The 41597-nt window shown below is 41.9% G+C and carries 33 protein-coding genes; 13 read left to right on the forward strand and 20 right to left on the reverse strand.

Translation table 11 applies throughout. The annotated features are described in order from the left end of the window. Positions 1-284 precede the first annotated feature (284 nt). Positions 285-476, reverse strand: coding sequence for a hypothetical protein (locus PN457_RS14580; protein WP_271734100.1), 192 nt, complete (start codon positions 474-476; stop codon positions 285-287). 375 nt (positions 477-851) lie between these two features. Here PN457_RS14580 and thrC point away from each other — a divergent pair, with 375 nt between their 5' ends. Both thrC and radC read left to right on the forward strand, forming a co-directional pair. Then, positions 852-1943 carry a threonine synthase gene (gene thrC, locus PN457_RS14585; protein ID WP_271734101.1) on the forward strand — a complete coding sequence of 364 codons (1092 nt, stop codon included), beginning with the start codon at positions 852-854 and terminating at the stop codon, positions 1941-1943. Between the two features lie 199 nt (positions 1944-2142). Beyond that, a complete protein-coding gene (gene radC, locus PN457_RS14590; RefSeq protein WP_271734102.1) occupies positions 2143-2874 on the forward strand; it encodes a RadC family protein in 732 nt (243 codons plus the stop codon). A gap of 62 nt (positions 2875-2936) precedes the next feature. Here radC and PN457_RS14595 read toward each other — a convergent pair whose 3' ends face one another. After that, a complete protein-coding gene (locus tag PN457_RS14595; protein WP_271734103.1) occupies positions 2937-4982 on the reverse strand; it encodes an elongation factor G in 2046 nt (681 codons plus the stop codon). A gap of 557 nt (positions 4983-5539) precedes the next feature. On the opposite strand from PN457_RS14595, the gene PN457_RS14600 reads away from it, so the two are divergent. Then, positions 5540-5779: a hypothetical protein gene (locus tag PN457_RS14600; protein WP_271734104.1), complete on the forward strand. Its 240-nt coding sequence runs from the start codon at positions 5540-5542 to the stop codon at positions 5777-5779. Positions 5780-6067: 288 nt separating this feature from the next. Here the strand turns inward: PN457_RS14600 and ndhD1 are convergent, their stop codons facing one another. Further along, a complete protein-coding gene (gene ndhD1 / locus PN457_RS14605; RefSeq protein ID WP_271734105.1) occupies positions 6068-7642 on the reverse strand; it encodes a photosynthetic/respiratory NAD(P)H-quinone oxidoreductase subunit D1 in 1575 nt (524 codons plus the stop codon). Positions 7643-8154: 512 nt separating this feature from the next. On the opposite strand from ndhD1, the gene PN457_RS14610 reads away from it, so the two are divergent. Further along, on the forward strand, positions 8155-8385 hold the full coding sequence (locus PN457_RS14610; RefSeq protein WP_271734106.1) for a hypothetical protein: 231 nt from the start codon (positions 8155-8157) through the stop codon (positions 8383-8385). 392 nt (positions 8386-8777) lie between these two features. On the opposite strand, the gene PN457_RS14615 is transcribed toward PN457_RS14610, so the two are convergent. Beyond that, positions 8778-10859 carry an NAD(P)H-quinone oxidoreductase subunit 5 gene (locus PN457_RS14615; RefSeq protein ID WP_271734107.1) on the reverse strand — a complete coding sequence of 694 codons (2082 nt, stop codon included), beginning with the start codon at positions 10857-10859 and terminating at the stop codon, positions 8778-8780. Between the two features lie 292 nt (positions 10860-11151). Continuing rightward, positions 11152-14049: a DNA polymerase I gene (gene polA / locus PN457_RS14620; protein WP_271734109.1), complete on the reverse strand. Its 2898-nt coding sequence runs from the start codon at positions 14047-14049 to the stop codon at positions 11152-11154. An 80-nt stretch (positions 14050-14129) separates the two neighbouring features. On the opposite strand from polA, the gene PN457_RS14625 reads away from it, so the two are divergent. Then, positions 14130-15005, forward strand: a complete 876-nt coding sequence (locus PN457_RS14625) for a Cof-type HAD-IIB family hydrolase (protein WP_271734110.1) — start codon at positions 14130-14132, stop codon at positions 15003-15005. Positions 15006-15191: 186 nt separating this feature from the next. On the opposite strand, the gene PN457_RS14630 is transcribed toward PN457_RS14625, so the two are convergent. Further along, positions 15192-16022 carry a DALR anticodon-binding domain-containing protein gene (locus PN457_RS14630; protein WP_271734111.1) on the reverse strand — a complete coding sequence of 277 codons (831 nt, stop codon included), beginning with the start codon at positions 16020-16022 and terminating at the stop codon, positions 15192-15194. A 332-nt stretch (positions 16023-16354) separates the two neighbouring features. Here PN457_RS14630 and PN457_RS14635 point away from each other — a divergent pair, with 332 nt between their 5' ends. Next, positions 16355-17074 (forward strand): Crp/Fnr family transcriptional regulator, encoded by a 720-nt coding sequence (locus PN457_RS14635; RefSeq protein WP_200989883.1) that lies wholly within the window; start codon positions 16355-16357, stop codon positions 17072-17074. Positions 17075-17407: 333 nt separating this feature from the next. On the opposite strand, the gene PN457_RS14640 is transcribed toward PN457_RS14635, so the two are convergent. From PN457_RS14640 to PN457_RS14650, 3 genes are all read right to left on the reverse strand, one after another. After that, the gene (locus PN457_RS14640) at positions 17408-18769 is read right to left on the reverse strand and encodes an ABC transporter substrate-binding protein (RefSeq protein WP_271734112.1); all 1362 of its coding nucleotides are present in this window, start codon (positions 18767-18769) and stop codon (positions 17408-17410) included. Between the two features lie 81 nt (positions 18770-18850). Next, positions 18851-20212 carry a protein kinase domain-containing protein gene (locus PN457_RS14645; RefSeq protein ID WP_271734114.1) on the reverse strand — a complete coding sequence of 454 codons (1362 nt, stop codon included), beginning with the start codon at positions 20210-20212 and terminating at the stop codon, positions 18851-18853. A 139-nt stretch (positions 20213-20351) separates the two neighbouring features. After that, the gene (locus PN457_RS14650) at positions 20352-21368 is read right to left on the reverse strand and encodes a LysR family transcriptional regulator (RefSeq protein WP_271734115.1); all 1017 of its coding nucleotides are present in this window, start codon (positions 21366-21368) and stop codon (positions 20352-20354) included. Between the two features lie 293 nt (positions 21369-21661). Between PN457_RS14650 and PN457_RS14655 the strand changes: the two genes are divergently transcribed. Continuing rightward, positions 21662-22375: an NnrU family protein gene (locus tag PN457_RS14655; RefSeq protein WP_271734116.1), complete on the forward strand. Its 714-nt coding sequence runs from the start codon at positions 21662-21664 to the stop codon at positions 22373-22375. A 369-nt stretch (positions 22376-22744) separates the two neighbouring features. Further along, complete coding sequence (locus tag PN457_RS14660; RefSeq protein WP_271734117.1) at positions 22745-23131, forward strand: thioredoxin family protein; 387 nt, start codon at positions 22745-22747, stop codon at positions 23129-23131. 12 nt (positions 23132-23143) lie between these two features. Here the strand turns inward: PN457_RS14660 and PN457_RS14665 are convergent, their stop codons facing one another. Beyond that, a complete protein-coding gene (locus tag PN457_RS14665) occupies positions 23144-23275 on the reverse strand; it encodes a hypothetical protein (RefSeq protein ID WP_271734118.1) in 132 nt (43 codons plus the stop codon). 617 nt (positions 23276-23892) lie between these two features. On the opposite strand from PN457_RS14665, the gene hflX reads away from it, so the two are divergent. Both hflX and grxC read left to right on the forward strand, forming a co-directional pair. Further along, positions 23893-25638, forward strand: coding sequence for a GTPase HflX (gene hflX, locus PN457_RS14670; protein WP_465248710.1), 1746 nt, complete (start codon positions 23893-23895; stop codon positions 25636-25638). Between the two features lie 107 nt (positions 25639-25745). Continuing rightward, positions 25746-26012, forward strand: a complete 267-nt coding sequence (gene grxC, locus PN457_RS14675; protein ID WP_271734121.1) for a glutaredoxin 3 — start codon at positions 25746-25748, stop codon at positions 26010-26012. Between the two features lie 166 nt (positions 26013-26178). Here grxC and PN457_RS14680 read toward each other — a convergent pair whose 3' ends face one another. From PN457_RS14680 to PN457_RS14715, 8 genes are all read right to left on the reverse strand, one after another. Then, positions 26179-26304, reverse strand: coding sequence for a hypothetical protein (locus tag PN457_RS14680; protein WP_271734122.1), 126 nt, complete (start codon positions 26302-26304; stop codon positions 26179-26181). A 35-nt stretch (positions 26305-26339) separates the two neighbouring features. Then, entirely contained in the window at positions 26340-27143 is an 804-nt protein-coding gene (gene pstB, locus PN457_RS14685) for a phosphate ABC transporter ATP-binding protein PstB (RefSeq protein WP_271734123.1), read from the reverse strand. Between the two features lie 53 nt (positions 27144-27196). Beyond that, the gene (gene pstB, locus PN457_RS14690) at positions 27197-28009 is read right to left on the reverse strand and encodes a phosphate ABC transporter ATP-binding protein PstB (RefSeq protein ID WP_271734124.1); all 813 of its coding nucleotides are present in this window, start codon (positions 28007-28009) and stop codon (positions 27197-27199) included. Between the two features lie 68 nt (positions 28010-28077). After that, positions 28078-29007, reverse strand: a complete 930-nt coding sequence (pstA, locus tag PN457_RS14695) for a phosphate ABC transporter permease PstA (protein ID WP_271734125.1) — start codon at positions 29005-29007, stop codon at positions 28078-28080. A 72-nt stretch (positions 29008-29079) separates the two neighbouring features. Continuing rightward, a complete protein-coding gene (gene pstC, locus PN457_RS14700; protein WP_271734126.1) occupies positions 29080-30045 on the reverse strand; it encodes a phosphate ABC transporter permease subunit PstC in 966 nt (321 codons plus the stop codon). A gap of 115 nt (positions 30046-30160) precedes the next feature. Then, positions 30161-31231 carry a phosphate ABC transporter substrate-binding protein PstS gene (pstS, locus tag PN457_RS14705; protein ID WP_271734127.1) on the reverse strand — a complete coding sequence of 357 codons (1071 nt, stop codon included), beginning with the start codon at positions 31229-31231 and terminating at the stop codon, positions 30161-30163. A gap of 646 nt (positions 31232-31877) precedes the next feature. After that, positions 31878-32711: a response regulator transcription factor gene (locus PN457_RS14710; RefSeq protein ID WP_271734128.1), complete on the reverse strand. Its 834-nt coding sequence runs from the start codon at positions 32709-32711 to the stop codon at positions 31878-31880. Positions 32712-32821: 110 nt separating this feature from the next. Further along, positions 32822-34330: a sensor histidine kinase gene (locus tag PN457_RS14715; protein WP_271734129.1), complete on the reverse strand. Its 1509-nt coding sequence runs from the start codon at positions 34328-34330 to the stop codon at positions 32822-32824. 1084 nt (positions 34331-35414) lie between these two features. Between PN457_RS14715 and PN457_RS14720 the strand changes: the two genes are divergently transcribed. The 3 genes from PN457_RS14720 (at position 35415) to PN457_RS14730 (ending at position 39311) form a co-directional block, all read left to right on the forward strand. Beyond that, a complete protein-coding gene (locus PN457_RS14720; RefSeq protein ID WP_271734130.1) occupies positions 35415-36017 on the forward strand; it encodes a biotin transporter BioY in 603 nt (200 codons plus the stop codon). Between the two features lie 217 nt (positions 36018-36234). After that, on the forward strand, positions 36235-36705 hold the full coding sequence (lspA, locus tag PN457_RS14725; protein ID WP_271734134.1) for a signal peptidase II: 471 nt from the start codon (positions 36235-36237) through the stop codon (positions 36703-36705). A 341-nt stretch (positions 36706-37046) separates the two neighbouring features. Beyond that, the gene (locus tag PN457_RS14730; protein WP_271734132.1) at positions 37047-39311 is read left to right on the forward strand and encodes a transglycosylase domain-containing protein; all 2265 of its coding nucleotides are present in this window, start codon (positions 37047-37049) and stop codon (positions 39309-39311) included. A 15-nt stretch (positions 39312-39326) separates the two neighbouring features. On the opposite strand, the gene PN457_RS14735 is transcribed toward PN457_RS14730, so the two are convergent. Together PN457_RS14735 and PN457_RS14740 are read right to left on the reverse strand one after the other, a co-directional pair. Then, entirely contained in the window at positions 39327-40436 is a 1110-nt protein-coding gene (locus PN457_RS14735; RefSeq protein ID WP_334310771.1) for a DUF4335 domain-containing protein, read from the reverse strand. Continuing rightward, positions 40433-41080 (reverse strand): DUF3038 domain-containing protein, encoded by a 648-nt coding sequence (locus tag PN457_RS14740; RefSeq protein WP_271734133.1) that lies wholly within the window; start codon positions 41078-41080, stop codon positions 40433-40435. The genes PN457_RS14735 and PN457_RS14740 overlap by 4 nt, the downstream gene beginning before the upstream one ends. Positions 41081-41597: the final 517 nt, after the last annotated feature.

Consider the following 41597-nt stretch of genomic DNA (forward strand, 5'->3'; position numbering starts at 1 on the left):
ACGATATCAAGTATTGAATTAAGACTATTGCCAACGCGAAAACCAAGCAATGATAGCGGTAGTCTTTCTTGTAAATCTTAAGAGAAATATCGCGTCTGGCTAAGGCGTGCAAGTCTACTAAGGGATAACCGCTCCCATGCCCCCGTTGAAGTAGAAAGTAAAGTCTAGCTTTGTCTAGGTTTTATATAGCAGACAGCTAAACGTCGAAAAAATATCACCACGCTCTAAGATTAAACGCGGTGAATCTGGAAACCTGTGTAAACAGGGGATTATATCTGAGACTGTCAAACTTCTGAGTTGTTCTCGGTTAAACGTTGTTGTTTAAGGTTTTGTAATTGCTCTAACAAAGAATCTACTTCTGCTTGGAGGTGTTGAAGTTTCGCGTGTTGGTCTTCTTGATAATAAGACTTGGTGACATCGCTAACCCAGAGAGTCTGGGAGGGACGTTCGGAAACACTAGATGAACAAGTAGGCATTGTTAAATAAATTTCCTAAATTGACTCACACCATCTATATAAACATCATAATAACGTTAAGTTAAGATTAGTTAAACAGTTGTATATATTTAATCATATAAACTCATACTTGGCTAGTGTATTTATAAGTGAAGGTAATGGTATCCCCTGAGTTACACACAGAATTTATGGCTGGGAAGGGAGAGTAGTGTGATCACAAAGGAGGATTTCACATAAAATAAAAATCATCAGTGAGACGTTGGCACTCAATGTGGATAATATTCTTATAGAATGAAAAATCTAGAAAATAGCACCTCAAAAGGAGAAATTAAGTTTTTCCCTTGCCAATGGAGGGCTTACCCATCCCCAATCCTTAGTTAAAAACTTTTAAAACCTGTGACTGTGAGTTTGTCTGTTGTTAAATCTACTCGCCAACCTTGGCCCGGACTGATAGAAGCCTATCGCGAATATTTACCTGTAAGCGAGAAAACGCCGGTTGTTACCTTACTAGAGGGTAATACTCCCTTGATTCCAGTACCGGCCATCGCCGAACGCATTGGCAGACAGGTAAAAGTATTTGTCAAATACGATGGTCTTAACCCCACTGGTAGCTTCAAAGATCGGGGTATGACCATGGCAATCACCAAGGCTAAGGAAGCTGGGGCTAAGGCAGTAATTTGTGCTAGTACAGGGAACACCTCAGCGGCGGCGGCAGCTTATGCTAAACGTGGCGGGATGAAGCCTTTTGTGTTGATACCCGATGGCTATGTAGCCTTGGGTAAGTTAGCACAGGCTTTGTTGTACGGTGCGGAAGTTTTAGCAATCAAAGGGAATTTTGACCGCGCCCTGGAAATTGTGCGGGAAATGTCCGAAAGCTATCCCATTACTTTAGTTAATTCTGTGAATCCCTACCGTTTGGAAGGACAAAAAACCGGAGCATTTGAAGTGGTAGATGCTTTGGGTAATGCTCCAGACTGGTTGTGTATCCCAGTGGGTAATGCGGGAAATATCACAGCATATTGGATGGGGTTTTGTCAATATCACCAAGGCGGAAAATGCGATCGCCTACCGCGGATGATGGGATTCCAAGCCGCAGGGGCTGCTCCCCTGGTAAATGGGCATCCTGTTACCCATCCCGAAACCATCGCCACAGCTATACGTATTGGTAACCCTGCTAGTTGGGATAAAGCCATGGCTGCCCAATCTGCTAGTCAAGGTAGTTTTAAAGCCGTTACCGATGAGGAAATTCTCGATGCTTATAGACTTTTAGCATCATCAGAAGGTATTTTCTGTGAACCCGCCAGCGCTGCATCTGTAGCCGGTTTATTGCAGGTTAAAGACCAAGTTCCCACAGGGGCGACAGTGGTTTGTGTCCTCACCGGGAATGGTTTAAAAGACCCAGATACAGCTATTAAACACAGTCAGAGCCAATTTAAACAAGGCATTGATGCTGAAGTAGGGGCAGTAGCCCAAGCAATGGGATTTTAATTATTTGGTATCAGCTGACTGTCAGTGGGGGCTACACCAACTTTTTCTTGGACAGGTAGCCCCTAAATTCATGTATGGCGGATTTTGGTTATGTGGTGAAGATGTTCTGTTAAAGTTTTTTACCTAGCGATCCAATATGAACCAAAAGAGGGATAAATAAGAATAGTTTTATCTAAGTGATTCTCCCCTTAGTTCTTCTATGACTTATTGCCTCAGAATTGCCGATATTCCCACTAATGAGCGTCCACGGGAGCGTTTAATGAGCCACGGTGCTAAAACTTTGGCTACAGCTGAGTTAATTGCAATTCTTTTAGGTACTGGCCAGGGTCCAGGAAAACTTTCGGCTGTAGGATTAGGACAATATATATTACAAGAACTAAGTAAACATCAACGTGACCCCCTAGCAGTTCTGCGAGAGATTAACCCAGCGGAATTAATGCAAATTCCTGGTATTGGCCCAGCCAAAGCCACCACTATCTTAGCGGCAATTGAATTGGGGAAACGTACCTTTCAATTTCGCCCATCAGACAGTACACCCATTGATAACCCCGTTGTGGCTGCGGCTGCACTTAGTCAAGATTTAATGTGGCAAACACAAGAACGTTTTGCAGTGTTGCTGTTAGATGTGAAAAATCGGTTATTGGGAACCCAAGTAATTACTATTGGTACCGCCACGGAAACCTTAGCATCCCCGCGAGAAATTTTCCGAGAAGTCATTCGTCAAGGTGCAACCCGGACAATTATTGCTCATAATCATCCTTCAGGTAATGTGGAACCTAGCCCAGAAGATATAGAATTAACCCGTCAATTATTAGCAGGGGCGCGGCTTTTAGGCATTCCATTATTAGATCACTTGATTTTAGGTAATGGTAATCACCAAAGTTTACGTGAAATTACGACACTGTGGAATGAATACCCCCAAGGTGATTAATAGAAAATGGGAGTGACTGTTATTGCCACTCCTAGAGCCACGGATCAAGAAACTTGAAGATATTACTTACTGTTCCCCTTGCTACCATTCCCATTCCGCATTAGCACACGTTCAGCAAGTTTATCTGGTACTTCCTGGAAATGGTCATGTTCCCAGTGGAAAAACCCAACACCCAGGGTGAGCGATCGCAACTCTATAATAAAGTTTTGCATCTCAGCTTGGGGCAAGTATGCAGATACATGATCCCAGTTTTGCCAATCATCTTTGCCCTCATATCCTAAAATCTGCCCTCTTCTACCACTCAATAATTGCAGTACCTTAGAGGTAAATTCGCTCGGTGTTGTCACTCGCACCCGCAGAATCGGTTCTAGCAGAGTCGGTTTAGCCTGGGGTACTCCCGTTTGCATTGCCAATCGTGCAGCCTGTTTAAAAGCTTGTTCAGAACTATCAACGCTGTGATAAGAACCATTAGTGAGAGTGACAGCCACATCTACCATGGGAAACCCCAAAGGCCCATGTGTTAAAAACTCCCGCACACCCATTTCTACACCAGGAATATACTGTTTAGGAACTACACCCCCAACTATAGTTTCATCGAAGTTAAAACCTTTTCCCCGTGCTAGGGGTTTGATATCCAGGAAAACATCACCAAATTGGCCGTGACCACCACTTTGATGCTTGTAGCGTCCATGAACCGCAGCCACAGTTTTACTGATGGTTTCTTTATATGGTACTTGCGGCTGATGAGTTGTCATCGGTAAGTGATATTTGCGCCGCAGTCTGTCTAGGGCGACTTGTAAATGAATTTCACCTTGACCCCAGAGAATGACCTCATGAGTGTCCCCGTGTTGCTCCCAAGCCAAGGAAGGATCTTCTTCTAACAACTTGCTCAGGGAACTGCTGAGTTTTACTTCATCATTGTGTCTTTCCGGTGTAATCGCCAAAGCATAGACTGGCCTTAACTGTTCTGCTTTGGGTAATTCCTTCACCGGGGTTTGTGTAGAAATTGTCTCTCCTGTGTTGATACCCTCTAAACGGCTCAAAGCGACAATTTCACCTGCACCGACTTGATTAACTAAATGCTGTTGTTGTCCCATGAGGCGGTAAATTCCCCCAGTCCGAACACCATTTAGGACAATACCATCAGTTAATTCACCTCGCCACACACGCACTAAGGAGAGTTTGCCACCTTGGGGGGTATAGTAAGTTTTTAATATCTGGGCTAAGGGGTGATTCCCTTTGATATTTCTTAAACGACGTTCTGCTGTGGTTTCTGATTCCGGCGCTTCTCGTTGTAGTGCTTCTAACAGAGGTCTGACACCATAATCTTTTTCTGCTATACCAAAGAACACCGGAACTACCAAATCCGCCCCTAATTCTAGTTTTAAGTCTTGAATAATTTCTTCTTGGGGTGGTTCAATGTCTTCTAAAAGTTTTTCGAGTAGGTGGTCGTCAAAATTCGCCAAAGCTTCGAGCATTTCCGACCGGGCGATTTGTTCTTCTGCTTTTAAATTTTCAGGAAAAGGAATCAAATCAGCAGGTGCGCCTGGGTGATATTGATATGCTTGTTCACTCACCATGTCGATAAATCCGGTGAGTTGTTCCCCTTGCATGATTGGGTATTGGTGAGCTACCAGAGGACGACTAGAAACTGCTTTGAGTGCGTGTAATGTTTCTAAAACGTGAATATTTGCCCTATCCATTTTATTCACAAACACCAGATGGGGAATTTCCCAATCATCCAGGAATTTAAATAAGGGCGCTAGGGTCAAAACCCGTTCGCTGATGGGTTCACAAACGACAATTGCCGCGTCAACTCCTATTAAAGTATTGTAGGTTTCTTGGGCAAATTCTACCGAACCCGGACAATCAATAAAGGTAAAACGAGTGTCTTTAAACTCTGTACTGGCGGCGGTGACTTCCACACTCATATGGCGATCGCGCGATTCTGGCGCACTATCCCCCACCGTGTTACCATCCTTCACATTACCCGGGCGCGAAATTGCCCCACTGACAAATAATAAGCTTTCTAGTAGTGTGGTTTTTCCACTTAAATAAGGTCCAACAATTGCAACGTTCCGCGAACCCGATTTTACTTTTTCGTTCATAAAACCCCTCTTGCGGTAAGTCAGTCTTACCTGCATGATTCTTGTTCAGGAGTATCAAATACTTTTCTGCCAGAAAAATAATTCCTTCCTTAACTTGTCATTATCCTGCCTTTAACCACAATTGCCAGAAATTGTATTTTATCGTAAGGTTGACCTTGATTTTTTTTAAGATAAAAATAACTTTAATATACAATATTAAAGATTTGTAAATATTTGATAATTACCGACCCTTTTTATAGCATTTGTTAGGCTGTTATACTACTTGTATGCACCAAGATACAAGTGATTTTCTATTATTATTCACAGTATTTACCCAGGGTAGGCAGGAGTTATACTGAGCATGTGGATAGCTTGCGTCGCCTAGCCATAGTATGCCCAAACGAGAAGATTTGTGACATTAAAATGTGACTTGATTTATTTGAAAAGTGGTGTATACATACAGCTAAAATTGGGGTGTGAACCTCTTTGAGACGTATCTTTTTGTACCCTTATAGATAGATGAATCATTCCTTGAGCATGAGTAAAAATCAAATAGTCACCTCAAGGAGAATCAATGTATGACTACAGGTAACGGTCAATCTCAACAACCCATTAGCAACCTAGAGTATGACTTCCTCACCGTGCTGCATAATAAAGCTGAAGCAGTCAAGGCTTATGACTGCTACATCAAAGATGCACAGGAAATGAACTCTCAGCCCTGTGTAGAATTATTTCAAAAGTTGCGACAGTTGGAAATAGAACAAACCCAAGAAGTTCGCCACCATTTGCAACAAGTGATGCAGCACGGCAAGATGTAATAACAGATGTAATAAAGCCTTTTTCAGGCTCATGAAGTACACACCAATTCCCTATTCCCTATTCCCTATTCCCTGTTCCCTGTTCCCTCAAACTAAAAAAAATTGTACCTCACGAGCATGGGAAATGCTATAACATTGCAAATACAAAACTCTATTGACAATCCCCGCTCTAAAGAAACGGGGATTGTTGATCTGTGAAGAATTTCCTACTACTTAGCATCTTAGCAAAAAAAAGCGGGTACTCGACCCGCCAGCAGAGAAATATAAAATTCAACTATCAATCGGTACTTAGAGGGAAATTTCTGGCGCGCGCAAAGAAATCTGTGATGCTTCTTTCTCCTGTGCTAAAGTCGGTACAGAATGACGTAATCTTGCCGTTAACTGTACTGTTGTGGCATCATACATCTGGGTCAGTAACTTAGGATAAAACCCAATACCAATAATTGGCACTAACAAACAAGCAATGATAAACACTTCCCGGGGTTCAGCATCTATTAGAGCTTGGTGGGAAACTAACTCTTCGTTTTCTTGACCATAGAAAATTTCCCGTAACATAGACAGCAAATAAATTGGAGTTAAAATTACCCCCACAGCCATCAGGAACACCACGATAACTTTAAAAGTGGAGCTATAAGCATCACTGGTGGCAAAACCCACAAACACCATTAATTCAGCCACGAAACCGCTCATTCCTGGTAATGCTAAAGAAGCCATGGAACAAGTGGTAAACATAGCAAAAATCTTTTTCATCCTCTTACCCACACCACCCATTTCATCTAACATCAGGGTGTGTGTCCGGTCATAAGTTGCGCCCACAAGGAAGAACAAACTCGCCCCAATTAACCCGTGGGAAACCATTTGTAAAACCGCCCCACTCAGTCCCAAATCGGTAAAGGAAGCAATACCAATGAGGACAAAACCCATGTGAGAAATTGAAGAGTAGGCAATTTTCCGCTTCAGGTTGCGCTGGGCGAAAGATGTTAGGGCGGCGTAGATGATATTAACCACCCCCAAAACCACCAATACAGGGGCAAAATAAGCGTGAGCATCGGGGAGCATTTGGGCATTCATGCGAATTAAGGCATAACCGCCCATTTTCAGCAGAATACCTGCTAATAACATATGTACTGGGGCTGTAGCTTCACCGTGGGCATCTGGTAGCCAAGTATGTAAGGGAATAATTGGCAACTTGACAGCGTAAGCAATGAGAAACCCAGCATAAAGTAAAAGCTGGAAATTAAGAGCGAAATCCTTCAAAGCCAGCGATCGCATATCGAAGGTGACGGTATCGCCGTAAAATCCCATTGTCAGGGCAGACAGCAAAATAAACAACGATCCACCAGCGGTGTATAAAATAAACTTAGTCGCTGCATATTGTCGCTTTTTGCCTCCCCAAATGGACAGCAGAAAGTAGATAGGTACGAGTTCCAGTTCCCACACCAAGAAAAATAACAGCATATCCTGAACAGCGAACACGGCGATTTGACCGCCATACATCGCCAGAATCAAGAAATAAAAGAGCCTGGGCTTGAGCGTCACAGGCCAAGCTGCTAAAATTGCCAATGTAGTAATAAACCCAGTCAAAATAATCAGAGGCATAGACAAGCCATCTGCCCCTACTGACCAATTCAAATCAAGTTGAGGTAACCAGGGGTAACTCTCCACCATTTGCAAATCTGGATTCGAGAAGTCGTAACCAGTATAAAAAGCGTAAACAATTAGTGCAAAATCTATTAGTCCCACAATCAGGGAATACCAGCGCACTGTTTTGCCGTCTTTATCTGGGATGATGGGAATCAGTAGCGACGCGGCTATAGGTAACAAAATAATTGTCGTCAGCCACGGAAAATTAACTGTATTCATCGCAATTAATCTGCAAACAGAATCATGTTGGGCAAAAAGTCACTAGCTATTAACTAACAGCTTTTTGGCAGTTTTCCTTTCATTGTTAGGTTGATTTAATCAAATTGACAATCCCCCACCCTCCCGGATGACCTAAACCACATCTACAAAGCTGCCCTAACCGCCAGTCTGTATATTACAGGTAAACTACCCGCCAATTGCCTCATAATGAGCAATTAAGGCATCTGTTGTCCATTAAATGACAAATTTAATGAAAATATGAAAATCAGGTATTTTCAGATGATTATTGAGGTGTTAGTCAAATATTTGTACAAACCTCTTGATAAATAGTCACAATATTTTCAGGTTTGTAAGTTTGGCAATGTTTCCCACGTACACCTTCTGTAAAATACTATGCTGGTGTAATTTCCTGATGTTCGCTATCTGACAGTTCAGAGTGAATAGTCTTAATCATGTTAATTCAGCTATATTTAATAAAGCAGACGGGTAAAGTTTAAAAGGAAAATTTTATTATGTCATCTCCAGAAATTAGCACTGTAATTAAGATGATGGAATCTTTACCTGAAGATGTACAAAACAGAGTTTTAGAACATCTTCGAGAGTACTTGGAAAATTTGCAAGATGAATTAAAATGGGATAATTCATTTAAGACAACTCAACCAAAATTGATTGCATCTGCTCAACGTGCTAAAAGAGAGATTGCAAAAGGACTTGCGAAACCAATGGACTACAAAAATTTATAAATTCAGGATTTGGCTTTGGCTTTTAGAAAATAGAGTTTATCAACACCCTGAGAGCAAATAAAGGTATTTAGGTAAAAGAATCAAGAGAGGTTTATTTAGGTCTAAGTCTGGGAAAATATATTCAGCAGACTTGAATGGTTCCCTAAATATATTAAGAAAGGTAGCTGGGGACTCTATCTTTGATGGAAACTCAGTAAAGAGGCTTGTAGTTAGCCCAGTAAGGTTTAGACCTTACCAAGCTAAAAATATTTGACTATATTTTTAGTAACTATATGACTTGTAGTCAAAAAAAATCTTGTCATCTTTTGCAATGCAACTCTGTGCGCCTACTGGGTCTGGTGGGTGAAACAAAAAATCATGTAGGGGCGGACTGCAGTCCACCCCTGTAACAACTAGGTGATACCAAAGAAAATCACTAAACCCAAAACTGCCCCAAAGATAATTAAGGCGTAGAATTGAGCGCGACCATTTTCCAGGTACTTCAGACCTTCACCACTAACGAGGGTGAAAAAGCCGGTAAGATTAACAGCACCATCAACAACGCGGAAGTCAACTTCCATCACTTGTCGAGCTAGACGACGTAGTCCCAGAACAAAGACACGATGGTAAATGTCATCAAAGTACCACTTATTCAGGGATAGCTCATAAAGAGATTTGATTTGAGAAGCGATCGCAGCCGGGTCAATTTTACCCCACAAATACATTAGCGAAGCCAAGGTAATGCCGATTAAAGAAATACCTACAGAAGCCCCCGCCATGATGTAAAACTCCGTCGGGTTAAACTCAGCGGCTTTTTCCATAACTTCGGTGATGGTTTCGCTAGGGGGAAAAATAAACTCCTCAAAGTAGTTAGCGTAGGGTGTCCCCACCAGACCTATCAGAATCGAAGGTATAGCCAACACAGCCAGAGGTAAAGTCATCGTCCACGGTGATTCATGGGGAGTACTGCTGTGATGTCCGTGGGAGTCATGGGCTGCCAATTCTCCTTGTTTCATCGCCCCTGGTCCAAAATTAGGCGCTAGTGCAGCCGAATCTAATTCCTGGACTATGGGGGTGGCAGATTTTTTCAGCTTATCCTTAATTTTCTCGTCGTTACCGCGGAATTTGCCTTCAAATGTCATGAAGTACATTCTAAACATATAGAAGGCGGTAATACCGGCAGTTAACCAGCCAATTAACCACAGAAGTGGACTAGCTTCAAAGGCGTTACCGAGAATTTCATCTTTTGACCAGAAACCAGCAAAAGGCGGAACCCCAGAAATTGCCAAGCAACCAATCAAGAAGGTAATACCGGTGACGGGCATATACTTTCGCATTCCTCCCATCAAGCGCATATCCTGGGCTAAGGCGGGGTCATGACCGACAACCCCTTCCATACCGTGAATCACCGAACCAGAACCTAGGAATAACATCGCCTTAAAGTAGGCGTGGGTCATGAGGTGGAACAAACCCGCACTGTATGAGCCTAATCCCATAGCCATCACCATGTAGCCTAATTGGGAGATGGTGGAATAAGCCAGACCCTTTTTGATGTCATTTTGAGTTATGGCAATACTGGCACCCAAAAACGCCGTAAATGCCCCGGTAAAGGCAATGACGTTCATGGCCGCTGGGACATGCTCAAATACTGGGTACATCCGGGCAATCAGGAACACACCGGCTGCTACCATGGTGGCAGCGTGGATGAGCGCTGAAATGGGGGTTGGTCCTTCCATAGCATCTGGGAGCCAGACGTGGAGGGGAAATTGGGCGGACTTTGCCACCGGACCTAAGAAGACTAAGATCGCCAACAGGATGGCGAGAAAATTGCTTACAGAACCGGTTTCTACGAGTTGGCCTAGGCGATCGCCCATGACCCCAAAATCAAAGCTTCCCGTAGCCCAGAATAGTCCGAGAATGCCCAATAGTAAGCCAAAGTCTCCCACGCGGTTAGTCACAAATGCTTTTTGACAAGCATCTGCTGCTGCTTTGCGATCGTACCAAAAGCCTACCAGCAGGTAAGAACACATCCCCACTAGTTCCCAGAAGATATAAATCTGCACCAGGTTGGGACTAACTACTAGACCCAACATCGAGGAACCGAACAGGCTGAGATAGGCGTAAAACCTGACGTATCCAGGGTCGTGAGCCATATAGCCATCGGTGTACACCATGACTAATAAAGCTACTGTGGTGACAATCACCAGCATCAGGGCTGTTAGGTGGTCGATAGTGTAGCCCATACTCAAGTGAAAATTACCGGCTGCTGCCCATTCTAGGGTACGCAGGTAAGGCGCGTGTCCTTGAATTTGGCTCCACAGCAAGGCCAAGGAGAACGCCATTGCTGCTCCCATGAGGGAGATGATGACTACAGCGTTGATTTGCCGCAGGCGGTTTGTCACTTGATTTAAAGAAATTAACCCTAAACCAACCAGCATTGCTCCTAAAAGCGGAAATACTGGAATCAGCCAGGCATATTCATAGATTACTTCCATCACTGATGCTTACTTTTAGAATTCTAATTTGGGGGAACTGTTAATAATTGTGACACACACCCTTGAGGATAAAATACCCCACCCGAAGCTAATTAGGCAGGGTAATTAAGCATGGTTTTATATTTTATAAATTGGGTAGTAAGGAACAGAAAATATTTAGTGGTATTACACATAACCAGTAACTAATCATGAAAACCTTAACAGCCTCTACTGATTCCGCTCGGAACTCTACAAAAAAAGCTAGTGAGTAGTCTGTTGAATAAACGGTTATGGTCAATCATTGTAGCTGTAATCACTTGGTCTCCATCCAATTATCACCCGTACTCACATCAACCACTAAGGGGACACTTAAATGTACAGCATCTTCCATGAGTGACTTGATTTGTGGTTGCAATTCTTCCCACTCTGGAGGAGGAACTTCAAATACTAATTCATCGTGAACTTGTAATAACAACCGCGCTTGATACTTCTGCAAAACTTTATGCAGTCGCACCATGGCAATTTTGATAATATCAGCGCTAGAACCTTGAATTGGGGCATTAGCAGCAGAACGTAATAATCCCGCATCGGTAGCAGCTAATTTTTTTAATTTACTCAAGTCAATGTTATCTGGGTTGCTACCTTTTAAGTGGCGTAAACTATTATTGGTAAACTCAAAATACCTGCGTCTACCTAGAATAGTTTCTACATAACCTTGAGCGATCGCTTGTTTTTTTAACCCTTCTAAATAAGCAAATACACATGGATAACGTTCATTAAATCGCTGGATAAACTCATTAGCAATAGTTTTATCTATCCCCGTAGAACGGGAAAATTTTAGTGATCCCATACCATATATTACACCAAAATTAATAGTTTTCGCAATCCGGCGTTCTTCTGATGTAATATGTTCCTTGTCAAATACTAAACGTGCAGTTACTGTGTGAATATCTTCATTTTGCTGATATGCTTGTAATAGTATCGGCTCCTGACTCAAATGAGCTAATATACGTAACTCGATTTGAGAGTAATCCGCAGCCACCATTAACCAATCTAATTTCGGTAAAAAAGCCTTACGAATTTGGCGACTAAAAGCTGTACGAATGGGGATATTTTGTAAGTTGGGATTCGAGGAAGATAACCGACCCGTAGAAGTTGCAGTTTGATTAAAATCAGTATGTATCCGTTGGGTATCTGGACGGACTAAAGCCGGTAAAGCATCTACATAGGTAGACTTTAATTTCGATAAAGTACGATATTCAATAATGGCATTAACAAAGCCAGTTTTATCAACTTCCTGGAGTTTTTCTAAAGTCCCTGCATCAGTAGAGTAACCGGTTTGAATTTTCCGGGAGTATTTGGTACTTAAGCCCAATTTTTCAAATAAGATTTGACTTAATTGTTTAGGAGAACCCAAATTAAATTTTTCTCCAGCTACGGTAATTGCTGCGTCCTGTAATTTAGCTAAAGTTATCTCTAATTCCTGGGAGAGTTCTTGCAAGTAAACAGAATTAATCGAAATACCCGTATATTCCATCTCCGCTAAAACTGCTTCTAGGGGTTGTTCCACTTGTAGCAATAACTTATGTAAAGCTGGAGTTTTTTCTAATTCCTCACGGAGCTTAGGCACAAGTTGCCATGTGGCGTAAACTTGTAAACAGCAATAATTAGCTACAGCAGTGATATCTAGATCCCCAATATTTTTACCTTTGGGAACTAAATCATTATAGTTAGTTAAGATTAATCCCAAATGACGCAACGCTAAATCAGTGAGGTTATGGCTAGTATCTGGATTTAAAACATAACTAGCTAACATGGGATCAAATACTACTCCCGCCAAGTTAATTCCTTGGTTGCGAAAAACTAAGCGGTCAAATTTAGTATTTTGGAACGTCTTGGGATATTCTGCACTTGATAATATCGGATTTAGTGCGGTGAGTGCAATATCTTTAGGTAAATTTTCCCCTTCTCTATGACCCAGGGGAATATAAGCTGACTCATCAGGAGCAATTCCCCAACAGCAACCAATACCCACTAGTTGAGCATCTCTTGGTTCTAATCCAGTCGTTTCAGTGTCCCAAGCAACAGGATGTTTGGGGTCAGTAAATTTTTGTAATAAGTTGACTAACTCAGTCAGTTGGGATGAGGTCTTAATTATCCGTGGTTGAATGGGTGAGTTAATTTTTGGTGACATTGCTGCTGTGTCCGCAGCACTAAAAAACCACACATCATCATCTTCATCGGGTGTGGTGGCTGAGTTATGGGTAATTTCCCCACCAAAACGTTGCTGGAGTTCGTTAAATTTACCTAAAAAGCTTTTGAATTCTAATTTCTCTAAAATGGGAGTGAGAATACTGGTATCAAATCCCGTTAATTTGCAATCTTCTAAATTAATTTCTAGAGGAACATCTAAAACAATTTTGGCTAAGTATTGGGACTTTTGCGCGTCTTCTCTACCTGTTAATAGTTTTGTCTGTGTTGCGCCTTTAATTTCATCTAGTGCTGCATAAATCTGATCTAGAGAACCGTAAGTACTAAGTAGCTGTACTGCGGTTTTTTCGCCAATTCCCTTGACACCGGGAATATTATCTGATTTATCACCACAGAGGGCTTTAAAATCGACAATTTGTGCAGGTAATACACCTAATTTGGCTTGAACTTCTGCTGTACTAAATTCAGTGATGCTGTTTGTAGAACGTTTGAGAGCATCAGGGCTAAAATTTAAAACGCTGATTTCTTTGGCTGGGTCGATGAGTTGAAATAAATCGCGATCGCCTGTTAAGATTTTCACTTTATACCCAGCAGCAGTAGCTTTTTGTGCTATGGTTCCCAAAACATCATCCGCTTCATAACCAGGTGCGGTGAAAATTGGCAGATTTAACCCTGCTAGCAATTCGTGCAGATTTTTTAAATCAGGAACAAAATCTTCTGGTGTTCCTGGACGGTCAGCTTTATAAGTATCATCAGCTTCATGGCGAAAAGTTGGTAAACCCAAATCAAAAGCCACAGCTATGGCTTCTGGTTGTTGTGTCGCCATAACTTCTAATAGACATTTGAGAAACCCAAAACATACACTAGTAGGAATTCCTGTTTTAGTCCGCAGTCCGCCATCTTTTCCTTTGGCGAAGGCGAAATAAGAACGAAAAGCTAGGGAATGTCCATCTACGAGGATGAAGGTGGGACGACGTGTGGTGTTTGCAGTTTGAGACATAGCTATATTATTTTACCTCCCCATGAAGTGCTAGAGCCTGCTAACCTCATACTGGGAGTTTTAACCTGAATGGGGAATTTATGCACAAAGCACCTACCTCTGATTTAACATCCGCTGGTAATCAGGCTCTGGCTACACAAGACATTAAGTTACTGGTTTTAGATATAGATGGTACGATTTCTGGAGAGTCTAACACCTTAAGTGTACCCGTAAAGCAAGCGATCGCAGCGGTACAAGCCAAAGGAATTCACGTAGCCATCGCCACTGGTCGGATGTATTGTTCAGCTTTACGCTTCCACCAAGAAATTAACTGTCTTCTACCATTGATGGCTTATCAAGGCGCTTGGATTCAAGACCCAGCTAGTCAGAAAATTCATCGCCATTGGTCTGTTTCCAGAGAAATCGCACACCAACTACTAGATTATTTTGAACAACCACAACTGCGATCGCATTTATCTATCCATTTCTATATTAATGACCAGCTGTACGTGCGAGACTTGAGCCAAGAAACTCAAACCTATGCAAAACGTTCTGGTATTACGCCAATTCCCGTAGGCGACCTACGCCGAGTTCTGAGCGATGAACCCACAAAAATACTAGCCTTGTGTGAGGACACACAGGTAATTAATCAGTTACTAGGTGATTTACGCCGTCAATACACACCTGCTGAACTTTACCTCACAACTTCGATTGCTACGTTCTTTGAAGCAACTAACCCCTTAGTTAATAAGGGAACTGCTGTGCGTTACCTAGCAGAAGAATTACTAGGCTTACAAAGCAAAAACGTCATGACTATTGGTGATAACTTTAATGATTTGGAAATGCTGCAATATGCTGGTATCGGTGTAGCTATGGGTAACGCTCCACCAGGTGTAAAAGCTGTCGCCCAATGGGTAGCCCCTACTGTAGAGGAAGATGGGGTAGTAAGTGCGATCGAGAAATTTTTACTCTCTTAAAACTGCTTAACATCAGAAAAGACACCGACGACTGGCCGTGTTTCGTCTCGGTGCCTTTACTGGTTCGCTCCTCACACACCTGTAAATATAACCGAGGCGACTACATCAGTCAATAGTTTCCAGAAAACTTGCGATTTTTCCCGGTAATTATAAAGATTTGGTAAAGAATTTTTTCATCGCAAATAATCATAACTCCAGAGGAGCAAAAACTCCCAGTTTATCTACAAGTAAACACCTCAACACAGACTGAGTAGCCATGATCAGTCCCACCCTGGCTTGGGCTAATTCTAGTGAAGTAATTTTCACCTCCCCCAAAATCCGACACCTGCACCAGAAAGCCTCAAAAGCTCGACTTAAATCCAAGGCAACTTTTTCCCAGTTCACTGTACCACTACACTCTAAGTTATCTACAGCCTCTACTAACTCAGTAATCAGACGACCCTCTGCTGGGTGAGTGAAGCGGAGTTTTTGCTCATCGTTGAGCCAAGGTATGTTCTCTACCGATACCAAACTAGTCAGGTTAGCCTGATGTACTTCCTTGAGTTTAATCAATCCTTCATGGTGAGCTAGCCGCACCAATGAGCAGCAACGTGCATGAGCATATTGAATCATAAACAAGCTAGAGGGATTTAACATGGTAATTTTGGCTTTTTCCCTTTCCCCATCTTCACCCACACTCTTAACTACAAGGTTTTGCAACCAAGCAGCTAAAAAAGCATGAGTTAACTCTAAATGAATCCAACCAGGGTGAACTACTTCCACCTGAAAAACACCGTCACCCATTGCTGATAAGTGAGAGACAATTCCATTGGCGATGTCCATCGTTTTGTAATGATCAGATTTTGCCAACTGGAGCGCCAAACCTGAAATATATAAAACTCGACTATCATCTGTACCCTTATAGAGAGGAAACTTTCTACTTGCTATGGGGACAAATTCACCACTAAAATTACAAAAACTGAGTACATATAATATGTAACGATATATTAACCCTTTAATTGCTATTTCTCGGCTCACTAGTAAATTTGAACTATATACACTTGTACTCACAGGGTATCCATAACATATTTGTATATTTTCGTCATCTACCTTAAGATATAAATCTGAACTTGATGCAAAAAAATGAGAGTAGCATAAAATTTGATGAATTTTCGATGAACTGTCAGTAAACTTTACTACAATCATTGTACAGTAGGAAGTATAACAAAAGAGTAGAGGGCAAACTAACTGCTTTTCTGCTCTTTGTATGGCTGACGCTGTTAGGCGTTAAGCCTACTCTGCCGACACAAAGACACTCCTTGCACCTTTTTATTACGTCTTTGTATTCAGCCAAACGCTCTTTGTTACCTATGCAATCTCCATCTTCTTTTTCTGAGGCATCACGGCCCTTTTTAACTTGGCAACGGATTCTTGACTGGGCTCAAGAACACTACCGCTGCCGCACCTTTAGCAAGGATGAACGTATTCCAGCCCGACCTGGATTATTGTACTTAGTGCAAAGGGGCGCAATTCGCATGGTGGGAACAGCACAAGTTAGTGCCACCGCCAGTCAGCTCACTTCTCGACGCATTAATAGAACTCCAGAAGAAGCCTTCTTGGGTTTTATCGGCGCGGGACAACCGTTTGAAATTGTGGCTCAGTCACCATTCACCCTCCAAGCATACGCCCATGTTGACCAAACAGCTGTGCTGTGGATGTACTGGCACGATTTAGACAACTGGCCTCACTTCCGCCGTGAAGTCATGGATGCCTTTAGGTATCAGCACCAACGTAAATTACTGTGGCTGAGTGCCTTGGGACAACGCCGCACCATTGACCGACTCTTAGGATTCCTGACACTATTGATTGAGGAATACGGAGAACCGGCTATGAGTGAGACTGACCCCGATGTGATTCGTGGCTATTGTCTGCCCTTCCCCCTCACCCATGCCCAAATTGGTAGCGCCATCGGTTCCACTCGTGTAACTGTGACTCGCTTGATGGGTAAGTTGCGTCAACGCGGCTTAATCCTCACCCAGGGAGATAATCTCATTTGCTTACCAGCAGAGTCGATTAATCGAGCCAACTGAAACGCATTTCACAGCTGATGAACAAAAGCCACAGCAAGTTAGAGTCGGCAATATCTACTTCCTGGGTTTGAGCAATCTGTTTGACAACCACAAACAGATTGTGATCAATTGCGTAATGTGAAAATCAATGTTCTTGGTAATGAGCAATCTATTGCCCTTGCTTCCCAATAGCAAGGGTCAATAGCACCAATGTATTCTATATTACCTAGGATGTTCAGTTAATTCAGACTGGGCTTGGGTGGTCGTGGCTGTACAAACCACATTAAGACCACTCAACTCGCCTGGGGAAGAATTTATGCCGTGGAAAACGTTTTCCCCATCTTCTCTGATGGTTCACCGTACCGGTTCAAAGTCATAGCCAGTCCGGGAACGGTTACCGGTAACTACTTTTACTAGTTGCACAGGCGCAGAGCGATCGCCTGAAGGTAAAAATCGAATCGCACCAGAAGCCCCAGTAGGAGAAAAATCAGAAGCGGTGAGTGCTTGTTGTATCCCCGAACGTGTAGGATTTCTTTCTAATGCGGCAATCAGGGCTACAGTGGCATCATAAGCCAAGGCAGTTCGCCAACTAACATCAGCACCCCACAAATCCCTCGACTTTTGGGGAAAATCTGACTGGCGATCGCCTAAAATATGCCAGGGAACTGCTACCACCATCCCCAAGGCTGCCTCTCCCACCACTTCTAATGTTTTAATATTATAAATAGCATCTCCCCCCAGTACATTTAACCGTTTCTGGTTCAGTTGAACCACTTGCAGTGCTTTATCTAAACTTTCAGTGTCAGTTGCTAACATCAACACTTCTGCACTTTCCCCAGTAGCCTCTTGTAGGCTTTTAGCCGCACTAAAATTTCCCAGCGACACGTCAAACTCACCTGATACTCGTCCACCCTCCAACAACACAGATGATACAAACTCCGACTTTAAAGACTGGCTGTAATTACTCCGGGAATTAAAGAAAACCGCCGCTTGTCTTTTCTGCAAGTTTTTGACCATATAATTAGCCAAGCTCCTAGCTGCGATAAAATCACTAGGTACTGTGCGGAAAATATAGGGGCTAAAGTTAGAAATTTTCACCGAAGTGCTAATAGGAGTAATGGCTACCAGTTTCCCCGCATCATAAATAGTACCTGCCGCTAAGGTAGTGTCACTGCTATAAGGACCAACTACCCCCAATACATCGGGATTTTTAACTAGGCTAGCAGCAATTTGTTGAGCAATCTCAGGATTATTATCATCATTGGCTATCCCTACCTTTAAAGGTACGCCTTTAATACCCCCGGAGGTATTCACCTCATTTTGGGCTTGAGCGATACCGCGTAGAATCTCCAGGGAAACATTAGGATTATTACCTATAGGTACTGAGGCGACAACACTATAGCTTTTAGCAGCACCAATGCGGGCATTATTTAAATATATCAGTGCCTGGGGGTCATTACGCTTCAGTTTTAAAGATGTTTCTAAACTAGCAATAGCTTGGGTATAATTTTTCTCACTTATTGCTTGTACTCCCGCTTTTTTGTCAGGAGTCACTTCGCCAGTGTTCAAAATTCTTTCTCCAAAACTAATCCGCTCTGCACCGGGTTGATTTTGGGGAAATCTGATTATGTCAAAAAACCACAAAATACCACCTAATAAGCCCAATGTGATCAGCAGGGAAAAAACAAGTAGGGTAGTTTCATTTTTCTGGGACATAATTAAGAATTGGGGTTGATTTATAAATTTATTTATGCGTCGCGGTGAGTAATGCTGAAAGAAACTGGATGTGTAGGTGTTTTAATTCTTGTTAAATATTAAAGATAATATTTGATAAATAATTCGATATATAGATGTAACTGCAATAGTTGCTAAACCACCAGCAACCGCTAGCAAGATTATTTGTGAAATGGCAATTCCCCCTTGTAAAAACGGAACAAAAATAATCACTGCTAAGGTAATTACCGGAATCAATAATAAATCAAACTTTTCAATCCACCGTCTAGTTTGGGCGAATATTATTATACCTAAGAGCAAAGCACAAATCACCCCAGTGATTACAGCACTGCCCAATAAACTATTCAGAGCGATCGCTATTAATGCACCCTCAAACCCGCTAAAAGCTGCTCCACCCAATAATTCCCACGTAGAAAAACTGGGCTGAGGTTTTGTTTTGGCTGGTTGAGATTTGGGTGTAACAATTGGGGTAATTGATGGTTGAGAAAGAGCTATAATTACTTCATTGGCCGAATGAAAGCGTTGATTAGCAGCAGGTAAGAGCATTTTATCTAAAATATCAGCCAGGCGAGGACTGACCTTAACTAAAGAGCGCCATTGCCACTGATTAGTATAGGTATCAAACAGTTGATTTGCTTCTTTACCTGTCAGCAAGTTCAGGATGGTGACCGCCAAAGCGTATAGGTCTGTAGACGGGAAGACCTGGTTACCGGCCATTTGCTCAGGTGGTGCAAATCCCATGGAATAAATACCAGTGGAAGCATTAGAGCCTTCAGTAGCATTTGTTACCTGCTTTACAGCCCCAAAATCCAGGAGAAAGAGTTTACCATCACGACGACGCATGATATTAGAAGGTTTAATATCTCTGTGAATGATACTTCTATCATGTACGAACTGTAAAACCTTGAGAATTTCTTGGAGTATTTCTAAAACTTCTGGTTCAGAAAATTTACCCTTCTGATCCAATTCTTCTTCTAAATTTTGTCCATCAATGTATTCTTGTACCAAGTAAAAAAACTGCTCTTGGTGTCCTCCTTGCCAACTATTAACTATTACCGGGAAAAAAGCAAATAAATCAGGTATTTGCTCGTGTCCACTACCTATTTGGGCTAGAACTTCTGCTTCTCTCTCAAATAACTTTTGTGCTTTTTGCAATTGAGTAGGTGATAAACTTCCTGCGGGCTGGAACTGCTTGACTACGCATTGACGCATTCCTGGTATGCGGCGATCTATTGCTAAAAATGCTGTACCAAATCCCCCTCTTCCCAGTAACTTAACTGGCACATATCGACCATCTAGGAGTAAGGGCATACCGCAGGTAGTACAATATTTTTGTTGCGTTGTTTTCAGGGTGTTAATATCGTCCAAATCCGCAAAGTAGTTTTGTGGGCGAGGGCAAGTCGGACGAGTACAGTAAACTTTCATTTTTATCATTGTCATGCCATCAATAAATAAATCGATTTACTTGCTCTCAACCATAAATTATAATTTTCCCACCAATAAATTAAGGAAAATTACATCCCCAAACTAAAAATACTGATGACAAGAGACTAATAACTAGATTTTAAACTGGTTCAGAATCAGAGTTAATATTGACTCCATCCAGTGTATTTACCCCTAACTTAGGTTGTGATATTTTCAACATATCTTTATTCCATTCTGGAGTAGCAAACTGAGGTAAAATTTCTTGACTAAAGGCTTCTGCAGCCTTAGAACGATAGCGATTAGGATTAAAAATCAACCAGAGGTTTCGCTTGACGACGACACCTTCAATGCAGGTAGATTTTAATACACCCATTTGTAATTCTTTGGCGATGGCTGAGGTGGAGACAAAGGCAGCACCCAAGCCTGATTGCACGGCATTTTTGATGGCTTCTATGGAATTTAGTTCCATTTCAAACTTAAACCGTCTGGTATCAATATCACACCTTACCAGTACCTGATCAATGACTTTGCGAATAGTTGATTGGGAGTCTAGAGCAATGAATTGTAGTTTATATAGGTCTTCTTTTTGAATTTTTTCCTGTTTAGCAAAGGGATGAAATATTGGTAAAATCAGTGCTAGTTCATCCTCAGCGTAGGGCATAATTACCAAAGATTCTGCTAACTCAGCCGGAACTTCACCACCAATAATCGCTAGATCAATTTGTCCATTAGCGACACTCCAGGCGGTGCGCCGGGTAGAGTGGACATGTAATTGCACTGATACATCTGGATATTTTTGGCGGAACATACCGATCATTTTTGGTAAAAGATAAGTTCCGGTGGTTTGAGAAGCGCCAACAATTAAAGTACCGCCTTGGAGGTTTTGTAAATCTTCCACAGCGCGGCAGGTTTCTTGACACAAACTCAGGATTTTCTCACCATAGCTCAAGAGTAGATGTCCAGCTTCGGTTAATTGTGCGCGACGACCTCCACGGTCAAATAAAGGTACATCCAGCTGTCGTTCTAAATTTTGGACTTGTAAACTCACCGCAGGTTGCGAGACGTAAAGACTATCAGCAGCACGCTTAAAGCTCCCTTCTGCGGCGATCGCTTTCAGGATACGTAACTGATCTAAAGTGAAAGGAAGGTCAGACATAAGGCTCAACCCACAATTTTAAAAGGAGCAGCTTGGTGAACAAAGCAAACTGCTACGTAGTTTTTCTGCCCACTAGGGGCGTGATCTGTAGCAGAAATAAATAATTGGTGACAATTGACTAGTGAATCAAGTTTTCCAGCTTGTCACCCTCCCTTGTTTTGTTACATCTTCAAGAAGGCTTGACTCGAAAAAGACAGTACCACAACACCCTGAGTAAAGTCTCCTGTGGAAAATTTTGTGGTATTGGTTGTACTGAGTTAACTTTTTGTTAAATTACTTCACCTATGTATACAATGCTAAATTCTTGGCTTACTCCCAGTCATTTGGTCATGTTGGGATTACAATTAGCTTTCGCGATCGCTCACAGTGGGGGAGCGGCCCTCCGTCCTTGGGCAGAAAAACACATCGGACCGAGGCTTTATCGCATTTGTTTTGCATTAATTAGTTTACCCTTAGCTGTAATCTTAATTATTTACTTTTTCAATCATCGGTATGACGGTTTGCAACTGTGGCTAGTACAGGCAGTACCGGGAGTAAGGCTAGGAGTTTGGGTATTATCAGCGATTTCCTTTTTCTTTTTGTATCCTGCTACCTTCAATTTACTAGAAATCGCCGCCATTCAAAAGCCCCAAGTTCACCTTTACGAGACAGGAATTATTCGTATTACCCGCCATCCCCAGATGGTAGGGCAAATTATCTGGTGTTTAGCTCATACCCTCTGGCTAGGAACTAGCTTTACCTTGCTTACTTCCCTGGGCTTAATCTTGCATCACTTGTTTGGTGTTTGGCATGGCGATCGCCGGCTGGCGGCACGCTATGGTGAAGCCTTTGAAGTCGTCAAACAACGGACATCAATTATTCCTTTCCGAGCAATTATTGATGGTCGTCAATCTATCAAATGGCAGGAGTTTCTCCGCCCTGCTTACTTAGGAGTAGCAATTTTTATAGCTCTGCTCTCTTGGGCTCACCCCCTGTTACTGGTAGCAACTAGTCGGATAGAATGGTAGTTAGAGACGATCCCCACTATCAAAATAAAATACCAGTCAATGGCAATTTCCGCCGATCAACCGCTGCCAAATCAATGTAGTATGAATTTTAATAGCTTTCAGCAGGGGGATCGCTTCGTCAGTTTGATATTTTCTCTAGGTCTTTGACAACTTAAATGCTTGTACTAGGGAAGTAATAACACAGCAGTCCAATTTCCTGGAAACAGGAAAGATGGGCAGTGGATAAGTGAAAACAGCGACAGTATCTCTGCCCTGGCTGGTGGTTACAGTGTATGTTTTTCCTAAATCCGCTTGAGGAAATAACTGCGTTGGCAATTCTTGCTCCTGATAGCTAGTTTAATATCAAAACCTTATAATTTTAGAGGCGTCATGGTGTTGTCGGTTAGTGAGCGGACATTTACACAAGAAGTTTTACAATCTCCCATTCCTGTTTTAGTGAATTTTGAAGCACCGTGGTGCAGCTTGTGTCGCCTGATTCACCCTCTGTTGTTGCAATTTAATGCTCAATGTGGTGAGCAAATCAAGTTAGTAGGGGTTAACGCCGATAATAATTTTAAACTGGCTAATACTTATAGACTCAGGACACTGCCAACTTTGCTGTTAGTGGAAAATGGCATAATTCGGCATCGTCTAGAAGGTTTTAGTAGTAAAGAGGATTTACGTCTGGCTTTAGAAGAAATTAAGCTCACTTATAATAACCGTTCTAGAACATACCATGCCGTGACCACAGCAGACATGGAATGTCGCTCGGCTTGACGCTCTACCCGGCTAGAAGCCGGGATATTCACCACCAGGTACTCTAGTGCCATTGTTGTTATCTTGGAACAACAGATCCAACTGAGTTTCCAAGTTCCCAGGCGCACCACGTTTGCTCTCATGAGCGTGGTGTTGTCTGCTCACAAACCCTGTTGATTCAGGGTTGGGCGTTTGAAACAGTAATAGCGCCTAGGGTTCCGAGAAGTCCAACAAAACAGAGTCGATGCAGATTAAGTATGATTGGTGTTCTTCAACCTTTAAATAGTGGAATTTGATTTCTGTAGCCTTTAACTTTGAAGAATGCTTTATTTAAAACTGTGTGGGGAGAATTTCAGTCATCTGTGGCTCAAAATCCTAAAATTAAGAAAAATGGTAATTAGCTAAATTCAACAAATTTTTAGATAAACAAGGTAGACGATAAATAGATTAGTAATCCAAAGACTCTATGATTGTCGAATAATTTGATAAACAAGGATATTCCATCGTTAATTGGGACTTTTAGGGCAAATATACCCTTTAGGTTACCTCGAATGTCAAAAATCTGTGGATTGTCTGCATTTACGTAGTTTCAGCCAGGCTAATTATCTGCTAACTGCGTAAGTGTTCCTAAAGTTGAGGAAAATAATATTACAATTTATCATGTTTTAGATGAGAAGATTTACTGTTTGTCAGCTTGATCAGAAGGAGTTGACAGACAAAACACTGTTGTAAAATAGACATAAGTAATGATTTGGGGGGCCATTTACTGGTCAGGAACGCCTATAGAAACTATTTTTGGAAATCTTCAAGGTCTTAAATCCAGTCAGATGAAGCAACTACAGCGACTGTACCACCAGCGCATCCCAGGCGATCGCATTACTACGCCTGAATTTTCCCAGCGTCTGGCTGCTATCAGCACAGAAATCAATCAGCCTGTATGTGCTTACCTCAACCGTCGGGGACAAGTGATGCGTGTAGGGGTAGGTACACCCCGTCAAACGCAAATCCCACCGTTAGAATTACCCCGTTACGGTGCAGAGCGTCTGAGCGGTATTCGTTGTATCGCCACCCATCTCAAGGCAGAACCCCCGAATGAGTCGGCTTTGACGGCTATGGCACTGCAACGCTTAGATGCTCTTGTGGTGCTAAATATTAGTAGTACAGGATTTACAAAGCGCGGAGGCGGCTCCACGGGGTACGTCAAGGAAAGTTATTTAGCTCATTTAGTATCCAATACTAAACAGCTAGTCTCAACTCAGCTGGGGACAAAGGTAAATTTAGTGGCTCCCGACTCGGGACTTTACTCTAGCGTATCCCCACCTATGAGTTTAGATATGCTGTCAGAGCAGGATTTTATCGACTTAGTGGACAGTGTGGAAGCCGAATTCCAACGGGAATTTGTGGCCACGGAAGTAGCTGCTGACCATGATCGCGTCGTCATAGTTGGTATTATTACTGACACTGAAAGTAGTCAAAGATTCCAAGATACCATAATGGAATTAGCCAGGTTAGTACATACAGCAGGGGGAGAAGTATTACAGACACTACAACAAAAGCGATCGCGGATTCATCCACAAACAGTAGTGGGTGAGGGTAAGGTGGAAGAAATCGCCCTTACCGCCCAAACCCTGGGAGCTAATCTGATTGTTTTTGACCGTGACCTCTCACCCGCCCAAGTGCGTAACTTGGAAAGGAAAATTGGTGTCCGGGTAGTTGACCGCACTGAGGTAATTTTAGATATCTTTGCTCAACGCGCCCAGTCTCGCGCGGGTAAATTACAAGTCGAACTCGCACAGTTAGGGTATATGATGCCTAGACTCAGTGGTAGAGGTCTGGCTATGTCGCGGTTAGGTGGTGGGATTGGCACCCGTGGACCGGGTGAAACTAAACTGGAAACAGAACGGCGCGCTATTCAAAAACGGATTTCTCGACTGCAACAAGAAGTCAACCAGTTACAAGCCCATCGCTCCCGGTTACGCCTAAGACGGCAAAATCAGGAAGTTCCCTCTGTGGCTTTAGTGGGCTATACCAACGCCGGTAAATCCACTTTGCTTAATGCTCTCACCAACGCGGAAGTTTACACCGCTGACCAGTTGTTTGCTACTCTTGACCCCACCACCCGCCGCCTAGTAATTGCCGATGGTGACCGTGGTGGAACTCAAGAAATTCTACTCACAGATACAGTAGGTTTTATACACGAACTCCCAGCCTCTCTAATGGATGCCTTTCGTGCCACCTTAGAGGAAGTCACAGAAGCCGATGCTCTACTGCATTTGGTTGATTTATCTCATCCTGCTTGGTTGAGTCATATTCGCTCAGTTAGGGAAATTTTGGCACAAATGCCAGTTACTCCAGGCCCTGCACTGGTTGTTTTTAACAAAATTGACCAAGCAGATAGCGCCACCTTGGCTTTAGCTCGAGAGGAGTTTCCCCTGGCTGTGTTTATTTCCGCCAGTCAGCGATTAGGTTTAGAAACCCTGCGTCAACGTCTGACCCAACTGGTCAAATATGTTGTTGACACTCGGTGACTTGAATCGCCGTGATGGCTGTAAGAACCCCCCGGATAGAAGCGGGGGGATTAAAGGCATTAAAAAGGCATTAAAATTAAGAAGTATTAAATTTAATTGAGGATTTTATGGCTGCCAAAGTTGAAATTTACACTTGGAGCACCTGCCCATTTTGCATCCGTGCTAAGAGTTTGTTGACTAAAAAAGGTGTTGATTTTGCTGAATATTGCATTGATGGAGATGAAGAAGCACGGTCTCAAATGTCAGTAAGATCTCAGGGGAGACGCTCAGTACCACAAATTTTTATTAATGATTCCCATGTTGGTGGTTGTGATGATATTCACGCTTTAGAACGTCAAGGTAAGCTGGATGAATTATTAGCTTCTGATGTCTAGATTAACCCAATATTGAGATTAAGATTAGACATATCTAACAAATCACCTAGAGACGTGAGGTCTCACGTCTCTGGAGGTCTGGGAGAAAAAAGTATATTTACCGGCTTAGTTTGCTCAATAATTTAACTCTAAATGCGGACAAAAACTGGAAAAATCCCTTTCATGGTTAACTATCACGGCGAATCAAGCCGTTGGCACTTCCTCCACTGTCTAAAGCCGATTGGCTTCCGTGCCTTTCGGGGATTTTCTTGTGAATCATGTCAGATATTGCACATTTTTTGATATCAGGCATACTATACATGGCCAGTTGTTCCAAATCTGGTATATTTAACCAAACCTGCCACTGACATAATTTCGGGTATCTTCTTGTTGGGGGTCATTGAAGATGGCTTCTGTAGAACTATATTCTACTAGATAACCACTGCGACCACCTTCCACAACCTGAACGTTGAAAAAAGCTGTCTGATCAGACACCCGTGCTGCCTGTTGCATATTATGGGTGACGATGACAATGGTATATTTTTCTTTGAGTTGGTGAATTAGTTCTTCCACCCGCAATGTAGAAACTGGGTCTAAGGCAGAACAGGGTTCATCCATGAGAATAATTTCCGGTTGCACTGCGATCGCTCTAGCGATACACAAGCGTTGCTGTTGTCCGCCGGATAAAGATGTGCCACTTTGTCGTAGTTTATCTTTGACCTCATCCCACAAAGCAGCTTGTCTGAGACTGCGTTCGACTAATTCATCCATATTCCCTTGATAGCCATTGATTTTGGCTCCAAAAGTAATATTCTCATAAATTGATTTAGGAAAGGGATTTGGTCGTTGAAATACCATCCCAATTCGGCGGCGCACCTGTACAGGGTCGATGTTGGGTGCATACAAATTGTGATCGTAAAAATAAACTTTGCCTTCTGCTCGAAAGGAATCGATGACGTCATTGAGACGGTTATAGCATCGCAGCAATGTACTTTTACCGCAGCCAGACGGACCAATAAAAGCTGTCACCTGATTTTTCGGGATGTCCAGCCAAATATTTCGCAAAGCCAAAAAATTACCGTAGTACACATTCAGATTCTCTGTGCGTAAAACAGTTTCAGTGTCATTCACTGTAGTAGTGTTAGTAGGCATAATAATAGTGTATTGTGGATTTTTGCCCCAGAGAATCTTTCTCTGGTGGTTCCTTAGCCAAAACGACCACTCACATAATCGCGAGTACGCTGATCCTGGGGACTGGAAAAAATTCTCTCGGTGGTATCTACCTCTACCAGATACCCGACGCGATTTCCCCCTTCCAGGGCTTCGGCATTAAAGAAAGCAGTATAATCTGCAACCCTAGAAGCCTGCTGCATGTTATGGGTGACAATGACAATAGTGTAATGCTGTTTGAGATCAAGCATTAACTCCTCAATCCGCATCGTCGATATAGGATCAAGAGCCGAGCAAGGTTCATCCATCAAAATCACATCCGGCTGAACCGCAATAGCGCGAGCAATACACAAACGCTGCTGTTGTCCCCCTGAAAGAGAAGTCCCCAACTTGTGGAGATTGTCTTTAACCTCATCCCAGAGGGCTGCACGGCGGAGGGAATTTTCAACAATCTCATCCATATTTCCCTTAATGCCATTCACCCGCAAACCATAGGCTACATTGTCATAAATCGTCTTCGGGAAAGGATTAGGCTGCTGAAATACCATACCCACCCTGCGGCGGACTACCACCGGGTCAACTGTAGCACCGTAGAGATTTTGTCCTCGGTAAGTAAGGTATCCCTTCACCTTCGCACCCGGAATCAAGGCGTTAGTCCGATTGAAACAACGCAGGAGAGTACTTTTACCACAGCCCGAAGGACCAATTAAAGCGGTAATTTTGCCCTCCAGAATATCCATTGTCACATACTGAAGGGCGATCGCACCCCCATAGTAAACCGATAAATCCTTGACCTCAAAAATGCGCCTACTATCAACGGGACTGCTATTACTAATTTTCTTTTCCATAGTATTCTCAATGTAGAGTGTATAGAAATTGGCTGAGTTTGCAGCCAAAAGAATTGAATTCCCTGATCTTATAACTTCTTCTGCCGACTCAAGTACCGAGCCAAAATACTAAACAACAGCACAATTGACAATAACATCAAGGCGGCGGCCCAAGCCAAACTCTGGGAAGCCTTATAGGGAATAATCGAGAAAAAGTAAATTAACACTGGTAAGGTTGCCACAGGTTCCCAAACATTAGTGGCCCAGAAATTATTGTTAAAAGAGGTGAACAGCAAGGGAGCCGCTTCTCCGGCAGCCCGGGCAACAGATAAAACTATACCAGTAATAATTGAAGTCAGAGCTGCTGGTAAGACAATCTGGACAATGGTTTCAAATTTTGTCGCCCCAATACCCATTGCAGCCAAACGCAACTCATTAGGCACTAATAACAAAGCCTCTTCTGTAGACCGAATAATAATAGGCAGCATTAACACCGCCAAAGCCACCCCACCGGAAAAAGCCGAAAATGACCCTAATGGCATCACCACAATTGCATAGGCGAATAAGCCACACAAAATAGCGGGGACACCGGTGAGTACATTACAGGAAAACTTCACCAAGTAGGCCAACCGAGTTCCCCGACCAAACTCAGCTAAGTAAATAGCCGCAATCACACCAAAAGGAACTGAAATCAATGTACCAATACCCAGAGTCATTAAAGTTCCAATAATGGCATGACCAAAGCCACCCTCAGATAAACCAGGAGGCGGGGGGAGCTTAGTAAAAATATCTGGAAATATTATGGAATTAATCCCCTTTTGAAACACACTCGCCAGCACCCAAATTAGAGGGATAATTACCGCCGCGGCAAACACCATAGTTAAAATGGTCAACACCCGCCCCATGATCCGGCGATGGGGTGCCATGGTTTTCTCACTGATATCAAAACCACTGTCCGTGGCCGATGCCACGCTATCGCTATCATACCCAAAGGAATACTGATTATCTGGAGTACCCATAATTTAATTGATATTTCGTAAACTTAATCTTGCATACACTCGTACTCAAAACTGGGGAAAAGGCGTGATATTTTACTCAATATTTTGGAATCGACGAATAATCATCTCAGCTAAAATATTCACTACTAAAGATAAAAGCATTAGCACTACGCCAGCGTACATTAAAGCCGCAACTTGAGTGCGTCCCGCTTCTCCAAATTGGGAAGCAATCAAACCTGTGATCGTCGATCCGGGTTGCAGCCATGATATGTTAATGCGGTTGGCGTTACCAACGAGCATAGCCGCCACCATGGTTTCCCCCATGGCTCGACCCATAGCCAACATCACAGAACTGATAATGCCAGATAACCCTGCGGGAATCAGCACTCTGAGAATTGTTTCCCAACGGGTTGCTCCCAAAGCTAAGGAACCATTGCGGAGATTACTGGGTAGGACTTCAAAGGTGCTCCGGGTAATAGAGATGATAATGGGCACAATCATAATTGCCAGTACCAAGCCCACAATCAGCAGACTATTGCCAAAAACAGAATCGCCACCGAAAAAAGGAATCCAGCCGAAGTACGTGTTAAGGAAGGTAAAAATAGGTCTGATAGCAGGAATGAGGACAAAAATACCCCAAATTCCCAACACCACGCTGGGAATAGCGACGATCAGTTCAATGGCAAAAGCAATGGGAGTTGTTACCCATTTAGGCGCAAATCCTTCTGTTAAAAAGATGGCTACTCCGATGCCCAAGGGGATAGCAATTGACAGGGCAATCAAGGCAGTGACTAAAGTTCCATATATCTGAGGTAGTACCCCATAAACGTTGGTGACAGGGTTCCAGGTTGTACCGACTAAAAAACCCAGACCAAATTTTTCAATGGCTGGTGTAGCTGCTATAGCGGTCTGTATGATTACCCATAGTAAAACTGCTCCGGCACTGATGGCTAGTATCAGGGTTAGTCCCCAAAATCCCACATCTAGAACCCTAGCGGGACTGATTTGCTTTTCCAGGCTATTCCCGGTTAATTGAGTTGATTTATCTGCCGACATCATGACTTGATTTTTGCTCTATAAGTGGTTATTGTGACATGGTGATGTCCCAACTCAGGTGTCGGGATGAATTTTGGGAGTGTTAGATGTCAAAGACACTCCCAATCATCTCGGATTATTACTTGGCGTTCACCGTGTCAAATACTGCTTTAATTCTCTGCACTAGAGGGTCAGGAATGGGGACATAAAGAAGTTCCTCCGAAAGTGCCTTGCCTTCGGGTCCCAAAGACCATTCCAAGACATTACGCATGGCTTGCCATTTAGCATCGTCCTCATACTGTCGATAGATCATCACCCAAGCTAGACCGACTATAGGGTAGGAATCAACACCCGAAGGGTCTGGAACTAGGAGCGCGAAATCATCGGGTACCGGCTCATCTAGTAGAGCTTTGGCTGCTGCTTCTGGAGATGGGGCTATAAAGTTTCCAGCTTTGTTTTCAATTAAGGCGGAATTGATTTTGTTTAGGGCAGCATAGGCGTAGGATAAGTAACCAATGGCTCCCTCATTCTGCTGAATGGCAGCGGCTACGCCTTCGTTACCTTGTCCGCCAATTCCCACAGGCCAGTCTACTGAAGTTCCTGCCCCAGCTGTCCAGTCTGGGCAGACAGTTTTAATGTGGTTGGTAAATACGAAGGTAGTACCACTCCCATCAGACCGGTGCGCAAAGGTAATGGGTAGGTCGGGAATCTTTAAACCAGGGTTATCTGCGGCGATGGCTGGATCAGTCCATCGAGTAATTTTTCCGGTTACGATATCACAATAACTTTTGCGGGAGAGTCTCAGTTCGAGATCTTTAACTCCTGGTAAGTTATAGGAGAAGGATAAAAAGCCTCCGGTCATGGGAACTTGGATCGGATCGTAATTATGAGCTTCTTTGAAGGACTTGAGCCGACTTGCAGAGTCGGTGATGGGTGCTTCGCTGGCCCCAAAGTCTACGGTTTTATTGATGTACTGCTCCAAACCCGCCCCACTTCCTACGGACTGATAGCTCACCTGGACATTGGGGTTGACTTGGCGATTATAGGCATCAAACCACCTCTGAAAAAGAGGTGCGGGGAATGTTGCCCCGGCTCCGGTAATAGCTATTTTCTGCCCACCACCACCATCCGCTCCTGGGCTACAGGCTGTTGCTACCAACATGATTGGTAGTGAAGCGATGGCTAACACAACTTTGCGATTAAGAACCATGAAAAATACGTCCAGTTTGCGAAAGTACTACGGAGTTATATCAAAAAGACCTTGCTTCATTGGTCATGACAACATCACCGGCATCACAGTCTAGGGTTATGGCGGTAGCAATGGGATTATCTGAGTCTTGCCCCGCGCCACAAGCCCCTAAGCTAAATTACATATCTAACAGCGATGTTTTAGCTGCTAGGCGACTCTTGTTGATTACATGTAGACCTGTGAATTTTTAGTTAATTTATCCAGATGAGCGATATTAGAATACCTCTAAAAGATACGTCTGAAGGTAAACAAAAGGTTAACAAAGGCAAAATAATATATTTTTCTGATCTATTTGCTACATTGAAAATAAAAAAAATGCTACGTAATTTCTTAAATTTTATGGTATAAATTATAAATTTTCAGGAAAAACCAAACTATCCAGTATTATTTTCAGGTTCAAACATGATTTTTCCGCAATTTTTTAGCGATCGCCATTTATTCAGAAGCTAATCACCCAAAGCCTCAAACCACAGAATTCCCTTAAGAATGTCCCGCTCACCTAACGGCATAGCGGGTTAATATCAAAAATATTACTTATTAGCAGATGAAATCGCGTATAAATTTTATCCCTAAATAATATTTGGGGATATTTTTCATTGAGAATTTTCTAATTATTAAGTTCGACTTTGAAACACCCAACTTGATGTTCCTTACGCCAAGCATGAGGTGGTAAACCATGATGTTGACGAAACTGGCGGGAGAAATGGGAAACATCTTGATAACCCAATGCTCTGGCAATTTGCTCAACTGTTTGGTAATCATTTTGCAGTAAAAAACGCGCTCCTTGCATCCGGCGTTTAACAATCCAGCTATTGACAGTTTCTCCTGTCTGCTTTCCCACCTGGTTAGTCAAGTAAGCAGGTGAGTAACCAACTGCTTCAGCTACATCACACAGTGTAATTCCTTCGTGATAATGGGCTTCAATAAATTCAAAAACTTTTTTTAATTGGGGAGCACAGGGAAATATTGATTGAGGTGAGTTCAAAGCTGTGGTCTTATCTGCGGATCCTGATTTTTGAGCTTCCTGGAATTTAGCAGCACACCAAGTTTTGAGCACAGCTTGTCTTTGCAACTGGGTATTAATTGCTCTGAGTAATTCGTCTAGTGAAAAGGGTTTAGTAACATAGTCATCTGCACCTAACTCCATACCTTTGCGAATAGCCTCTCTAGTACAGCTACCCGTGATAAAAATAAAGGGAATAATTGCTGTAACAGGATCTTGACGTAGCATGGTGAGGACAGTGTAACCATCTATATCCGGCATTGTCAGATCACAAAGTACTAAATCAGGTACATACTCCTGTGCTTGTTGGATACCAGCTAAACCATTTTGAGCGTTTATAATATCAAACCCTTTAGCTTCAAGACCCTGTACATAAAGATGGCGGGTAACATGATCATCTTCAATTACCAGAATTTTTTTGACCGATTCGTACTTCATTTTATAGCAACCAAAATTATAATATTAAATGGAACATGGGGATTTTTAAATTGACAAATCTTAAATACTTAAATCAATTAACACTTATAGTAATCAAAACATTCTAATTCTCATAGAAAAGAGGCTTCTTTAACTAGTGGTAACATCACAGTAATGGTAGTACCTTTATCTACTTCGCTTTCCAGATTCACTTGACCACCATGTAAATCTACTAGCGTTTTAATAATCGATAATCCTAGTCCATTACCGGGGATATTCCCAATATTACTTCCCCTGTAGAATGCTTCAAATAATCTTTCTTTGTCTCTGGTTGGAATGCCAATTCCTTGGTCTTTTACCTGAAAAAAAATAGATTTTTCTTGGTAAGTCATAATCAAATCAATCATGCTATTCTTAGGAGAATACTTAATGGCATTTTCTAGGAGATTCTTCAATATATAATCTAATAATTTTGCATCAAAAAAAGCATTGATAAATTCAAAATTAGTCAGAAAATTTATTCTTTTTTCCATGGAAATAATGTGCATTTCCGCCACTAAATTATGACAAAATTTCACTAAATCCAGTGGTTTAGGGTCAAAATTTATTTTGCCTGATTCTGCTTGAGCAAACAACAAAGTATCATCTAACATCTGGCTGATTTGTGCGATGGCTTTTTCTATATTTTCCAGTAATGATTCTATTTTTTGCTTGGTATGCTTGTCTATTTCTTCTGCAACTAAGCTATTACAAAATGAAATAATATTTAGTGGAGTACGAAGTTGATGACAGACCATAGAAAGAAACTGCGCTCTCAGTTCGCTTATTTGTTTAGCTTGTTGTAAAGCGTTATTAAAACTTGACTCTAAATTTTTGTAATCTGTAATATCAATAGCTATGATTAATTCTTCTGGTTTTACAGGTAACTTGAAAATTCCATCAAGCTTAGTTACCACGCCAATTAGCAAGCGTTCCGTACCATCTGATGTGAGGATATTTATCTCCTGGTATTCAAAGTCAGGTAATTCTTTTTGCAAGCATAAATTTATAGGTTTTTTCCTCTTAATTATTCCGTTAAAATCAAAATTATTTAGTAGTTCCTCTTTACTATATCCAGTAAATTTTTGTACGGCAGAATTTACATAAAATATTCTGTTTCCCTGAATCAGAAAAATGTTGGCTTCTATTGTTTCTGGTAAGGTGAATAATATATTGATATTCACCGGTTTTATGCTCAAATCTATGGCTTCATCCCTCTGAGGTCGAACAACAGCACAGGCAAAAGTTTGACCTGTTTTTTTCAGGTATATAATAGAAGTTTCAACTGTAAATATGCGCTGTTGCTTATTACGATAGCGAGATTTAAACGTAAAATAATCTTCTGATTTTATTTTTGATAATCTATGGATATCAAAATCTATATCTAGATGATAAAGCCTCATTGAAAGTAATTCTTCACGGGAATAGCCAGTCATTTTGCAAATTGCATCATTGACAAAAATCAACTGGTAATTTTCTCCTAAGCAGAAAGCTGGTTCTACAGCTTGATCTATCAGGAAATAAGCAAATTTTAAATCTATTTCTGTCTGTATATTTCTGGTAAAATTTGCAAAAAATAACCTATCTTCGCTATAATCCATAAACTTAATATCTCCCTTTCATAAGTCAGAACCATAGGCATTCAAAAATCAAGATAATAGCTCTTAAAAAGACATATATTTATTGGTCTTTGGTAATAATTTAAAATTATTTCATAAAATGTGCTATTTATTTGAATTTTACTAATAACATAAAAAATTTATAAAAATAAACTTACAAGTTATGGAATTTATAAAATATGAAATCTTATAACTCCACCTTCATCGATACTTTTAAACTGAATTTAGGATAATTTTTGATTTCCATGACTCAATATCAAATACAAAATTATCTGCACTATAACTTGACAAACCACTGCTTTTATAAAAATATCAATGAGGTTATACGTGACTTTAATGTAAATGTGCTAAATTGACAAGTGACATTGAACTATTCAGCCAATAACTAATAGTTAACATCTAATTTTCACAGAATAAGCAATCTAAAAGATAACGTATATATTGATATTAGGGTTTGAATGTGTATTTAGAAATATGGGCATAGAGAGTTAACTTAATTCATAAAAACTCTGATACATGATTTACATTATTAAAGATTTAACTATATTTAAGATTATTTATTCATCTACCATGAGGAACATATCTGACGAGCAAACAATAGCCTAATATGAATTGATTTGTGATAGTCGAGACTATTTTTGCTCTAATAGACTGGAAATTTATACGTTCATCTATCTAAAGAAGTAAGAAATGATAATATATGTTTTAATTAAGCTGATAAGAATTAGTGATATTTTATATTGATCTTGTCAACCTGGACTATTAGCCGCTGTTTGCTGTTGTTGTTCACTTTCTCCCGATAATTCAATTCTGGGGCTGAGAATTTTCAGCTAAAACAAAAATCACCTCCGTGCTCACTTCCGGGTTAGTCTGTGGAGTAACTCACAAAAATACACATCTAATACTTTTTTCTGATACCTTGACTAAGGAAATCAGGAGGATAATGTTTGTCATAATAAAACATAACGACTAAGTCAGTATAAATATGTATAATTCAATACTGTCCCTAATAGTTGAATACATAAATAACTGATAAAAACATTGTTTGAGTATTTGTGCAAATAAAATGGCTGGAAGTGTAGAAAATGTGGGAACTATTCAATTACTATGGTCTATGGTTGGTTTGCTCCTCACCATGGGCGGTACTTTCCTAGAAGCCTATAGTATTGCCTTACCTTGGACTGGGAATAATCAAGGAACTGAGATTTTTTCTTTGGGTGTTACCTGTCAAGTTGGTGCGGTACTGTTAGTAGGTTGTTTAGGAGGTAAAAATGCTGGCGCACTATCGCAAATCGCCTATTTAGTCATGGGTTTAACCTTGCTACCTGTATTTGCCGATGGTGGCGGTATTGGATATGTTAAACTATCTCAGTTCGGTTATCTGTTAGGTTTTATCCCTGGAGCGTGGATTTGTGGATCTTTGGCATTTCAAGCTAGACCTAAGCTGGAAACCCTGGCTTTCAGTTGTTTGAGTGGCTTGTTAACTGTCCACTTCTGCGGTATTACTTATTTAATCATCAGTTATATTTTTCAGTGGAAAGGTACGGAAAATTTGCCTCTAATGCAAGCAATCCTTAAATATTCTTGGTTTGCACTGCCCGGTCAACTAGCTGTAGTGTGTGCTGTTACCGTAATAGCATATGTATTACGTCATTTAATGTTTTATTAGTTATGGCAGAGCTAGTACGACAGTCAAGTAAAAATCGAAAAATCCATTTATAGGCTTTTGACCAATTTGAAATGATTGGGACTAATTGTACATTTTCTCGGTAATTATATGTACTTTTATAGACAAAGAGGAGATGGTGATTTTGATATCCATTTAGTAAATACTATTTTTATTGACATTAACCTCTACTATCTCTCACGCCCTAGTTGCTAGTTTCATGCGTTTAAAAAATCATCTCTTTTGGATTACTGCCTTCATTGCTTTTTTCTTAGATCAACTAACAAAATATTGGATAGTGCAGACCTTTAGCCTGGAACAGACATTACCAATTATACCAGATGTATTCCATTTCACTTATGTTACTAATACTGGGGCAGCTTTTAGTCTGTTCAGCGGGAAAGTAGAGTGGTTAAGATGGCTATCGTTGGTCGTGAGTTTGTTATTGATAGCACTAGCATGGTTTGGCCAGAATTTAAGTCGTTGGAATCAGTTAGGCTATGGTTTGATTTTAGGCGGAGCTATGGGGAATGGTATTGATCGGTTCGCTTTGGGGTATGTGGTTGATTTCCTGGATTTTCGCTTGATTAATTTTGCCGTATTTAATATGGCAGATTCATTTATTACTATTGGTATTATTTGTCTATTAATTGCTTCTTGGGAAAAAGCACCCAGTCATAGTGACAGTTAAAGCTAATCTGAACACTTGATAAATGAAAATCAAAGTATCCCCTCAACTTCCCATGTCAGAGAGAATTTTAATGTCAATTAATCCTTAAAGATATTACCCTAATATTTTCAGAAATTATAGATAGTCAGGGAGTATGGACTCACAATATTGTATGCTTGGAAAGAGTAATGAACCCGAGTTGGTAGGTTTGATGAGTCGATATTTTCTTGGTGTAAGATTGAATTAGTAAAAACTACCTATAGCTAATTTCTGCTGTGACTGATGTGTACAATGGTGGAATATCTGTATCGAGATTGTCAAATCGCCCGAATGTTTGCCAATAATTCTGATGTAAATAGCCTATGAGTTCCCCCCAACCTCCTCATAAGCCACAAACTGTACTTGGTCAACTGACTCAAGCAGTACAGACACTTCAAGCGAGGGTTGACTTTTCCAAGTTGGCGCTGAAGCCTAATGCTAAAGTACCAGAGATATGGGTGCAGGATACGGGGGACGAACGTGAGGTATATCCCTTGTTAGGCGATCGCTATATAGTAGGTCGTAGTTCCAAATCCTGTGATATAGTCATTCGCAATCCAGTTGTCAGCCAAATTCACCTATCACTCTCACGGGATTCAACTCAACGCACCCCTGTTTTTGTCATCAAAGATGAAAACTCCACTAATGGTATTTATCTGGGGAAACGCCGAATTAATCGATTAGAACTGCGTCACGGTGACATTTTTACTTTGGGACCGCCAGAACTCGCAGCTTCAGTGCGGCTACAATACTTTGACCCAGCACCCTTGCATATAAAAGCAGCAACTTGGGCGGCCTATAGTATGGCAGGTGTGAGCGCCTTAGTGGGGTTAGTCATAGGGGTGGAATGGCTAAAATTTTCCGTCAGACCCTTACCCACTGCTAGCAGCGCCCCTATAGTGATTTATGCCCGCGATGGCTCGACACCCTTACGCGAGCCTCGGAGTACCTCTCATGTAGACCTTAAGAGTTTAGAGGACTTTGGCTATTTACCCGCAGCCATAGTGGCCTCAGAAGATAGTCGTTACTATTGGCACTTTGGCGTTGACCCTTTAGGGATTTTGCGAGCTGTGTTAGTCAATACACGCAGTGGAGATGTACAGCAGGGGGCTAGCACCATTACCCAGCAAGTGTCCCGAAGTTTGTTCCGGGACTATGTAGGCGCTCAAGACTCCTTGGGACGCAAACTGCGGGAAGCTATTGTTTCCTTGAAGCTAGAAACTTTTTACAGTAAAGATCAAATATTACTCATTTACTTAAATCGAGTATTTTTGGGGGTGGATACATCCGGTTTTGAGGATGCGGCTCGTTATTACTTTGATAAGTCAGCCAGAGAATTAACTCTCTCAGAAGCTGCAACATTAGTGGGAATTTTACCTGCTCCCAACGCTTTTAATTTTTGTGGAAATAACCCCAATAGGCTACAACTAGTTGACTATCGTAATCGCGTGATTAGGCGAATGTTGGACATGGGGAAAATTTCCGCAGAACAGGCCAATCGAGCTAGGCGCTCCCCAGTCCAGATTAACCCCAAAGTTTGCGAACGGCAAGCCAGTACCATTGCTCCTTACTTTTACCAGTATGTATTCCAGGAATTGGAATCAATCTTGGGGGTAGGAGTTGCCAGAGAAGGAAATTTTATCATTGAAACCCAGCTCGATCCCAAAATGCAAGCAGAGGCGGAAACAGCTTTGCGTAATCAAATCAATAAAGCTGGTTCTACCTTTGGCTTTTCTCAAGGAGCGATCGTTACCCTAGACACTAGAACTGGTAGTATTTTGTCGATGGTAGGCGGGACTGATTTTGGAAAAAGCCAGTTTAACCGTGCTGTTCAAGCCCAAAGACAACCGGGTTCTACTTTCAAGGTTTTCGCTTTTGCAGCCGCCCTAGAGAGGGGAATACCAGCCTCTAAAACTTATTCTTGCGCGGCTCTACCCTGGCAAGGCTTTACCTATAGGCCTTGTAGAACCGGTGCCCAGAATTCCTTAGATATGACGACTGGCTTCGCCCTGTCAGAAAATCCCATTGCTCTGCGAATTGCCAGGGAGGTGGGGCTAGATAGAGTCGTATCCACCGCCAGACGTTTAGGAGTCAAGTCATCACTCGAAGCAGTTCCCGGCTTAGTACTGGGTCAAAGTGTAGTCAATGTTTTAGAAATGACTGGTGCTTTTGGCGCCATTAGCAATCGTGGTGTTTGGAATCCACCCCACGCAATTAGCAGGATTATAGACAGTAGTGATTGTCAAAATAGTCAGGATTTAAAAACTTGTCGTGTTGTCTATTCCTTTGACGAAAATCCGGACGCTAACCAGCGAGTTTTACCCACAGGTGTAGCCGATGAAATCAACCAGATGATGCGCCAAGCAGTAACTAGCGGTACTGGACGCGCCGCGGCTATCGGACTGGGGGAAGGTGGGAAAACCGGCACCACTGATAAAAACGTTGATCTCTGGTTTATTGGTTCAATCCCCAGTCGCCGGTTTGTAACTGGCATTTGGTTGGGTAATGACAATAATTCTCCCACATCCGGCAGCAGCGGGCAAGCAGCCCAACTTTGGGGCAATTATATGAGACAAATTACCAGATAAGGAGGGGGTGAATAATCACTGATATCCCCGCCAAGGGCTAACTTGCAGAATACCATCTCTGGTAAAAACTACTTTAAATTGGGCTATTGGTTCATTTGTGAGAGAACCATTAGCGGGACTGTGCAGCAATTTGGGTAGAGGAGTTGATTCTATGCCCTCATTTGCTCCTTGATTTACCGCTTTATAACCAATGATCGCACCATCAGGATTTACACCTACTCGATAGACTAAATCTTCTCTTAATTCTGAGCGACTAGTCCAACCTAGATCAATTTGTTTATAAATTTTTCCATTCAGAAGACGTAGTTGGGATGAATTAGTAATTTCTGTAGCTGAATTTAAGAGTGCTTCTAAATCTCTGATTTTGAGTGCTGTATCCACGATTGGAGTGGCTACATTCAGGTCAGTTGCTGGGGAACTCTCTGGAGTTTGTATATTTGGGGGTGTTATGTTCTCTGATGCAGCCGAATTGGGGGTGGGTGCTATGGATACAGTCTCTTCTTGCTCCTGGGTTGCTGGTGGGCGCGTCTCAGGGGCAGGAATTAGGCTCAAAGCGATGGCGGCAACTGCTACAGTTGAAATTCCTATACTTGCCGCTACTCCCTGCTTGAGTAGAAATTCATTAGGACTACCGTAACTTCTAGGCACGGGCTGTAATTCTAATGACAACTCTGGTAGGGTTTGGCTGTCAGCAAAAAATTGATCCACAGCTTCAACCAGGTCAAATAACTGCACTGTATTCAAATCCATTTGAATGGGCGGTTGATTATAGTTAGGCTGAGACTGAAAAACATCTACAGCTATTTCAGAATGCACAATTAACCGGTGCCGATTAGTGTAAATTTTTTGTAACTCCACTAATTCTGAGTCTTGATTATGTGCTTGGGGGTTTGACACATTACTCAAAAATTCTTGAGCATAGCCACTCACAGCCCGGACTAGACTCTCAAAAAATTCTCGTCCGCCTACTAGGGGCTGACTATAGCCAGATATATAGCATTCTGCATTGACCAATATGGATAATTCTGGACGCATACCTTGATAGTATGCTGCTTTGGCTACATCACTGAAACCCTCTAACAGCAGTGTACAATTAGGTAGACTGTACTTACGTTGAATATTCATTCTACTTCACCGTCAAAAAGACTAATCCAAAATCGCTGCATTCCAGCTGTACCAGTACAAAATAGTAATTGTCCCAACAAATTGATTGCTAGTTCATCTAATTTATCGTCAGAATCTAATGCCATTACGGTAGAACGTCGGGGATTCATTCTACTTCTGAAATGTACTCGAAATCGCTCTAGGTAATTCGATAGGCGCAAATTCTGTACCAAAGGTATCTGCTTTTCACTCATTTGCTGATATGTCATCAACATTTGGCGAATGACAACGGTTAAACGCCGCGCGATGTAGCTGGCAATAACTACTAAAGCTTTTGCTTCCATGATAGTCAAGGGACGGCGAATATGAGCTCTTCGCAGTGGGTTAGAGCTCCGCATTCGCCATAGATTTACTCGGTTTTTAATAATTCCTTTCAGTTCTAACTCATCAGCAAAAGCCAGAATAGCTTCGGAGCTACCAAGTTCTAAAGCTTCAATTGCCAGTAAAATTAGATCAACTTGCAGTCGGGTTCTAGCCGGACAACCCTGTGCTGCCTTGGCGAAGCTTACCATAGGCATCGCAGGGTCTGGTAAAGTATCCAGAATCATCGGCAAGGATGGGGGGGGTGGACTATTCAATGGCGTTAAGCTGGCTGAGACATTCATTCTATAAATTACCTTGTGCAGAGCTAATAGGCAGAATAAAACTAGTACAACTAATTTAAAGGAGCTAGAACAGGCTTGAACCTGTTTCAAACTTGTTTGTAGTGCTTAAGCATTGATTACTTTTTCTGCTGTCCAAAGTTCGGTAAAAATTAGGTAAATAAATCTCTTCTTGTCAGTCAGAAACTGATTTACCGATTTTTTTGTCGGAGGTAGTTCTCTTGGAGACCGTGGCTTTGTAGAAGTCTTTATGTAAGTGGGAGTGGTATTACAGTTGCAGTATCTACCTGCTTTGTGCGGTACAGATGCCAAGTTGCTCTAAGTAACGCCATCAAAAATCACCTCCGATTTAGTTGTTTTGAGTATAGTAAAAGAATATATTTAGGACTTACGCAACTGGCACAGGCGATCGCTACGCAGAGCTTGCATCTGTGTGTAGCAATCGCTAAATGAAAGCACATTGGTATTATATAAGTGATGTCAATGGCACGGGGGGATGCCTAGTGCAGTTGATAGTAGA

The organism is Anabaenopsis arnoldii, from assembly GCF_028331025.1.
GTDB classification, from domain to species: Bacteria; Cyanobacteriota; Cyanobacteriia; order Cyanobacteriales; family Nostocaceae; genus Anabaenopsis; species Anabaenopsis arnoldii.

Coding starts and splice junctions, on each gene's coding strand:
- PN457_RS14580 (WP_271734100.1), bottom strand. CDS start 476: ATGCCTACTTGTTCATCTAGTGTTTCCGAACGTCCCTCCCAGACTCTC.
- radC (WP_271734102.1), top strand. CDS start 2,143: ATGACTTATTGCCTCAGAATTGCCGATATTCCCACTAATGAGCGTCCA.
- PN457_RS14595 (WP_271734103.1), bottom strand. CDS start 4,982: ATGAACGAAAAAGTAAAATCGGGTTCGCGGAACGTTGCAATTGTTGGA.
- PN457_RS14600 (WP_271734104.1), top strand. CDS start 5,540: ATGACTACAGGTAACGGTCAATCTCAACAACCCATTAGCAACCTAGAG.
- ndhD1 (WP_271734105.1), bottom strand. CDS start 7,642: ATGAATACAGTTAATTTTCCGTGGCTGACGACAATTATTTTGTTACCT.
- PN457_RS14610 (WP_271734106.1), top strand. CDS start 8,155: ATGTCATCTCCAGAAATTAGCACTGTAATTAAGATGATGGAATCTTTA.
- PN457_RS14615 (WP_271734107.1), bottom strand. CDS start 10,859: ATGGAAGTAATCTATGAATATGCCTGGCTGATTCCAGTATTTCCGCTT.
- polA (WP_271734109.1), bottom strand. CDS start 14,049: ATGTCTCAAACTGCAAACACCACACGTCGTCCCACCTTCATCCTCGTA.
- PN457_RS14625 (WP_271734110.1), top strand. CDS start 14,130: ATGCACAAAGCACCTACCTCTGATTTAACATCCGCTGGTAATCAGGCT.
- PN457_RS14635 (WP_200989883.1), top strand. CDS start 16,355: ATGCAATCTCCATCTTCTTTTTCTGAGGCATCACGGCCCTTTTTAACT.
- PN457_RS14640 (WP_271734112.1), bottom strand. CDS start 18,769: ATGTCCCAGAAAAATGAAACTACCCTACTTGTTTTTTCCCTGCTGATC.
- PN457_RS14645 (WP_271734114.1), bottom strand. CDS start 20,212: ATGAAAGTTTACTGTACTCGTCCGACTTGCCCTCGCCCACAAAACTAC.
- PN457_RS14650 (WP_271734115.1), bottom strand. CDS start 21,368: ATGTCTGACCTTCCTTTCACTTTAGATCAGTTACGTATCCTGAAAGCG.
- PN457_RS14655 (WP_271734116.1), top strand. CDS start 21,662: ATGCTAAATTCTTGGCTTACTCCCAGTCATTTGGTCATGTTGGGATTA.
- PN457_RS14660 (WP_271734117.1), top strand. CDS start 22,745: ATGGTGTTGTCGGTTAGTGAGCGGACATTTACACAAGAAGTTTTACAA.
- grxC (WP_271734121.1), top strand. CDS start 25,746: ATGGCTGCCAAAGTTGAAATTTACACTTGGAGCACCTGCCCATTTTGC.
- PN457_RS14680 (WP_271734122.1), bottom strand. CDS start 26,304: ATGCCTGATATCAAAAAATGTGCAATATCTGACATGATTCACAAGAAA.
- pstB (WP_271734123.1), bottom strand. CDS start 27,143: ATGCCTACTAACACTACTACAGTGAATGACACTGAAACTGTTTTACGC.
- pstB (WP_271734124.1), bottom strand. CDS start 28,009: ATGGAAAAGAAAATTAGTAATAGCAGTCCCGTTGATAGTAGGCGCATT.
- pstA (WP_271734125.1), bottom strand. CDS start 29,007: ATGGGTACTCCAGATAATCAGTATTCCTTTGGGTATGATAGCGATAGC.
- pstC (WP_271734126.1), bottom strand. CDS start 30,045: ATGATGTCGGCAGATAAATCAACTCAATTAACCGGGAATAGCCTGGAA.
- pstS (WP_271734127.1), bottom strand. CDS start 31,231: ATGGTTCTTAATCGCAAAGTTGTGTTAGCCATCGCTTCACTACCAATC.
- PN457_RS14710 (WP_271734128.1), bottom strand. CDS start 32,711: ATGAAGTACGAATCGGTCAAAAAAATTCTGGTAATTGAAGATGATCAT.
- PN457_RS14715 (WP_271734129.1), bottom strand. CDS start 34,330: ATGGATTATAGCGAAGATAGGTTATTTTTTGCAAATTTTACCAGAAAT.
- PN457_RS14720 (WP_271734130.1), top strand. CDS start 35,415: ATGGCTGGAAGTGTAGAAAATGTGGGAACTATTCAATTACTATGGTCT.
- lspA (WP_271734134.1), top strand. CDS start 36,235: ATGCGTTTAAAAAATCATCTCTTTTGGATTACTGCCTTCATTGCTTTT.
- PN457_RS14730 (WP_271734132.1), top strand. CDS start 37,047: ATGAGTTCCCCCCAACCTCCTCATAAGCCACAAACTGTACTTGGTCAA.
- PN457_RS14735 (WP_334310771.1), bottom strand. CDS start 40,436: ATGAATATTCAACGTAAGTACAGTCTACCTAATTGTACACTGCTGTTA.
- PN457_RS14740 (WP_271734133.1), bottom strand. CDS start 41,080: ATGAATGTCTCAGCCAGCTTAACGCCATTGAATAGTCCACCCCCCCCA.